Origin of the sequence: Mycobacterium bulgaricum (genome assembly GCF_041287165.2) — a bacterium.
Lineage (GTDB): Bacteria > Actinomycetota > Actinomycetes > Mycobacteriales > Mycobacteriaceae > Mycobacterium > Mycobacterium bulgaricum.
On record NZ_JBGGKV020000001.1, the window covers coordinates 113,033 to 170,703 of the forward strand.

Annotated in this window: 53 protein-coding genes (2 of these 53 running past the window's edge); 30 read left to right on the top strand and 23 right to left on the bottom strand. The window is 66.7% G+C overall.

Translation table 11 applies throughout. The annotated features are described in order from the left end of the window. Positions 1-878, bottom strand: the 5' end (the start) of a protein-coding gene (locus tag ACAG24_RS00575) for a PhoX family protein (RefSeq protein ID WP_370470758.1). It extends 1,198 nt beyond the left edge of the window; only the first 878 of its 2,076 coding nucleotides appear in the window; the start codon lies at positions 876-878; its stop codon lies beyond the left edge, outside the window. 323 nt (positions 879-1,201) lie between these two features. Between ACAG24_RS00575 and ACAG24_RS00580 the strand changes: the two genes are divergently transcribed. Together ACAG24_RS00580 and ACAG24_RS00585 are read left to right on the top strand one after the other, a co-directional pair. Beyond that, positions 1,202-4,255 carry an Ig-like domain-containing protein gene (locus tag ACAG24_RS00580; protein WP_370470759.1) on the top strand — a complete coding sequence of 1,018 codons (3,054 nt, stop codon included), beginning with the start codon at positions 1,202-1,204 and terminating at the stop codon, positions 4,253-4,255. 210 nt (positions 4,256-4,465) lie between these two features. Continuing rightward, positions 4,466-7,363 (top strand): Ig-like domain-containing protein, encoded by a 2,898-nt coding sequence (locus tag ACAG24_RS00585; RefSeq protein WP_374150752.1) that lies wholly within the window; start codon positions 4,466-4,468, stop codon positions 7,361-7,363. On the opposite strand, the gene ACAG24_RS00590 is transcribed toward ACAG24_RS00585, so the two are convergent. After that, a complete protein-coding gene (locus tag ACAG24_RS00590) occupies positions 7,360-8,256 on the bottom strand; it encodes an Rv0045c family esterase (protein ID WP_370470761.1) in 897 nt (298 codons plus the stop codon). The genes ACAG24_RS00585 and ACAG24_RS00590 overlap by 4 nt on opposite strands. A gap of 67 nt (positions 8,257-8,323) precedes the next feature. On the opposite strand from ACAG24_RS00590, the gene ACAG24_RS00595 reads away from it, so the two are divergent. Then, positions 8,324-9,514 (top strand): enhanced intracellular survival protein Eis, encoded by a 1,191-nt coding sequence (locus tag ACAG24_RS00595; protein ID WP_370470762.1) that lies wholly within the window; start codon positions 8,324-8,326, stop codon positions 9,512-9,514. A gap of 35 nt (positions 9,515-9,549) precedes the next feature. Here the strand turns inward: ACAG24_RS00595 and ACAG24_RS00600 are convergent, their stop codons facing one another. The 3 genes from ACAG24_RS00600 to ACAG24_RS00610 all read right to left on the bottom strand — a co-directional run bounded on the left by ACAG24_RS00600 (position 9,550) and on the right by ACAG24_RS00610 (position 12,241). Continuing rightward, a complete protein-coding gene (locus tag ACAG24_RS00600; RefSeq protein WP_370470763.1) occupies positions 9,550-10,638 on the bottom strand; it encodes an inositol-3-phosphate synthase in 1,089 nt (362 codons plus the stop codon). Positions 10,639-10,701: 63 nt separating this feature from the next. Next, positions 10,702-11,247 (bottom strand): PadR family transcriptional regulator, encoded by a 546-nt coding sequence (locus ACAG24_RS00605; RefSeq protein WP_370470764.1) that lies wholly within the window; start codon positions 11,245-11,247, stop codon positions 10,702-10,704. Between the two features lie 118 nt (positions 11,248-11,365). After that, positions 11,366-12,241, bottom strand: coding sequence for a DUF1707 SHOCT-like domain-containing protein (locus tag ACAG24_RS00610; protein ID WP_370470765.1), 876 nt, complete (start codon positions 12,239-12,241; stop codon positions 11,366-11,368). A 133-nt stretch (positions 12,242-12,374) separates the two neighbouring features. Between ACAG24_RS00610 and ACAG24_RS00615 the strand changes: the two genes are divergently transcribed. Genes ACAG24_RS00615 through ACAG24_RS00625 form a run of 3 tightly spaced genes read left to right on the top strand, consistent with a single transcriptional unit; the run spans position 12,375 to position 16,973 of the window. Continuing rightward, the gene (locus tag ACAG24_RS00615) at positions 12,375-12,809 is read left to right on the top strand and encodes a DUF5318 domain-containing protein (protein ID WP_083142634.1); all 435 of its coding nucleotides are present in this window, start codon (positions 12,375-12,377) and stop codon (positions 12,807-12,809) included. After that, the gene (locus tag ACAG24_RS00620) at positions 12,802-15,351 is read left to right on the top strand and encodes a transglycosylase domain-containing protein (protein WP_370470766.1); all 2,550 of its coding nucleotides are present in this window, start codon (positions 12,802-12,804) and stop codon (positions 15,349-15,351) included. The genes ACAG24_RS00615 and ACAG24_RS00620 overlap by 8 nt, the downstream gene beginning before the upstream one ends. After that, positions 15,348-16,973, top strand: coding sequence for a glycosyltransferase family 87 protein (locus ACAG24_RS00625; protein ID WP_370470767.1), 1,626 nt, complete (start codon positions 15,348-15,350; stop codon positions 16,971-16,973). The genes ACAG24_RS00620 and ACAG24_RS00625 overlap by 4 nt, the downstream gene beginning before the upstream one ends. Here the strand turns inward: ACAG24_RS00625 and ACAG24_RS00630 are convergent. Continuing rightward, positions 16,948-17,493, bottom strand: coding sequence for a hypothetical protein (locus ACAG24_RS00630; RefSeq protein ID WP_370470768.1), 546 nt, complete (start codon positions 17,491-17,493; stop codon positions 16,948-16,950). The genes ACAG24_RS00625 and ACAG24_RS00630 overlap by 26 nt on opposite strands. A gap of 176 nt (positions 17,494-17,669) precedes the next feature. On the opposite strand from ACAG24_RS00630, the gene rpsF reads away from it, so the two are divergent. From rpsF to ACAG24_RS00660, 6 genes are all read left to right on the top strand, one after another. Continuing rightward, positions 17,670-17,960, top strand: coding sequence for a 30S ribosomal protein S6 (gene rpsF / locus ACAG24_RS00635; protein WP_370470769.1), 291 nt, complete (start codon positions 17,670-17,672; stop codon positions 17,958-17,960). A 114-nt stretch (positions 17,961-18,074) separates the two neighbouring features. Continuing rightward, the gene (locus tag ACAG24_RS00640; protein ID WP_370470770.1) at positions 18,075-18,587 is read left to right on the top strand and encodes a single-stranded DNA-binding protein; all 513 of its coding nucleotides are present in this window, start codon (positions 18,075-18,077) and stop codon (positions 18,585-18,587) included. A 37-nt stretch (positions 18,588-18,624) separates the two neighbouring features. After that, positions 18,625-18,882, top strand: coding sequence for a 30S ribosomal protein S18 (gene rpsR, locus ACAG24_RS00645; RefSeq protein WP_370470771.1), 258 nt, complete (start codon positions 18,625-18,627; stop codon positions 18,880-18,882). A gap of 11 nt (positions 18,883-18,893) precedes the next feature. Beyond that, positions 18,894-19,343 (top strand): 50S ribosomal protein L9, encoded by a 450-nt coding sequence (gene rplI, locus ACAG24_RS00650; protein WP_370470772.1) that lies wholly within the window; start codon positions 18,894-18,896, stop codon positions 19,341-19,343. A gap of 494 nt (positions 19,344-19,837) precedes the next feature. Next, positions 19,838-21,226: a replicative DNA helicase gene (dnaB, locus tag ACAG24_RS00655; protein ID WP_370470773.1), complete on the top strand. Its 1,389-nt coding sequence runs from the start codon at positions 19,838-19,840 to the stop codon at positions 21,224-21,226. 97 nt (positions 21,227-21,323) lie between these two features. Next, complete coding sequence (locus ACAG24_RS00660; protein WP_370470774.1) at positions 21,324-21,764, top strand: pyridoxamine 5'-phosphate oxidase family protein; 441 nt, start codon at positions 21,324-21,326, stop codon at positions 21,762-21,764. 18 nt (positions 21,765-21,782) lie between these two features. Here ACAG24_RS00660 and ACAG24_RS00665 read toward each other — a convergent pair whose 3' ends face one another. Continuing rightward, positions 21,783-22,559: an isocitrate lyase/PEP mutase family protein gene (locus tag ACAG24_RS00665; protein ID WP_370471740.1), complete on the bottom strand. Its 777-nt coding sequence runs from the start codon at positions 22,557-22,559 to the stop codon at positions 21,783-21,785. Positions 22,560-22,877: 318 nt separating this feature from the next. Between ACAG24_RS00665 and ACAG24_RS00670 the strand changes: the two genes are divergently transcribed. The 3 genes from ACAG24_RS00670 to ACAG24_RS00680 all read left to right on the top strand — a co-directional run bounded on the left by ACAG24_RS00670 (position 22,878) and on the right by ACAG24_RS00680 (position 24,940). Then, complete coding sequence (locus ACAG24_RS00670; RefSeq protein ID WP_370470775.1) at positions 22,878-23,234, top strand: cutinase family protein; 357 nt, start codon at positions 22,878-22,880, stop codon at positions 23,232-23,234. A gap of 10 nt (positions 23,235-23,244) precedes the next feature. Further along, positions 23,245-23,754 (top strand): cupin domain-containing protein, encoded by a 510-nt coding sequence (locus ACAG24_RS00675; RefSeq protein WP_370470776.1) that lies wholly within the window; start codon positions 23,245-23,247, stop codon positions 23,752-23,754. Between the two features lie 94 nt (positions 23,755-23,848). Beyond that, positions 23,849-24,940, top strand: coding sequence for a sensor domain-containing diguanylate cyclase (locus tag ACAG24_RS00680; protein WP_370470777.1), 1,092 nt, complete (start codon positions 23,849-23,851; stop codon positions 24,938-24,940). 29 nt (positions 24,941-24,969) lie between these two features. Here the strand turns inward: ACAG24_RS00680 and ACAG24_RS00685 are convergent, their stop codons facing one another. Further along, positions 24,970-25,230: a DUF4873 domain-containing protein gene (locus ACAG24_RS00685; protein WP_370471741.1), complete on the bottom strand. Its 261-nt coding sequence runs from the start codon at positions 25,228-25,230 to the stop codon at positions 24,970-24,972. 2 nt (positions 25,231-25,232) lie between these two features. Then, complete coding sequence (locus ACAG24_RS00690; RefSeq protein WP_370470778.1) at positions 25,233-26,144, bottom strand: AurF N-oxygenase family protein; 912 nt, start codon at positions 26,142-26,144, stop codon at positions 25,233-25,235. 115 nt (positions 26,145-26,259) lie between these two features. Here ACAG24_RS00690 and ACAG24_RS00695 point away from each other — a divergent pair, with 115 nt between their 5' ends. Genes ACAG24_RS00695 through ACAG24_RS00705 form a run of 3 tightly spaced genes read left to right on the top strand, consistent with a single transcriptional unit; the run spans position 26,260 to position 28,377 of the window. Further along, on the top strand, positions 26,260-27,435 hold the full coding sequence (locus ACAG24_RS00695; protein ID WP_370470779.1) for a PucR family transcriptional regulator: 1,176 nt from the start codon (positions 26,260-26,262) through the stop codon (positions 27,433-27,435). A gap of 51 nt (positions 27,436-27,486) precedes the next feature. After that, entirely contained in the window at positions 27,487-27,924 is a 438-nt protein-coding gene (locus tag ACAG24_RS00700; RefSeq protein ID WP_370470780.1) for a MarR family winged helix-turn-helix transcriptional regulator, read from the top strand. Positions 27,925-27,957: 33 nt separating this feature from the next. Continuing rightward, entirely contained in the window at positions 27,958-28,377 is a 420-nt protein-coding gene (locus tag ACAG24_RS00705; RefSeq protein WP_370470781.1) for a DoxX family protein, read from the top strand. Positions 28,378-28,387: 10 nt separating this feature from the next. Here the strand turns inward: ACAG24_RS00705 and ACAG24_RS00710 are convergent, their stop codons facing one another. The 5 genes from ACAG24_RS00710 to ACAG24_RS00730 all read right to left on the bottom strand — a co-directional run bounded on the left by ACAG24_RS00710 (position 28,388) and on the right by ACAG24_RS00730 (position 34,196). After that, a complete protein-coding gene (locus tag ACAG24_RS00710) occupies positions 28,388-29,965 on the bottom strand; it encodes a phospholipase D-like domain-containing protein (protein WP_370470782.1) in 1,578 nt (525 codons plus the stop codon). Between the two features lie 84 nt (positions 29,966-30,049). Next, positions 30,050-30,622 carry a CIA30 family protein gene (locus ACAG24_RS00715; RefSeq protein WP_370470783.1) on the bottom strand — a complete coding sequence of 191 codons (573 nt, stop codon included), beginning with the start codon at positions 30,620-30,622 and terminating at the stop codon, positions 30,050-30,052. 50 nt (positions 30,623-30,672) lie between these two features. Next, on the bottom strand, positions 30,673-31,143 hold the full coding sequence (locus tag ACAG24_RS00720; RefSeq protein WP_370470784.1) for a DUF4174 domain-containing protein: 471 nt from the start codon (positions 31,141-31,143) through the stop codon (positions 30,673-30,675). Positions 31,144-32,134: 991 nt separating this feature from the next. Next, on the bottom strand, positions 32,135-33,223 hold the full coding sequence (locus ACAG24_RS00725; RefSeq protein ID WP_370470785.1) for a methyltransferase: 1,089 nt from the start codon (positions 33,221-33,223) through the stop codon (positions 32,135-32,137). 28 nt (positions 33,224-33,251) lie between these two features. Next, positions 33,252-34,196, bottom strand: a complete 945-nt coding sequence (locus ACAG24_RS00730) for an AraC family transcriptional regulator (RefSeq protein ID WP_370470786.1) — start codon at positions 34,194-34,196, stop codon at positions 33,252-33,254. 82 nt (positions 34,197-34,278) lie between these two features. On the opposite strand from ACAG24_RS00730, the gene ACAG24_RS00735 reads away from it, so the two are divergent. Beyond that, entirely contained in the window at positions 34,279-35,115 is an 837-nt protein-coding gene (locus ACAG24_RS00735; RefSeq protein ID WP_370470787.1) for an NAD(P)H-binding protein, read from the top strand. 194 nt (positions 35,116-35,309) lie between these two features. On the opposite strand, the gene ACAG24_RS00740 is transcribed toward ACAG24_RS00735, so the two are convergent. Beyond that, positions 35,310-36,212 (bottom strand): serine hydrolase, encoded by a 903-nt coding sequence (locus ACAG24_RS00740; protein WP_370470788.1) that lies wholly within the window; start codon positions 36,210-36,212, stop codon positions 35,310-35,312. A 206-nt stretch (positions 36,213-36,418) separates the two neighbouring features. Between ACAG24_RS00740 and ACAG24_RS00745 the strand changes: the two genes are divergently transcribed. Next, a complete protein-coding gene (locus tag ACAG24_RS00745; protein WP_370471742.1) occupies positions 36,419-37,486 on the top strand; it encodes a coiled-coil domain-containing protein in 1,068 nt (355 codons plus the stop codon). Here the strand turns inward: ACAG24_RS00745 and ACAG24_RS00750 are convergent. The 4 genes from ACAG24_RS00750 to ACAG24_RS00765 all read right to left on the bottom strand — a co-directional run bounded on the left by ACAG24_RS00750 (position 37,483) and on the right by ACAG24_RS00765 (position 40,997). After that, the gene (locus tag ACAG24_RS00750; protein WP_370470789.1) at positions 37,483-38,151 is read right to left on the bottom strand and encodes an NADPH-dependent F420 reductase; all 669 of its coding nucleotides are present in this window, start codon (positions 38,149-38,151) and stop codon (positions 37,483-37,485) included. The genes ACAG24_RS00745 and ACAG24_RS00750 overlap by 4 nt on opposite strands. Before the next feature lie 46 nt (positions 38,152-38,197). After that, a complete protein-coding gene (locus ACAG24_RS00755; RefSeq protein ID WP_370470790.1) occupies positions 38,198-38,965 on the bottom strand; it encodes a DUF1906 domain-containing protein in 768 nt (255 codons plus the stop codon). Between the two features lie 65 nt (positions 38,966-39,030). Further along, entirely contained in the window at positions 39,031-40,473 is a 1,443-nt protein-coding gene (locus tag ACAG24_RS00760) for a GntP family permease (protein ID WP_370470791.1), read from the bottom strand. 23 nt (positions 40,474-40,496) lie between these two features. After that, complete coding sequence (locus tag ACAG24_RS00765) at positions 40,497-40,997, bottom strand: gluconokinase (protein ID WP_370470792.1); 501 nt, start codon at positions 40,995-40,997, stop codon at positions 40,497-40,499. Positions 40,998-41,125: 128 nt separating this feature from the next. Between ACAG24_RS00765 and ACAG24_RS00770 the strand changes: the two genes are divergently transcribed. Then, positions 41,126-41,836 carry a FadR/GntR family transcriptional regulator gene (locus ACAG24_RS00770; RefSeq protein ID WP_370470793.1) on the top strand — a complete coding sequence of 237 codons (711 nt, stop codon included), beginning with the start codon at positions 41,126-41,128 and terminating at the stop codon, positions 41,834-41,836. A gap of 15 nt (positions 41,837-41,851) precedes the next feature. After that, positions 41,852-44,356 (top strand): excinuclease ABC subunit UvrA, encoded by a 2,505-nt coding sequence (locus ACAG24_RS00775; protein WP_370470794.1) that lies wholly within the window; start codon positions 41,852-41,854, stop codon positions 44,354-44,356. Here ACAG24_RS00775 and ACAG24_RS00780 read toward each other — a convergent pair. Next, positions 44,353-45,738: a serine hydrolase domain-containing protein gene (locus ACAG24_RS00780; RefSeq protein WP_370470795.1), complete on the bottom strand. Its 1,386-nt coding sequence runs from the start codon at positions 45,736-45,738 to the stop codon at positions 44,353-44,355. The two genes, ACAG24_RS00775 and ACAG24_RS00780, sit on opposite strands and share 4 nt — an antisense overlap. 47 nt (positions 45,739-45,785) lie before the next feature. On the opposite strand from ACAG24_RS00780, the gene ACAG24_RS00785 reads away from it, so the two are divergent. After that, complete coding sequence (locus ACAG24_RS00785; protein WP_370470796.1) at positions 45,786-46,007, top strand: hypothetical protein; 222 nt, start codon at positions 45,786-45,788, stop codon at positions 46,005-46,007. Between the two features lie 10 nt (positions 46,008-46,017). Here ACAG24_RS00785 and ACAG24_RS00790 read toward each other — a convergent pair whose 3' ends face one another. Both ACAG24_RS00790 and ACAG24_RS00795 read right to left on the bottom strand, forming a co-directional pair. Then, complete coding sequence (locus ACAG24_RS00790) at positions 46,018-48,162, bottom strand: DNA gyrase subunit A (protein ID WP_370470797.1); 2,145 nt, start codon at positions 48,160-48,162, stop codon at positions 46,018-46,020. 9 nt (positions 48,163-48,171) lie between these two features. Next, positions 48,172-50,205, bottom strand: coding sequence for a toprim domain-containing protein (locus ACAG24_RS00795; RefSeq protein WP_370470798.1), 2,034 nt, complete (start codon positions 50,203-50,205; stop codon positions 48,172-48,174). 164 nt (positions 50,206-50,369) lie between these two features. On the opposite strand from ACAG24_RS00795, the gene ACAG24_RS00800 reads away from it, so the two are divergent. The 7 genes from ACAG24_RS00800 to ACAG24_RS00830 all read left to right on the top strand — a co-directional run bounded on the left by ACAG24_RS00800 (position 50,370) and on the right by ACAG24_RS00830 (position 57,469). Next, positions 50,370-50,981, top strand: a complete 612-nt coding sequence (locus ACAG24_RS00800) for a hypothetical protein (RefSeq protein ID WP_370470799.1) — start codon at positions 50,370-50,372, stop codon at positions 50,979-50,981. A gap of 95 nt (positions 50,982-51,076) precedes the next feature. Continuing rightward, positions 51,077-51,313: a hypothetical protein gene (locus tag ACAG24_RS00805; protein ID WP_370470800.1), complete on the top strand. Its 237-nt coding sequence runs from the start codon at positions 51,077-51,079 to the stop codon at positions 51,311-51,313. A 178-nt stretch (positions 51,314-51,491) separates the two neighbouring features. Next, positions 51,492-52,130 (top strand): carboxymuconolactone decarboxylase family protein, encoded by a 639-nt coding sequence (locus tag ACAG24_RS00810; protein ID WP_370470801.1) that lies wholly within the window; start codon positions 51,492-51,494, stop codon positions 52,128-52,130. Between the two features lies 1 nt (position 52,131). After that, positions 52,132-52,605, top strand: a complete 474-nt coding sequence (locus tag ACAG24_RS00815) for a (2Fe-2S)-binding protein (protein WP_370470802.1) — start codon at positions 52,132-52,134, stop codon at positions 52,603-52,605. After that, positions 52,602-54,713, top strand: a complete 2,112-nt coding sequence (locus tag ACAG24_RS00820; protein WP_370470803.1) for a xanthine dehydrogenase family protein molybdopterin-binding subunit — start codon at positions 52,602-52,604, stop codon at positions 54,711-54,713. Before ACAG24_RS00815 ends, ACAG24_RS00820 begins: the two co-directional genes overlap by 4 nt. 43 nt (positions 54,714-54,756) lie before the next feature. Continuing rightward, a complete protein-coding gene (locus ACAG24_RS00825; protein ID WP_374150753.1) occupies positions 54,757-56,289 on the top strand; it encodes a phytoene desaturase family protein in 1,533 nt (510 codons plus the stop codon). Positions 56,290-56,365: 76 nt separating this feature from the next. After that, a complete protein-coding gene (locus ACAG24_RS00830; RefSeq protein WP_370470805.1) occupies positions 56,366-57,469 on the top strand; it encodes a LacI family DNA-binding transcriptional regulator in 1,104 nt (367 codons plus the stop codon). A gap of 51 nt (positions 57,470-57,520) precedes the next feature. Here ACAG24_RS00830 and ACAG24_RS00835 read toward each other — a convergent pair whose 3' ends face one another. Continuing rightward, positions 57,521-57,671: the end of a glycosyltransferase 87 family protein gene (locus tag ACAG24_RS00835; RefSeq protein ID WP_370470806.1), read on the bottom strand. It continues 1,028 nt past the right edge of the window; only the last 151 of its 1,179 coding nucleotides appear in the window; its start codon lies off the right edge, out of view — the gene reads right to left on this strand; it ends in the stop codon at positions 57,521-57,523.

A 57,671-nucleotide genomic window follows, 5' to 3' on the forward strand; every position in this document is an offset into this window, starting at 1 on the left:
TCGGGGGCTCCGAAGTAGCTGTGGAAGTTCTCTTCGCCGGAAAGGACTGTGCCCCATGGCGTTACACCGCCCGCGCAGTTGGCGATGGTGCCGAGAACGGTGCGCCCCGCGGGGTCGGCGGCTGTCTGGACGAAATCGGTGCCCGCGGCCGGGCCGGTCAACGTGAACGGGGTGTCGCCGGTGATGCGGCGGTTGTACCGGCCCATCACCGGGCGCAGGCCGCCCTCGGGTGTGCGCTCCACCTCGACGACACCCATGCCCATCGCGGCGATCTCGACGTCGAACTGGTCGCGGGTGGGGGCGTCGGCGTTGTATCCGGGGAACATGAATTGCGGTGTGGCGTACTCGAAGTTGGTCACCAACAGGAAGCGACCGTCCTGCCCTTCGATGGGGAGAAGCCCGGCGAAGTCGTTGTTGAAGCCGAACTGGCCGCGCTGTGCGGCGCCGGTCTGTTTGGTGACGTCGAACGCGGGTGCGTCGGGCAGGACGGGGTCACCCCAGCTGATCACGACGCCCTGCTGGTAGCCGTCGGCCACGACGACGGCGTCGTCACTGTTGGGCGCGACGGACGCGAAGTTCATGCCCGCGGGCGGCTCGGCGGCTGCGGGCGACGAAGATGCGGTGGTCGGCGCGGGCTGGGAGTTGTTCGAGCATGCGGCCAGCGCGGAGCCGGCGCCGACGGCCAGAACCGCGACTCCACCGGCCTGCAGGATGGAGCGCCGCGACACGGTTTTGGCGATGTCGCCGAAATACTCGTTGTCGCTCTTGTTGGGGGCCGCCTTGGAGCAGGCGTTGCCGCACTTGTGAACGCAGGTGACGTGCTGTCGCTTGGACTTGCCGTCGTGGCTGACAAGAAGATTGAGCGGCACAAGCGCCATGGCAATGGGTTCCTTCCGGCATGAACTCGGCCGTGGGCTGGACGGCCGGGACTCGCGGAAAGTTACGGTAGCCCGGCTAGCAGCAGGCAAGCAGCGGGTTAACAGAAGTCGACGCAGCACCGGCAGACCGGACGCGGCGGACGAATCCGCGTCGTTGCGCGTGACGAAAACTGAAGCGTTCGACGATTTGCTGTGGAATTTGGAACCGACCGTATAACCTGCCCCCACATTCATTTTTCGAGGGGGTCAATATGGCACGGTCCGGCGCGAATCAGCACCGCCACAAGCGCAATCAAGATCAACGGCGGGCGTCGGACTTTCCGGTGAGGCAATGGTTGAAGGTTGGCGCCGCCTCGGCAGGTATGGGTGCGGCATTGCTGGGGTTCTCGCTGATGGGGCCGACGACCGGTACCGCAGCAGCAGACACGGGCAGCGAGTCCTCGAACTCGTCGCCGTCGAACGCGTCGTCGGACTCTGATACGTCGTCTGGCTCCGGAGCCGCGAATGACAGCAGCGACAGCAGCGACAGCGACGACAGCGACAGCGACGACAGCGACAGCGACAGCGACGACCTGGAGATCGCACAGGCCGATGACGATGGCGATGACGGGAAACGCTCGACGACCAAGACCGGCCATACGAGGCAGGTCTCGCTAGACACCGACGACGAAGTCGACAACGAAGCCGATGCAGAGCCGAAGAAGCCTCTGGTGCAGGCCCCGGAGGCCCCGGCAGGCGCGACTGCGGACGAGGCCGAGCCGGTGCCACCTGCGGACGTCAAGCGCCCGCCGGCGCCCGCCCCGTCGTCGCTTCTCCCCCCCAAGACATGGAATGACATCGCGACCGACATCGTCGAGCGCTGGAGTGAGGGCACCATCGCCTGGATCAAGACGTTGCCGGCCTCCGACGACGCGAAAGCCAACCTCGAGGCGACGATGTGGTCGATCCGGCGGACATTCTTCAATCTGGCGCCGACGATCGATCCCGTCCAGATCGATGGTCTCGTCGACGGCGACATCTCGGGCAAGCTCAACGGCGACGACGCCGAGGGCGATCAGCTCATCTACCGCCTCGTGAACAGGCCGAAGTTCGGCACCGTTGTCTTCGACGACGAAGGCGGCTACACCTACACCCCCGGTGCGGGTTTCGCAGGCGTCGACTCTTTCAGCGTCATGGCAATCGACGCGGGGCTGCATCTCAACCTGCTCAATCCGTTCCGCCGGATCGGCACGACCGCCGAAAACTTGATCAACCAGGACGCGATCAAGTTCGTTTTCAACTACGACGGCGACGAATGGACCCAGGAGCGTCGGGACAAGCTCGAAGAAGTCGCCGCGAGCCTGGTGCAGTACTTCCGGGTGAAGAAGGCCGTCACCCTGACGTTCGACGTGGACGAGGATGACACGCCGGGCAATCTGGCCTCCGCGGACAGCGAGCTGATCTCTACTGCGGCCGGATACTGGCGCACCGTCGTGCAGCACAAGATGCAGACCGGCGAGGACGCCAACGGCGCCAAGGCCGATGGCGAGATCTCGTGGGGCTGGAACGGCACCGACTGGGCGCTCGGTGACGACGTTCCCGCCGACCAGTACGACTTCACGTCGGTGGCCATCCACGAGTTGATGCACGCGTTCGGCTTCGGGTCGACGTTGAAAGCGGCCGGGAGTAATCAGCAGCTGAACCGGTCGGAGTACGACCGCTTCATCGTCACCGTCGACGGCGCGAAGGTCCTGAACAACATGGTCTGGTCGACGGCCAACGACCCGAAGATCACTGGTGGGGACGGCGGCCTGTATTTCGGAGGCGCCAATGCCATCGAGGCGTACGGCGGGAACCTGGTCCCGATCTACGTCCCGAAAACATGGAGCACGAGTTCGATCCATCATCTCGACGACGTGACGTTCACCGGTGACGACGAGATGATCATGAACGCCGGGACCGGCGCGGGGCCTGCGCCACGGGAGTTCAGCAAGGTGGAGCTGGGGATCCTGGAAGACCTCGGGTACTACGTGGTCAACCCGCAGGACGATGAGGACGGCGAAGGCGACGACAACACCGAAGGGGCCGACGGGGACGTAGAGGAGGAAGCGACACCGCCACGCCCGCCGGTGCTCGCGCCCGCATCGCTGGCACCTCGCCTGACATGGAATGAGCGCGTCGCCCAGATCATCGACCGGCTCAGTGACAGGAATCAGGCGTGGATCGACTCACTGGATGTCAGCGAGGAGCGCAAGGCTGAGCTGGAGGAGTCGTTCGCGGCGTTCCGGAGCACGTTCCTCAACCAGGCCCCGACGGTCGATCCGGTGCAGGTGACCGGTTTGACCACCGACGAGGTGATCACCGGGCGTATCGGCGCCGAGGACGCCGACGGAGACGAGATCCGCTACCGGCTGGTCAGCGGGCCACGCGAGGGAACCGTGGTCATCAACGATGACGGCACGTGGACCTACACTCCCGCAGCAGGATTCGACGGGGTTGACTCCTTCCGAGTGCTGGCCATCGACGCCGGCCTGCATGTCAACCTTCTGAACCCGTTCCGGGGGATCGGCACCCGTGCGTTCAACCTGATCAATCACAACGCGATCGCTTTCGAATTCACCTTCACCGGTGAGGGCTGGACGCCGGAACGGCAGGCCAAGCTTCACGAGGTCGCCTCGTCATTGGGCGAGTACTTCCGCGTCGAGCGGCCGGTGACGCTGACCTTCGACGTCGATCTGGAGGACGACAAGGAACTGCTCGCCTCGGCGGGTAGCCCGAGCATCTCGAAGCTGCCGGGGTTCTGGCGAACCGTGGTGCAGAACAAGCTGCAGACCGGTCGTGATGCCAACGGCGACAAGGCCGATGGCACCATCTCGTGGAACTTCAAGGACAACAAATGGGCTCTCGACGAGGATGTCGCCGACGACGAGTACGACTTCGCGGCCACAGCCATCCACGAGCTGATGCACGCTTTCGGATTCCTGTCGTCCCTGTCGGGGCCCGACGGGGACAGTGTCGGCGCCAACCGCCGCCAGTACGACCGCAACATCGTCAACGTCCGGGGGACGAACCCGTTCTTCCTCGCGGAGTGGGCGACCTTGAACGATCCGAAGCTGGTCGGACAGGATGGGTCGCTCTACTTCGGTGGGCGCAACGCGGTAGAGGCCTATGGCGGATATCTCGTTCCGCTGTACACCCCAGAGAAGTGGTCGAATTCGAGTTCGGTGTCTCACCTCGACGACTACACCTTCGCCGGCGACGACCACAAGATCATGAATTCCTCGGAGAACATGGGCGCCGGCGTCAAGGTCTTCAGTGAGCTGGAGCTCGCGATCCTGCGGGATCTGGGCTACAACGTCGTGATGCCCGAGACGCCGCCGTATTCGACTGAGCGCTAGCGACATTCGGGGCTCTGCTGCGATTCGGCGTTGATTTGCCAGCGAACCTCTGGCAGATGCTGTATATAGTTGCTCAGACAACTAACACGGGGGTAAATTATGGCTGCGCATCGCCACAACGCACTGTCGGCGCATCGTTCTGGGCGACATCGCAGATCGGATGATTTTCCGGTTCGCCGCTGGTTGCAGCTCGGCGTCGCATCCGCGGGTATGGGCGCGGCATTGCTGGGGTTCACCCTCGTGGGCCCGGGCCCAGGCACAGCGAGCGCTGACACCGGCGCCGAGTCGTCGGCATCGTCGGATTCCTCCCATGCCACCAAGTCGGACAGGGCGGGGCGGTCGGCATCGAGCTCGGATGATTCCGGCGATGCGGGAACAGCGGGGAACGACGCCGAATCCGACACAGACGACGGTGACGAGTCGGAGGCTGACAACGCCGAAGATGCGGACGACGATGCCGACGACGACGCCGCCGCCGATCTCGACGACGCGCAGGAAGCCGACGAGGACACCGAAGACACCGAGGACACCGGGGCCGAGACCCCGGCAATGGACGAACCGGACATCGAGGCCTCGGTCGACGAGGTGGACCTCGTCGGCGCCCCGGTGGAAACTGAAACCACCTCTACGGCAACGACTTCAGACGCCGGCCCCGAAGCGGACGACGAGACCGCACCTGCCCCGTGGAGCGACGTCGTCGCCCAGTTCCTCGACGACTGGACGACGCGTCACATCGCCTGGATCGACACATTGCAGGTGTCGGACCAGCGCAAGCTGCGGATGGAGGAGTCGTTCTACGCCATGCGGCGGGCGTTCTTCAACCAGGCGCCGACTGTTGATCCGGTGCAGATCACCGGCGTGATCGACGGACCGATCACCGGTGCGGTCTACGCGGACGACGCCGACGACGATCGCATCGTCTACCGGATCGTCGAGGGTCCCAAGGCCGGTGCCCTGCGGTTCCACGCCGACGGCACCTACACCTACACACCGGGTGACGACTTCACCGGAGTGGACACCTTCACCGTCGTCGCCATCGACGCGGGTCTCCATGTCAACCTGTTGAACCTGTTCCGTCCCTTGGGAACTCGGGCCACGTCGCTGATCAACCAGGGTGCCGTCAAATTCGAGTTCAACTTCACCAACGATCCGGACAGGCAGCAATGGACCCCTGCCCGCATCGCCGCCCTCCAGCAGGCTGCCGACCAACTGATCTGGTATGTGCGTGTCCCGAAGGCCGTGGTGCTGACCTACGACGTCGTGGTCTACAACGATCCGACGTCGCTGACATTGGCCAGCGCCAGCGGCGAGCTGATGGCCGAGGTGGCGGGTTTTGTCCGTACTCGACCGCAGCACGAGATCATCACCGGCGAGGACACCAACGGAGCCACGGCCGACGGCAACATCACCGTGAACTTCGGCAAGAACTGGTCGTTGGGTCCGGTGATCGGTCCGAAAGAGTCGGACTTCGTCGGCGTGATGATGCATGAGCTGCTGCACTCGTGGGGCTGGGGCAATTTGGGCGCCGCCGGCCTGAGGCGGGCGATCTACTCGTCGTTCATCGTGACGAGGAACCGCGAACACGCTTTCAACGACGACACGACGTGGAATCCGGCGTACAACCCGAATGCGATCGGTCAGAACGGCGGGCTCTATTTCGGTGGTGCCAACGCGGTCGAAGAATACGGCGGTCTGGTTCCGGTCTACACGCCGGCGACGTTCGCGGGAGGCAGCTCCATTCATCATCTCGACGACTTCACGTTCGTCGGTGACGACTATCAGTTGATGAATGCCATTCGACCGGACGGGCTCAAATGGCAGACGTTGAGCGACCTCGAGATCGCGATCCTGAAAGACCTCGGCTACAACGCCGTCGCCCTGCCGAATCCGCCTCAAGATGAGGAAGATTCGGTGGATCCTGTCGATGTCTGGACTGAAGACACGATCAAGCGCATCGACGAACTGAACGTCTCCGCGCAGACCAAACTCTCGCTGGAGCAGTCGTTCTTCGCGATGCGCCGCGCGTTGTTCAACCGGGCACCCACGCTGAACCCGGTTCAGATCACCGGCGTGGTCGACGGTCCCATCACGGGCAACATCAACGGGGACGACGTCGACGAGGACGACATCTCCTACCGGATCGTCGAGGGCCCGAAGACGGGCTCGCTGCGGCTGCACGCCGACGGCACCTACACGTTCACCCCGAACGAGAACTTCAACGGCGTCGACACCTTCACAGTCAGGGCGATCGACGAGGGCCTGCACATCAACCTGGTAAACCTGTTCCGTCCCATGGGTACTGACGGCTCCCAGCTGATCAACCAGGGCGCCATCAAGTTCACGTTCGACTTCAAGGACGACCCCGACGGCGTGATCTGGCGGCAGGAGCGTCTGGATGCCGTCAAGCGGGCCACGGACGAACTCATCTGGTACTTCCGAGTGAACAAGCCCGTGCTGCTCAGCTATGACGTCTTCGCCGACGACAACCCGAACAGCCCGACGCTGATGTCAGCACGGGGAGAGTTGATCACCGCACAGCCCGGCTTCGTCCGCAGCTTCATCCAGCACGAGATCATCACCGGGGAGGATCTGAACGGCAGCGGGGCCGACGGTCGTATCACTGTGAACTTCGGGCACAACTGGGCGCTGACGGACATCGTCGGCAGCGACGAGGTCGACTTTGTCGGCACGATGATGCACGAGGTGCTGCACTCGTTCGGGTGGGGCGCGATCACCGATGCGAACAGCACAAGGATGTTGTACGCCTCGATGATCACGACCAAAGACGGGCAGAAGGTCTACAACAGCGACACGACCTTCAATTCCGCATACGACGACCATCTCGTCGGGCAGTACGGGGGCCTGTACTTCAGCGGAGCCAATGCTGTCAAAGAGTACGGCGGGTTGGTTCCGGTGTTCACGCCCGAAAAGTTCGCCGGTGGCAGCACCGTGCACCACCTCGACGACGCGACCTTCACCGGTGACGACATGAAGATGATGAACGCCGAGGTCCCCGACGGTGTGAAGATCTGGACGTTGAGCGACCTCGAGCTCGCGATCCTGAAGGACCTTGGCTACACCGTCGTTCCGCTGCCGGACACCGACTAGCCTTCGAGAACATCTCGTAGCAGGGCGACCAGCTGCTTCGGCTGGTCGCTCTGCACCGAGTGGCCCGAGTTCTCCACGATGTGCACCTTCTGGAAACCCGGTGCGGTGCGGGCGAATTCGGCGGCGTCGTCGTCGTTGACGAAAAATGAGTTCGCGCCGCGGATCAGTGTCGTCGGGGTGGTGAGCTTCGGCACGTCATCCCACAGGCCCTCGAAACCCTCGCCTTTGCGGATGCTGTCGTAACGCCATGTCCAGGTACCGTCGTCGAGTCGCTTGGCGTTGTGGAAAACCCCGCGCCGCAACGATTCCCGGTCGCGGTGGGGTGCGGCAGCGACCGTCACCTCGAGCATCGCGTTGAACGTGGGGAACGTACGCTCACCCTGCACGAGGGCGACCGTGCCCTTCTGGGCGTCGGTCATCTCGGTGTGACGCTCGGGCGCGGACGGCGTCACGTCGACCATGACGAGCTTGGGCACGAGGTCGGGCGCGGTCACCGCCAGCCGCAATGCCGTCAGACCTCCCAGCGACATCCCGACCACGAGTTCGGCGTTCGGGGCAAGCTCCCGGACAACCGGTTCCACCGCCTCGGCGTTGAACTTCGGCCCGTAGTCACCGTCCTCGCGCCACCCCGAGCGGCCGTGTCCGGGCAGATCCAAAGCCAGCGCCGGAACCCCGAGTCCAATGATCACCGTGTCCCACGTGTGGGCATTCTGGCCGCCCCCGTGCAGGAACACCACACGCGGCGTGTCGTCGCCGAACTTCAGCCCGCTGATCGGGCCGGCGTCGACACGGGTCACCGGGGGCAGTGGTCCGGCCACGCCCGCCTGGCGGGCGTTCTCCTGAAGGAAGATGAACTCGGACAGGCTGGCCAGCTCGTCATCGGCGTCGTCCATGGTCTGACAGTACGCACTCCCGATATTGAGGTGCGCTCTCAGGTGTCGGTGTGCCACCGTCGGAGCTGTGGCAGACGAGCTGACGTTTCGAAGTGCCGAGGATTCCGATTGGCTCGCGATGGGTCTCGTGGCCGCCACCGGTTTCGGCGTAGAGCGGCCCGACGAGACCAACGCCGTCTGGCGGTCGATGACGCCGGCGGACGGCGCCGTCGTCGCGTGCGACGGGGACGATGTCGTCGGAGTGGCGGTGTTCTACGACCTCACCCTCACGGTGCCGGGCGGCGCCGTGCTGCCGATGGCGGGGGTGTCCTGGGTGGCGGTCGCTCCCACGCACCGCCGGCGCGGCGCGTTGAGTGGGATGTTCGCCGAATTACACAGGCGAATGGCGGCGTATCCCGTCGCGGGATTGGAAGCGAGCGAGGCCGCGATCTACGGCAGGTTCGGTTACGGCCCCGCGACGGTGTGGGAGAGCCTCGAACTCGATCGCGCGCAGGCCCGGTTCCATCCCGAGGTGCCGGATCCGGGGGGTGTCCGTGTCGTGCGGCCCACCGACCACCGTGCGCAGCTTGAGGACATCTACGAGCGGTGGCGATTGCAGACTCCCGGCGGGCTGCGTACACCGACCCGCCTATGGGACGAGATCCTCGCCGACCGGGAATCGTCGCGGCAGGGCGGCACGCCGTTCTACTGCCTGCTGCACCCCGACGGGTTCGCCATGTACCGCGTGCGCGGCGACGACGAGCACAAGGACGTCAGCATCACCAAGTTCGCAGCGGTCACCCCGCTCGCCGAGATCGCGCTGTGGCGGGTACTGGCCGGACTGGATCTCAAGAAGACGGTCAGCATCGACACCCATCCGCGGAACCTGTTGCAGTACCTGCTGACCGATCCCCGCTTGGTGCGCACCGTCAACGTCGGAGACGGGTTGTGGCTGCGGATGCTCGACATCCCCGCCGTGCTGCAGGCCCGCACCTACGCGTCGGATCTCGCTGTGGTCCTGGATATTTCAGATCCGGTGCTCGACGGCGGCGGCCGATTCGCGCTCGACATCCGCGAGGGTCGAGCCCGTTGCGCGCCGACCGAGAAGCCCGCCGACGTGCAGGCGAGCCTTTCCGTGCTCGGCAGTCTCTATCTCGGCGCGCACCGGGCGTCGTCGTTCGCCGCGGCCCACCGGCTCACGGGTGATCCGTCGGCGATCCGGGCGTTGGATGACGCGTTCGCGTCGGATGTCCCCGCCGAACTCGGCTTCCCCTTCTGACAGTAGAACGGCGACACACGGTGTCAGCCTGGGTCTCAGCCCTCGATGAACTCCTCCAGCTGCACGCGGGCGAGGTCGTCGGCCAGCTGCTTGGGCGGGCTCTTCATCAGGTAGGCCGAGGCAGCCTCGATCGGGCCACCGATACCGCGGTCCTTGGCGATCTTGGCGGCACGGACCGCGTCGATGATGACGCCGGCCGAGTTGGGGGAGTCCCACACCTCGAGCTTGTACTCCAGGTTCAGGGGCACGTCGCCGAACGCGCGACCCTCGAGCCGGACGTAGGCCCACTTGCGGTCGTCGAGCCACGCGACGTGGTCCGACGGGCCGATGTGGACGTTCTTGTCTTCGACCTTGCCGGCCAGCGAGCCGGAGAGGTTGGAGGTGACGGCCTGGGTCTTGGACACCTTCTTGGACTCGAGGCGGGTGCGCTCGAGCATGTTGAGGAAGTCCATGTTGCCGCCGACGTTGAGCTGGTAGGTGCGGTCCAGCGTGACGCCACGGTCTTCGAACAGCTTGGCCATCACGCGGTGGGTGATGGTGGCGCCGATCTGGCTCTTGATGTCGTCGCCGACGATCGGAACACCGGCGTCCTCGAACTTCTTGGCCCACACGGGATCCGAGGCGATGAAGACGGGAAGTGCGTTGACGAACGCGACACCGGCGTCGATGGCGCACTGGGCGTAGAACTTGTCGGCCTCTTCGGATCCGACCGGCAGGTAGGACACGAGCACGTCGACCTGGGCGTCCTTGAGGACCTTCACCACGTCGACGGCCTCGGCGTCGGAGATCTCGATGGTGTCGGCGTAGTACTTGCCGATGCCGTCGAGGGTCGGGCCGCGCTGCACGACGACGTCGGTCGGCGGCACGTCGGCGATCTTGATGGTGTTGTTCTCGGAGGCGAAGATCGCCTCCGACAGGTCGAAGCCGACCTTCTTGGCGTCCACGTCGAACGCGGCGACGAACTTGACGTCGCGAACGTGGTACGCGCCGAGTTTGACGTGCATCAGGCCGGGAACGCTGGCGTTCTCGTCGGCGTCCTTGTAGTACTGAACACCCTGCACGAGCGAGGACGCGCAGTTGCCCACGCCGACGATCGCGACCCGGACGTCATTGCTTGCGGTCATGACGGCTTCTCCTTGTCCTAACTTCACTGCTTGATTTCGGTGTTACGGCTGCTCGCCGGATGTTCACGGTTGTTCGGCGCGCCCCTGCGCCGACTTCTCCGCCGCGATCAACTCGTTGAGCCAGGTCACTTCGCGCTCACTGGATTCGAGTCCCAGCTGGTGAAGCTGCCGGGTGTACCGATCGAATGAGCTGCTGGCCCGCGCCACTGCTTCACGCAGGCCTTCGCGACGTTCCTCGACCTGGCGGCGACGGCCCTCCAGGATCCGCATCCTGGCCTCGGCCGGGGTGCGGTTGAAAAATGCGAGATGAACTCCGAAGCCGTCGTCGGAGTAGTTCTGTGGGCCGGTGTCGGCCACGAGTTCGGTGAAGCGCTGCTTGCCCGACTCGGTCAGCTGGTAGACCCGTCGCGCCCGTCGCACCTTGACCACGCCCTCGGGAGCGGAGTCCTCGACGATCAGCCCATCGGTCTGCATCCGGCGCAGAGCCGGGTACAGCGAGCCGTAGGAGAACGCGCGGAAGGCGCCCAGAAGACCGGTCAGCCGCTTGCGCAGCTCGTAGCCGTGCATCGGCGACTCCTGGAGCAGGCCCAGAATGGCGAGCTCGAGCATCTGGGAACCTCCTCTAGGGATATATGCGTCGCTACGACGGTCCAACACGTCGGGCAATAGTATCGCGCCGATATATTGAGTGCCACAAGTGGGCCGCGGAGTGGGACAAAACGCCAGCTCAGGGGTTGGCGGGCCAGATGGCCTTGGTGTCGCCGTTGGGGTAGAGCTCGATACGTCCGCCGCCGAAGTCGCTGCTCACGACGATCTCGACGTTGACCGCATCGGGTGTCGCGGGATCCTCGGCGGCTTCGATCCGCAGCCAGACATCGGTGACGTCCGCACGGGCGACGCCGACGGTGTCGGGCGCACCGCGCACGATCGCGAGCGTCTTCTCGTAGTCGAACTTCGACAGGTCGACCAGCTTGGCGTCGGCGCTGACGGTCGAGGGCGAGCTGCTGGGGTCACCCCAGCCGCCGCGGTACTGATAGTCGAGGCTGCGGCGGTTGTCCTGCGGGTCGGGCCGATCGAGGTAGGCGATGTCGCTGTGAATGTCGAGTTCGTAGCCCATCGTGCTGCCGAACTTCTGCCGCATCTGCTCGAACAGGCCCTTGAATCCCCCCAGCGACTGCAGCTGGCGCGGTGGGGTCAGCACCTGGGCGGGAATGCCGTCGTCCTTGGCGCCGGGGTCGGACTCGAAGCTCAGCGGCGACGAGGTGTTGCCGTAGAGCCCCCACCCGATCGCCACCCCGAGCACGATCAGCACGCCGGCCATCGCGGCCTTGACTCCCCAGCCCGGACGCATCGTCGGACGCCTGACCGCCTTCTTGAGCAGCGGCGTCTGCGAGATCGTCTTGTTGGTCTGCAGATCCGACACCAGATCCTGCAGCTGACCCAGCGTCGAGGCGGTGGTCGCGGATTTCACCCGTTCGCCGTGCTCGGCCATCGACAGCTGGCCGTCGGCCAGGGCCGTGTCGAGGATTTGGCACGTCTCGTTGCGATCGCTGTCTTTTGCCCGCGTCCACGAGGTGCGACGCCCTGAGCTGCCCGAAGCCACGAGCAGATCGTAAGAGCTGGCTCACCTTCCGCGCAGGCCAGACTCGATTGCGACCGGTTTCCCACCGTGTCGATGCGATCTCGGGACGTACGTCGAGCCTCGGTGCCTGACCCGCCGACGTACTCTGGTCCTCGTGCGATTGCAGCGACAGGTGGTGGATTACGCCCTGCGGCGGCGCTCCCTGCTGGCCGAGGTGTACTCGGGGCGCACCGGCGTCTCGGAGGTCTGCGATGCGAATCCGTACCTGCTTCGAGCAGCCAAGTTCCACGGCAAGCCCAGTTCGGTGATGTGCCCGATATGCCGCAAGGAGCAGTTGACATTGGTGTCGTGGGTGTTCGGCGACCATCTCGGCGCGGTGTCCGGATCCGCCCGCACCGCAGAGGAGTTGGTCCTGCTGGCCACCAAATACGACGAGTTCTCGGTACACGTGGTGGAGGTATGTCGCACCTGCAGCTGGAATCACTTGGTCAAGTCCTATGTGCTCGGAGCGGTTCCACCCCCGAAGGGGTCACGGGGGCCGCGCCGCACCCAGACCGCGCGCGGTGCAGCGCGCACGGCCAGTGAATAGCGAAGGGCGCCACGACCGGTCAGCCAGAGATGCCCGCGACGGGCAGCGGGCGGCCGACAGCGTGGGCGCGAGAAGACCCGTGAACCGGCCGGCCCGCCCGGATGCCCAGCACCGTCCCCCTGCCTTGCCGCCGGACGACCGGCGCACCGCGATCCTGCCGCCCGTGCGTGACGGCGCACCGCCTCCGACCGGGGACCCGATCGACGCGGTGAAACGGGCGCTCGAGCGTCCGCGCGAGACGCGCCCAGGGTCCGGCCCGCCGAGAAAGCCGCCACTGCCGCCGGGTGGTCGCCCGCCGGGCGGCGGAGGCCCGTACGACGGGGGTCCGACGGGTCCGCAGAAGCGCACCCTGCGCGAGCAGATCAACTGGAAGTGGGTGCGCCGCGGGTCGCTCATCGCTGCGGTCGCGCTGATCGTGCTGCCGCTGCTGACCTTCGGGATGGCGTACATGATCGTCGACGTTCCCAAGCCGGGGGACATCCGCACCGCGCAGGTGTCGACGATTCTTGCCAGCGACGGCAGTGAGATCGCCAAGATCGTGCCGCCGGAAGGAAACCGGGTCGATGTCAAGATCGACCAGATCCCGGTGCCGCTGCGCAACGCGGTGATGGCTGCCGAGGACCGCGACTTCTACTCCAATCCCGGATTCTCGTTCACCGGGTTCCTGCGCGCGTTCAAGAACAATGTGTTCGGTGGCGACCTCCAGGGCGGGTCGACGATCACGCAGCAGTATGTGAAGAACGCGCTGGTCGGTGACGCCCGATCCGGTGTCGGCGGCGTGATCCGCAAGGCCAAGGAGCTGGTCATCTCCACCAAGATGTCCAGCGAATGGTCCAAGGACACGGTCCTTGAGTCGTACCTGAACATCATCTATTTCGGTCGCGGCTCCTACGGCGTTGCCGCGGCCGCGCAGTCCTATTTCGGCAAGCCCGTCGAGCAGCTCAACGTCGCCGAGGGCGCGCTGCTCGCGGCGCTGATCCAGCGTCCCTCGGTGCTCGACCCGGCCGTCGACCCGGAGGCGTCGGCGATCCGGTGGAACTGGGTTCTCGACGGCATGGTCGAGATCGGCGCGCTGTCGCCGGAGGAGCGGGCAGCGCAGGTGTTCCCGGCGACGATCCCGCCGGATCAGGCGAACAACCAGAACCAGACGACAGGTCCCAACGGCCTGATCGAACGCCAGGTCGTCGACGAACTGCTGTCGATTTTCGACATCAACGAGCAGGCGTTGAACACCGAAGGCCTGCAGATCACGACGACCATCGACCCGAAGGCACAGGCCGCCGCGGTGGACTCGGTCAACGAGTACATGGAGGGGCAGGACCCGGACATGCGCACCGCGGTCGTGTCGATCGATCCGAAGACCGGCGGTGTCAAGGCCTACTACGGCGGCTCGGATGCGAACGGGTTCGACTTCGCGCAGGCCGGGTTGCCCACGGGATCGTCGTTCAAGGTGTTCGCGTTGGTCGCCGCCCTGCAGCAGGGAATGGGCCTGGGCTACCAGGTCGACAGCTCGCCCCTCGACGTCAACGGCATCAAGATCACCAACGTCGAAGGCGGCGGGTGCGGCACGTGCAACATCGCCGAGGCGTTGAAGCGGTCGCTGAACACCAGCTACTACCGCTTGATGCTGCAGCTGAACAACGGTCCTCAGGACGTCGCGGACGCGGCCCATCAGGCCGGCGTCGCCGAGAGCTTCCCCGGTGTGGAACACACGCTGTCCGAGGACGGTCAGGGCGGCCCGCCCAACAACGGCATCGTGCTGGGGCAGTACCAGTCGCGCGTGATCGACATGGCGTCGGCGTACGCCACCATCGCGGCGTCGGGGACCTATCACAAGCCGCACTTCGTGCAGAAGGTCGTCAACGCCGAAGGGCAGGTGCTCTTCGACGCCAGCCAGGAGGACAACAGCGGCGAGCAGCGCATCGACAAGGCGGTGGCTGAGAACGTCATCGCCGCGATGCAGCCCATCGCCGGCTACTCCGGCAGGGGCCTTGCGGGCGGTCGTCCGTCTGCTGCCAAGACCGGTACCAACCAGCTCGGTGACACCGGCGAGAACCGCGACGCCTGGATGGTCGGCTTCACGCCGTCGCTGTCCACCGCCGTCTGGGTGGGCACCACGGACGGCACCAAGCCGCTGATCAACGAGTCGGGCGGCTCGGTGTACGGATCGGGTCTGCCGGGCCAGATCTGGAAGTCCACGATGGACGAGGCCCTCGACGGCACCGACAACGAGACGTTCCCGAAGCCCGAGGAGATCGGCGGATACGCCGGCGTGCCGCAGGCACCGCCTCCGCCTCCGCCGCCGTCGTCGACCGCACCGCCGACACCGTCGGAATCGGTGATCCAACCGACGCTGGAGATCGCGCCGGGCATCACGATCCCGTGGGGCCCGCCGACCACCGTTCCCGTCGGACCTCCGCCGGCGCCGGGAGCTTCGCCGGTGCCGGGAGCCCCGCCGGGACAGCAGACGGTTCCGCCGCCCGGAGCGCCCGTCGGCGCCCCAGGCGCGCCGGTGCCGCCCGGTCTGCCGCCGCCTCCGTGACGGCAGCCGACGTCGACGACGAGGCTGCGCGTACCTCACCCGCACCTCTGGCGGGCAACGTGCGCAGCTTCGACGACCGTGATCTGCCCAGTCGCACAGACACTCTCGGTGCGGCGTTCGCGGACACGATCGGCGGGCCGGTCGGCAGGCACGCACTGATCGGACGAACCCGGTTCCTGACGCCGCTGCGCGTCATGATGATCATCGCGCTGATATTTCTCGCGCTCGGGTACTCGACCAAGGCCGCTTGCCTACAGAGCACCGGGTCGGGCACCGCTGACCAGCGCGTCGCGAACTGGGAGAACCAGCGCGCGTACTACGAGCTCTGCTACTCGGACACCGTCCCGCTGTATACGGCGGAACTGCTGAACCTCGGCAAGTTCCCGTACAAGTCCAGCTGGGTGGAGACCGACGCCCAGGGCGAGCCCCATGTCCAGTACGACGGCACACCCGCGGTGCGCTACATGGAGTATCCGGTGTTGACCGGGATGTACCAGTACCTGTCGATGTCGCTGGCCAAGACGTACACGGCGGTGACAAAACTGGCGTCGGTGCCGATCGTCGCCGAGGTCGTGATGTTCTTCAACATCGCCGCGTTCGGGCTCGCGCTGGCGTGGCTGACCACGCTGTGGGCGACGGCGATGCTGGCCGGGCCGCGACGGATCTGGGACGCCGCGATGCTGGCCGCCTCACCGATCGTCGTCTTCCAGATCTTCACCAACTTCGATGCTCTGGCAACGGCTTTCGCGGCATGCGCGCTGCTCGCATGGGCGCGGCGAAGACCGATGCTCGCCGGCGTTCTGATCGGGCTCGGTGTCGCAGCCAAGCTGTATCCGCTGCTGCTGCTCGTGCCGTTGACGCTGTTGGCGTTGCGCACCGGACGGACGCGCGAGATCGCCAAGACGGCGATCACGGCGGGGGTGGCGTGGCTGGTGGTGAACCTGCCGATCATGGTGTTGTTCCCCCGGGGCTGGTCGGAGTTCTTCCGGCTCAACACGCGCCGCGGCGACGACATGGACTCGATCTACAACGTCGTCAAGACGTTCACGGGCTGGCGAGGGTTCGACCCGGACCTGGGCTTCTGGGAGCCGCCGGTGGTGCTGAACACGATCACCGCGGCGCTGTTCGCGGCCTGCTGCATCGCGATCGGCTACATCGCGTTGACGGCGCCGCGGCGGCCCCGCGTCGCGCAGATCGCGTTCCTGGTGGTCGCGGCGTTCCTGCTGACCAACAAGGTGTGGAGCCCGCAGTTCTCGCTGTGGCTGGTTCCGCTGGCCGTGCTCGCGCTGCCGCACCGGCGGATCCTGCTGGCGTGGATGACCGTCGACATGCTGGTCTGGGTGCCTCGGATGCTGTACCTGTTCGGCGAACAGAACATGGGCCTCCCGCAACAGTGGTTCACTGCGACGGTGCTGCTGCGCGATATCGCAGTGATCACGTTGTGCGCGTTGGTGATACGCCAGATCTACCGCCCCGAGCTGGATCTGGTCCGAGGTGGGGGAGTAGACGATCCCGCGGGAGGGGTGTTCGACGGGGCGCCGGACAATCCGCCGCGGTGGCTGCCCGACTGGCTGCGGCCGAGGCCCCGGTCGCTGACTAGTCCGGCGCCCGCCGGGCTCTGAGCCAGGCGGTGGTCGAGGGCAGAAGAACCGACACCAGCGTCGCGATGGGAAAGATGAGGCCCAGCAGCGCGAACCAGCTGCTGCCCACAGCGCCGTACGGGGTGGTTGCCGCAGTGACGTAACCGAGGCTGAGCAGGCTTGCCCCGATCGTGATCGCGCACCCGCCGACCACCAGCTTGCGCCCGGAGAGCTTTCGCCGGGCCAACATCACCGTCCCGGCCGTCAGCACCATCCCGGCGACCACGTTGAGCAGGACACCGAGGACGAGCACGGGGAGCAGGCCGCCGGCGATCCCGACCGACGTCCGAACACGCGAGCCCTCGCGCCACGCGTCGACCCCGGCCAGGTCGAGGATCCCGAACACACCGCCGCTCAGGCATGCCAGCGCGCCGAGCCCGGCCAGCACGGCGGCGACGATGGCGGTGACGCTGCTCGGGGCAGGGCGCGGCGCCGGTTGCCGGAAGGCATAGGGAGCGAAGCCGGGCCGATGACTCGGCGGCTGGCCGGGCGGAGAGGTCACTGATCCCCTTGTGAGGTGCGGATGCTCCAGCGTAACCGCGCTGGGCGCCGGTGACGGATGCGGATTTCGCAGATCAGGGCCCGTCCCTGTAACCTTGCCGGGTTGCCGACGCAGGCGACCCTCCTGCCACGGATAGCCCGTGGCCGCACCAGACCAGAGGAGGTGATGGGTTCCTTATGCGTCCATACGAAATCATGGTCATTCTCGACCCCACGCTCGACGAGCGCACCGTTGCTCCGTCGTTGGAGACGTTCCTGAACGTCATCCGCAAGGACGGGGGCAGTGTCGACAAGGTCGACATCTGGGGCCGCCGGCGCCTCGCCTACGAGATCGCCAAGCATGCCGAGGGCATCTACGCCATTCTCGATGTGAAGGCCGAGCCCGCGACGGTGTCCGAGCTCGACCGCCAGCTCAACCTGAACGAGTCCGTGCTGCGGACCAAGGTGATGCGGACCGAAAAGCACTAACTCTGTTGACGGGCTGTGCACGTCGGGGCAGTTCCGTAGGCTCGCCTGCGACTGTCCACGCGTACGCCGTCGAGAGCGCTTGCGCGAAGCCTAACGAGCACACAGGAGGACCTTGTGGCTGGTGACACCATCATCACGGTGATCGGAAACCTGACCGCCGACCCCGAACTGCGGTTCACGCCGTCGGGCGCTGCCGTCGCGAACTTCACGGTCGCGTCGACGCCTCGCATGTTCGACCGTCAGACCAACGAGTGGAAGGACGGCGAAGCGCTGTTCCTCCGCTGCAACATCTGGCGGGAAGCGGCCGAGAACGTCGCCGAGAGCCTGGTTCGTGGGTCACGTGTGATCGTCAGCGGCCGGCTCAAGCAGCGTTCCTTCGAAACCCGCGAGGGTGAGAAGCGCACGGTGATGGAGCTCGAGGTCGACGAGATCGGTCCCTCGCTGCGCTACGCGACGGCGAAGGTCAACAAGGCCAGCCGCAGCGGCGGCGGTGGCGGCGGATTCGGTTCGGGCTCGGGGGGCGGCAACTCGCGCCCCGCGGCCAGCAGTGCACCGCAGGAAGATCCGTGGGGCAGCGCGCCCGCGTCGGGTTCCTTCGGCGGCGCCGACGACGAACCGCCCTTCTGACATACCAACATTCAGTGATTTCCAGAAAGAGATAGACATGGCCAAGTCCTCGACCAAGAGGCGCCCGGCTCCCGAGAAGCCGGTCAAGACTCGCAAGTGCGTGTTCTGCTCGAAGAAGGGGCAGAACATCGATTACAAGGACACCCAGCTGCTGCGCACCTACATCAGCGAGCGGGGCAAGATCCGCGCCCGCCGGGTGACCGGCAACTGCGTCCAGCATCAGCGCGACATCGCGATCGCGGTCAAGAACGCCCGCGAGGTTGCCCTGCTGCCGTTCAGCTCGTCGACGCGATAGGGACGCAGACAATGAAACTGATTCTTACCGCAGAGGTCGACCACCTCGGTTCGGCCGGTGACACCGTCGAGGTCAAGGACGGCTACGGCCGTAACTTCCTGCTGCCCCGTGGGCTCGCGATCGTCGCCACCCGTGGCGCCGAGCGTCAGGCGGAGGACATCCGTCGTGCGCAGGAGCAGAAGGGCGTCAAGAGCCTCGAGCACGCCAACGAGCTCAAGACCGCCCTCGAAGGCCTCGAGTCGGTGGAGCTTTCCGTCAAGGCCGAGTCCGGAAGGCTGTTCGGCTCGGTCACGGCGGCTGACGTCGTCGGCGCCATCAAGAAGGCCGGCGGACCGAACCTCGACAAGCGCACGGTGAGCCTGCCCAAGGCGCACATCAAGACCACCGGCACTCACTCGGTCACGGTGCGGCTGCACCCCGATGTGAATGCCACGGTGTCGCTGAGCGTCGTCGAAGGCTAGTCGCGCGCACCTCAGCACCGGCTTCACGCGGCCGGGTGGAGACCTACGGGTCGACACCCGGCCGTTGTCGTATTCAGCGGCGAACAATTGACCGCAAAGCAATCCCAGCGAACCTAACCTGCTGTTAACCTGCACGGCCCTACCGCGAAACACAACACGCCCGACACCGAAACCGGACACGACACGCCGGGCAATTTCCCATCCACAGCCTATGCACCGACCTATCGTGCGTTGAGCAGGCCAAACAGGGTTGACGCGGACGCTTATCAACAGGTTCTCCCCAGGCCCTCAACATCGTCCACCTGAGCTATCCACATGTCATCCACAGAGTCATCAACAAGGGGAGGTTGCGCCTCCGCCAGCAACCTCTAACGTTGGCCGTCGCGGGGTTGGTTGCGCTTCCCGGCGGGGGGCTTGTCGGAGGCTGTTATTAGCATCGCGGCGGTAGGCTTCGAACGTTTGTTCACATGCGATCGAGGAGGGTGAGGCGCCGCGTGGCTGTCGTCGATGATCGTGGCCGGTCCGGAGATCCCACACAGATGGAGCCGCCCCCGAGCGAGGATTTCGGCCGCCAGCCCCCGCAGGACGCCGCTGCCGAACAGGCCGTGCTGGGCGGAATGCTGCTGAGCAAGGATGCCGTCGCCGACGTCCTGGAGAAGCTCCGCCCCGGTGACTTCTACAAGCCCGCCAACCAACTCGTCTACGACGCGATCCTCGATCTGTATGGACGGGGAGAGCCGGCCGACGCCGTGACCGTCGCTGCGGAACTCGACCGCCGCGGGCTGCTGCGCCGGGTCGGCGGGGCGCCCTATCTGCACACCCTGATCTCGACGGTGCCGACGGCGGCCAACGCGGGCTACTACGCCGAGATCGTCGCGGAGAAGTCTCTGCTGCGCCGCCTCGTGGAGGCGGGCACGCGCGTCGTGCAGTACGGCTACGCCGGTGCCGACGGTGCCGACGTCAACGAGATCGTGGACCGGGCACAGGCGGAGATCTACGACGTCACCGAGCGCAAAGCCTCTGAGGATTACGTGGTGCTGGAGGAGATCCTCCAGCCGACGATGGACGAGATCGATTCGATCGCTTCGCAGGGCGGCATCTCCAAAGGCGTGCCAACGGGATTCACCGATCTCGACGAGCTGACCAATGGCCTACACCCGGGTCAGATGATCGTTGTGGCGGCGCGTCCCGGTATGGGGAAATCGACCCTAGGTTTGGATTTCATGCGGTCGTGCTCGATCAAACAGCAGCTGCCGAGCATCGTGTTCTCGCTGGAGATGAGCAAGACCGAGATCGTGATGCGCCTGCTGTCGGCAGAGGCGAAGATCAAACTCGCCGACATGCGTTCCGGTCGGATGAGTGACGACGACTGGACGAAGCTAGCGCGCCGGATGAGTGAGATCAGCGAAGCGCCGCTGTACATCGACGACTCACCGAACCTGACGATGATGGAAATCCGCGCCAAGGCACGGCGTTTGAAGCAGAAGGCCGATCTGCGCCTCGTGGTGATCGACTACCTGCAGCTGATGACCTCGGGTAAGAAGGTCGAGTCGCGCCAGCAGGAAGTGTCCGAGTTCTCAAGGCAGATCAAGCTTTTGGCCAAGGAGCTCGAGGTACCCGTGGTGGCGATGAGCCAGCTGAACCGTGGCCCCGAGCAGAGAACCGACAAGAAGCCGATGCTGTCGGACCTACGCGAATCGGGATCGATCGAGCAGGATGCGGATTTGGTGATCCTGCTTCACCGGCCGGACGCATTCGAATCCGACGACCCCCGCGGTGGCGAGGCGGACCTGATCGTGGCGAAGCACCGCGCCGGTCCGACCCGGACGGTCACCGTTGCCCACCAGCTGCATCTGTCGCGCTTCTCGAACATGGCGCGCTAACGGCATTCGCTGTCCGGGTAGGCAAGCCCGGCGGTGTGTTCTGAAGGTGTCTGAGGTGGTTCGGAAGTCGGGTGGGCGGTGCACGTAACCTCGTCGTATGCCGCGCAAACTCACCGACGACGAGATCACAGCGTTTCTCGACAGCCGTCCGGGGTGGGCGATTCTGACCACCATCGACAAAGACGGCTTCCCACACACGGTGCCGCTGGGATACTTCCGGCTCGGCGGTGATGTCGTCATGGGCGTGCGCGATGGCACGCAGAAAGTGGTCAACGTAGAACGCAATCCGAACGTGAGCATCATGGTCGAAGACGGCTCAACCATGGCGGACATCCGCGGAGTGATGCTCCAGGGACACGCGCGCATTGTTCGCGAAGCCGGCGAAACGTTGGAACTAGCACGGCACGGTGGCCGCATGCGCGGCGTGCCAGAGTCCGAGCTGCCTGTCGAGCCGAGACCGGGCGCCACCTACATCTACGTGACCCCCGTGCGGACCCGGTCGTGGGATTACGGCGACTCGACATCGGATGGCCACTAGCCGCAGATCCCTCTCCGGTCAGGATGCCGGCGGTCGATCCGAACCCCAGTGCTTCAGGATGTCCTGCATCCTGGCAGTCAGAGCAGTTTGCAGGAACGGACCGAAACTGATCCGCGCTATCCCCAGCGCCGCCAGCACACTCAGATCGTGCTCGTCCGGTCGCACAACGGCATTGACCGGCAAGGGCAGCTCGGCGGCCAGACGCCGGTGGGTGTCCTCATCATGAAGCCCGATGGGGTAGAGGCAGTCGGCCCCGGCGTCGGCAGCATCACGCAACCGGGCGATCGCACGTTCAATTCTGTCGGACTCGTCGCCGAGTTGATGCAGAATCACGTCGGTCCGGGCGTTGAGCACCATGTGCACGCCGGCCCTGTCTGAGGCGGTGCGCAGTGCGGCCACCAATTCGGCCTGCTCAGCGGACGTGCGGAGTCGTCCGGCCTCGCTGTGCACCGTGTCCTCCACATTGAGTCCCACCGCCCCCGCTTCCAGTAGGCGGCCGACCACACGGTCGGCACTCACGCCGTAGCACGACTCGACATCGACCGACACCGGAACATCGACCGCGGCAGTGATCTGCGCGACGCGACCGAGCACATCCTCGAACTGCATCCCCTCGTGGTCGGTCTTACCCATCGAATGCGCAAGGGGTTTGCTTCCCACAGACAGCGCCGCGAAACCGGCGTCGGCAGCCACCTGCGCTGACCACACGTCCCAGACGGTGGGCATCACGACCGGGTCGCCCGGCCGGTGCAAATCCAACAGTGAAGTGGCGCGGCCGGCGAGATCGCCGCTCAGCGATGGGTTCATCGTCCTCTCTTTCCTGAAACATCTAAATGCACTGGCCCCGAAGAGCAGTCCGATGACCTCCGTCGATCATAAGAGCGCCGCCGCGACCGCACGTGGTGACCAACAGCTGCCGACGTCGCAGCCCAGCCCGTATGGCCGGCGGCAGACTACGGGTTTTCCGTGGTCCCTGGATGGCGCCGTGAACGCCATCATCGAGACGTCCCCGAATTGAGGTGACGCCGGTGCGGTGAGCGCAGCGGGCGCGGGCCGTCCGCATGCAGCCCGCTTCCGAGCTGGTCGAGGACAAGACGAATCCAGGAGAACCCAGTGCGCGCAACCCCACTGATGCGGCACCCGGCATCGCTCGACTTCGCGCGGGCCGTCGACGGAATCATGGACTCCAGCAACAGAATCCGACGTGTGGTGGTGTCATGCCCGGACACGCAGGTCATTCTGGGCGGTTACTCCCAAGGCGCAGCGGTCAACGCCTATGTGACCTTGGACAGGATTCCCGACGGGCTGGCTCTTGCGCCCGCCGCCGCCTTTGCAGGCAAGACGCTCGATCTGTGTGCGCCCCGCGACCGGGTGTGTGAGGCCGGCGGCCTCGACCGGGCGGCGCACAGTCTGTACGCGGTCAACGGTATGGCGGATCAGGCGGCGACCGAGATGCACGACAAGTACTGAGGGAGAGAGCATGTTACTGTGGAACCCGGACACCATCATGGATGTCCCGCCATACCCGCCGGCCCGGTTCGATGGCGAGCCGGAAACCAGCGCGATCGTGCGACGCGGTGATGCGCCCGAGGATTACGCCGTAGGAACGTCGAAGTTCCACTATTTGGTGGATCAAAGGATGTCGGCGGGGGACTACGGTCTGTACCGCGTCGAACTGGGGCCGCGCGCTGCCGGCGCCGCCGCGCACTATCACAAAGCCATCTCTGAGGTGTTCTATGTCCTGTCGGGCGGAATGCGCTTGTATGACGTCGACGGATGGGTCGATGCGAAACAGGGTGACCTCCTGTACGTCCCGCCCGGGGGCATCCACGGCTTCCGCAACGACACCGACGCCCCTGCTGAGTTCCTGATTCTGTTCACCCCCGGCGCACCGCGGGAAGCCTATTTCGAGGGCCTCAAGCATCTTGCGGAGTTGACCGACGAGCAGCGCATCGAATGGAACGAACGCCACGACAGTTTTTTCCTCTGAGCTGTACCGGGCCGGCAGGACAAGCGTCGAATGCGCCAGGCTGCGCCGCGGGCCGCGCTAAAATTCAGCTTTGCTGGCGTGGAGGGGGGCGCACATGTCCGACAACGGATTTCCGGTACCCGCGAACGAAGACAAGCGCCTACAAGTTCTCGCCGACTACAACATCATGGACTCGCTGCCGGAGCAGGCATACGACGACTTCGCGAAACTTGCGTCGGCGATCTGCGGGACGCCGATCGCGCTCATCACGTTGCTCGACGACCACCGTCAGTGGTTCAAGGCGAATGTGGGCCTGGGTGTCAGCGAAACACCCCGGTCACAGGCATTCTGCGCGCACGCGATCATGGATCCCGGCGAGGTGATGACGGTGGAGGACGCCACCGCGGACCAACGCTTTGCCGCGAACCCCCTGGTGACCGGCGATCCCGGGATCCGTTTCTATGCGGGCGCACCGCTGGTGGCACCGACGGGTGAGGCGCTGGGCACGATCTGCGTGATCGACCGGGAGCCTCGCCATTTGAGCGACACCCAACGCGAGGCGCTGGAAATCCTCTCCCGCGAGATCATCGTGCAACTGGAGCTTCGTCGCAGTATCGCGACCCTCGAGCAGGCCGTTCTGGACCAGGAGAGGTACGTCGAGCTCCTGCAGGAGTACCAGCGTGATATCGAGAAGGTGAGGGTGCACCTGGAGTCCCAGTCGGTCACCGATGTGCTCACCGGCCTGAAGAATCGGCGTTCCTTCGACCTCACGGTCGAAGAAGAGTTCATGCGTGCGCAATCACGACGGACGACGTTGTCGTTGCTCATGATCGACGTCGACCGCTTCAAATCCTTCAACGATGACTTCGGTCATCCTGCCGGCGACGAAGTGCTCCGCTCGGTAGCGCACCTGCTGCAGTCCGAACTGCGAGCGTCGGACTCCCTGTTCCGATATGGCGGCGAAGAATTCGCGGTTGTCCTGCCCGAGACCACCTGCAAAGGCGCGTTCGTGCTTGCGGAGAGGTTTCGGCGTGCCGTGCAGAGGGCGCCATGGCCGAAACGCGCGATCACGATCAGCATCGGTGTGGCCGCCACCGGCGCGGAGTCTGCCTCGCCGCGGGACCTACTCCAGTCCGCAGACCAAGCGCTGTACAGCGCGAAGCAGACCGGTCGCAACCGGGTGACGATGACCCCCAGCGGGGCGTGAGCCCGCACCACACCGCGCTCGGGTTCCTCTCACAAAGGGAACGGCGGTCGCCCGGTGCCGCTGATCATCAGGTGACCATCGACGGTGCGTTCGATCAGGCGGCCCAAAGCGTCGTGGTCGTCCACGCACAACCGCACGGGCGCACCCGCGGGCTTCACATGATCCGGCGCGTCGAAGACGGTGCCCTGCCAATGGTATTGGCCGTCAAAAGGATTGAGCGTCCCCTTGAGGTTGACCCGTACCGCGTGCCGGGCGTCGCCGACGACCAGACTGGCAGATCCGGTGTACATGCTCACAGGAAGTGGTTCCGCTTCCACATCCGCCGCGCCAGCGGCCCCATCAGCCCGACCTCGTCCAGAAACTGCGCCAGCGAGGCGAATCCGAGCTTCTGCATGTCATGAAAGTGCTTGTTGGCCAGCGCTTGCCGCCGGGCCTCAGCAGCGTCGAGGCCGACCCGCTGGTAGAGACCCCGCCGGGTGAAGTTCTTCAGATACAACGACGCGCCGAGCCCGTGCAGGTTGGCCAGGATCCATCGGGTCCGTGCCGGCAGCTCCGCGACGTCACGACGGATCCCGTCCCGCGCGAATTGGATGTGCCGCGCCTCCTCGGTCACATGGATTCGCATCAACCTCTGGACGAGCGGCTGCACCTCCTGCCCGTCGTCGAGGATGCGGCGCTGTAGAGCGTCGAAGATCTCCTCACCGACCAGGGCTGCGACCCACAGCATCGGCCCGCGGAAGATGAACGGCATCGCGTTGACCGAGCGCGCGTTGCGCCCCGTCGGCCAGAACGGCTCGACACCGATGCGCCGAATCGCCTTGCCGAACATCAACATATGACGCGCCTCGTCACCCAGTTCCGTCAGCTCGTAGAAGGCGCTGTCGGTCGTCGGCGAGGAGCGGATCATGCCCCGCAGCAGCGACTGGTTGAGCATGTTCTCGAACCAGATGCCCATCGACAGGTAGTTGGCCAGCTCGTGGCGGGACAGGTCGATGCGCTGCTGGGGGCTCATCTGTTCCCACAGCGAGGTCCCGTACAGCGACGACATCTGTGGCGGCAGGAAGTACCTGTCCTCGGCGAGCGGGGCGTCCCAGTCGATATCGACGACCGGTTCGTAGGATTTCTTGGCAGAGCCTTTGAGCAGTCGCAGCGCGATGTCTTCTCGATCGCGGCCGCTCGTCATGGGCGCAGACGTGGTGGGCATCCCGCCATTGTTCGTGACCGCTGGGGGCAAATTCTCACCCCGAAGGGCTAAAAATTCCGCTGGTGATTGCCCTTTTCGGTCAGTCTGCTCCCGGCGGACACCTACCATCGCCGGTATGGCCGAGATCGTCGAACTGCCCGCAGAGACGCTCGAGGGGATGCGTGCCGGCCTTCCGGCTCTGATCGACCGGATGGTGCAGGCTGTCATCGCCGAGGTGCCCTCGCTGGCCCAGGCCGCCCAGGAATCGTGGCGGCCCGTCATCGATGCTTCCGCCGACCAGCTGTTGAGTTCGCTCATCGACGGGCTCCGCCCGTCCACCGACCTGCACGCGTCGGTGCCGATGCAGGAGGTGCTCGACACTGCCTACCGGTTCGGCCGCCGCGAAGCCCGCATCGGTAGACCCCCCGAGGTGCAACTGGCCGCCTATCGGGTCGGCGCCCGCGAACTGTGGCGCGACTGGAGTGCCCTTGCCGCATCCGGTGGGGTGGACCGCGACCAGATCAGCGCCTTCGCCGAAATGTTCTTCGCCTACCTCGATTTGATCTCAGCGGCCGGGGTCGCAGGCCACGCCGACGAGCAGTCGCGGTCCGGTCTCGACCGAGAACGGCAACGCGAGCGGTTGGTGCGAATGCTGTTGAGCGACGCCTCCTCCGAGGAACTCGAGCTGGCCGCCGAGTACGCATCGTGGGCCGGGCCGCGCACCGTCACCGCGGTCGCCATGCCGAGCGGACGCCGGCATGGCGCCGCGGCGATCGCGAACGACCCCCGCACATTGCACGTCCCCCACGACGCGATCGACTCGCACATCGGCGTGCGGGTCGTCCTGGTCTGTGACGTCGGCGGGTCGGCACGGCCGTCGTTTCTGGCCTCGGTCGACGGCACCGGGGCCGTTGTCGGGCCTGCCCGCGACTGGAAAGACGCCCGGAGCTCGATTCGGCGGGTGATGCGGGCGGTTCCGCTGCAGCCACCGGATGCCGCCCGTGTGCTCGACACCGACGAAATCCTGCCGGAACTACTCGTCGGCGCCGATACCGATGCACTCGCCGATCTGCGTGCGCGTGCCCTTGCGCCGCTGGCGGATATCCCCGTCGCATCGCGCGACCGGCTCATCGAGACGCTGCGGTCGTGGCTGCTGCACCACGGCCGCCGTGACGATGTGGCCGCCGATCTGTTCGTGTCCCCGTCGACGATCCGGTACCGGTTGCGCCAACTGCGCGAGGCCTACGGGGACCGGCTGCGTGATCCACGGGTCATCGCCGAGTTGACGATCGCGTTGGCGGTCGACGCATGACCGGGTAAGTCAGTTGTGCGCAATTAAACTGCGTGCGATATGGTTGCGGACGTGGCCGGCCCCCGTCTCGACGAGCAACTGTGCTTCGCGCTCTATTCGGCATCGCGCGCCGTCACCGCCGCCTATCGGCCGCTGCTCGACGAATTGGGCCTGACCTACCCGCAATACCTTGTGCTCGTGGTGCTTTGGGAGGACGAACCCTGCACGGTCGGCCACCTCGGGGACCGACTGCATCTGGACTCCGGCACGTTGTCACCGCTGCTCAAACGTCTCGAATCGGCCGGCCTCGTCCGTCGGCAACGAAGCGCGACCGACGAACGGCGGGTCGACATCACCCTCACCCCCAAGGGGCGGGCGCTCGAAGAACGAGCGGCGTGCATTCCCGATCGTCTGTTGGGCCCGAACGACTCAGCAGCCGACGAGCTCGCGGCGTTGCGCCAGGCCCTCCAGATGATCACCGCGGAGTTGCACGCCCGCACTGCGCTCTAGCCCCACCACCTCACCGCGACGAAAGGCTGACCCATGTCCGAACTACCACCGCCGCCACCGACCACCCGCGCCCGCACCGTCGCCCGATTGGTTCTGGCGGGCGCCATGATCTTCGCCGGATTCAGCCACTTGTTCTGGGCGCGTGAGGAATTCCAGGCTCAGGTACCTCAGTGGGTGCCGATGGATGCCGACGGTGTCGTCATGGCCTCCGGTGGTGTCGAGATCACTCTCGGCGTCGGACTCGCCGTGCTGAACCGGGATCGCGTACTCGTGGGCAGACTTCTCGCCGCGTTCTTCATCCTGATCTTCCCGGGCAACATCGCGCAGTACCTCAATCACGCCGACGGCTTCGGACTGGACAGCGACACCAAGCGGTTCGTGAGGCTCCTGTTCCAGCCCGTGCTGATCGCATGGGCGCTGTGGGCGACCGGAATTCCGCGCTCACAGCGTTGAGTCGTGTCACTCACGCGTCCGGGTTGTCACGCAGGGATTCTGCGACGCTCTTGAGCGCCGCGGTGGCGTCCGACAGGGACCGCACGGTCGAAACCGCTTGCGGCGCAAGCCGGGTCAGCGGCCACAGCATGGCTCCGGTGACCAGCGTCAACACGCCTCTCGCCACCGACTCCGGCACACTCGGCGGGTCCATCAGATCGTTCTCGGCGAAGGGCCCGGCGTCGGCCGATGTCTGCGTCGGGGTGAACTTGCGCAACGACCGGCCGATGCCTCTCAGGGAGTCCACGGCCGCGAGAAGCGAACCGTGGCCGGCACTCTCCTCCCGGAACTCGTCGACAGAGACGCCGAGATGCTCTGCCAGCAGATCATCTCTCGCGAGAGCGATTTCGCCGGCGATCTGCTCTTGATCCGCCGTGTCGGGCACCGCCTCCAGCGCGATGTCGCATTCGCTGTCGAAGCCCAGCGACCGGTTGTTCAGATTCGACGAGCCGATCCGCAGCAGCCGGTCGTCGATCACCATCACCTTGGAGTGAACGTAGACCGGAACACCACCGCGGGCCACGGGCCAGTACACACCCAGGCGTCCGTGCGTGTCCGCATCCCACAGCAGCTGAAGGAGGCGTTGCCTGGCGCTGTCCATCGACTGCTGTTCCAGCCTGCTCTCCGAACTCCGCGGCAGCACGATGATGACCTCGGGCCCATCCGGTTCACGCAGCCGTTCGGCGAGCGCCAGGGCCAAGGTGCGCGCCGCCAGATACTGGTTCTCCAGATAAATCACCTTCTCCGCAGCGGCCACCGCGGCCATGTTGAGTGCCTCGACCTCACGGACCTCCTCGCGCTGCGGCAGCGCGGGCAACGTCCTGGCTATGCCGATCTCGACGTCGCGCAACGGATTTGAGACACCGCGCGGCCAGATCGTGCGTCGCATCGTGATCGGCTCGAGTTGTTCGCCGGTGGCGGCGTGCCAGCGGTAGCGGGCTTGTTCGGCGAGCGCCCGCGCCGCCTCACCGTCACATACTGTCGCCACTTCGTGTCGCGGTCCGTAGGGTTGACCCGCTCCTTTCCTGCGTGAGTCCTTGCCGAGATGTTCCCGGGTATCCCAGCGCCCTAGCGTGAGGTCGATGCCGCCGCAGAACGCCACTGCGTCGTCGACCACCACGATCTTCTGATGGTGGACCGCGCCCGGTGGATGGGCGCCGTCGACCGCGAAGTGCATGCGGGGGTTTGTGATGACGTTGAGCAGGCCGACCGGTGCGACACCGAACCAGAACCCGTCAAACGCCGCCAGCAGCCGCAGATTCGACTTGAGCAGATACACCCGGAGATCGGGCCGGCGCCACACCAGCCAGTGCAGGAAGGGTCCGAGGTGGTTGGGCCCGGGCAGTGTGGCGCCGTCGGCTTCGAATGCCGTTCGGTAATCGAAATCCCATCCGATCAGCATGATCCGATGCTTGGCGCGCAGCATCGCAGACTTCACATCGGCGAGGTAGTCGGCGCCGTCGACGATGCGGCTGAAGCGATCCGCACGCGCAGTTCGCCAGCAGGTGTCGCCGGGCCGCAGAAGTCTCTCGCCTGAGGTGGTGCGCATGGTGTGTCCTCACACTTTCGATACATCTCTGAGTTCAGTCGCGCCGCGGCGCCGCAACCGAACGTCGTCCCACCGTGTTGTGCCTCACAGCGCGTCGATCGCGCTGATCGTCAGTGCGAAAGGTCCCTGCTGCTTGTCGAGAATGTAGACCGCCACCTGATTGATGCGTGACGGATCGAGGTGCGCGGGCGCGTCGGGTGCAGGTCTGAGGCGCATGCCCACCGGTTCGAACCCCGCGACAGGTAGCTCGTAAATGCGCTGCACCGCAGGCTCGGTGCTGAATCGCTGGACGTAGGACCAGGGTTGGCCGACGCTGCCGACCTTCAATAGGTATGTCTTGCCGTCGCCGACGGCGTGTACGCGAAACGATGTGGCCCCCGCCGCCCGTTGCCCGATGTCGGGGTCCTGGGGACTGCGGGCCGATGCGAAGCCGCCGTTGTTCGCCAGCGACACGTCGCCGGAGAACACGAGGCCACCGTCGCCGAAGGCGACTCTCGACGTCGACGCGCCACCCATGACGGGGTCGTTGACCGTGGTCCAGCCGGCGACCGCGCCGGCGTCCGTGAGGTCGACGAGAACGGCACCGCCGGGGGACGATCCGGACGTTCCGCAGGACGCACTCAGAAGCGCCGCGCAAACGATCGCGAAACCAGCCATGCGACAACGGAACCCGGGGGCGAGGTGTCGAGCGTCATCCGTGTGCGACATCAGCACCGACCCGGATCGGCGCCCATCTCGCGGCTGCGCATCGGCATCCCGTCGATCAATGCATAGATGGCGCGAAGGTCCGGTATCTCACCGACGCGCCGCTTCTCGCCGCCGTCCTTTCCGATCAACAGCACGGTGAACGCGCTTTCCTCGATCGCGAACTGATCCCGCAGCCGCTGCGACTGAGCAGCGTCGATCACCTGGCCGTCGAGCGTGCTGACGCCGTCAGACACCACCTGAGCGAGCACCATCTCGCGGGTCTCGAAGTCACAGCGGGTCGCCTCGATGCGGCTCACCGTCTCGGTCAGCCTCGGGTCGCGTTCCGTAGGGGCGAAAATGAGCAGCGGACGACGTTCCCAGCGGTAGTCGCCGAGCTCGGCCGCCCACGCCGCACCTGACCCGAAGCAAGCACCCGCCACCAAGACGGCAAGCACCACCGCCAACTCCCGGACACCGCGACTCGCCTTCATAGCGTCTCCATCCTCACCAAGGCGTACTCGATTGTCGACGACGGTCCTGTAAAAAACCACCGCCGGACGTGGCGAATGTGAGCCTGTGACGTCAAGATCGGACCACAGTTCCGAGCCATCCCGCTGGTGGAGGAGGTACCGATGGTGGCGAGCAGCGAAGACCATCGAGGCCGGCCATGGTCACGATCGACGAGTTCTCGCGCGTAATCTCCGCGATCTACGCGGCGCCGCGCGTTCGGTGATGGCGATTACCGTGCCCGAGGAGATAAGCACGCTCTACCGCAGAATTGGTCGCACTGACCAAACATTCGAGTTCTCCACGGACTTCATGCGCCCCTTCGACATGTGCGACGGTCTGTTCCTGCGGTTGGCCGTCGGCGCGACACCCACGTGCTTTCTGGCCGTGGCCCCGACGCGGAGCCGCCCCTTCGAGACGGCCGGCCGTTCCGCATCTTCAGCAGGCGTTGCGCACACAACAGCAGTTCGTCGAACTGTCCTGTAGCGCTGAGGGTGTCACTGCGGTCATCGACACCATCCGTCACGGTATCGTGCTTGTCGACGCGAATCACACTGTCGTGCAGATCAACTCGGCCGCCGAGCGGATCCTAACCGCCGATGACGGGCTGTACCTGCGTTCCGGGCGTATCCAGACGTCCCGCGGATCCATGAGCGACCCTCTGCGGATCAGCATCGGTCGCGCGTGTAACGCGCAGGCGAGCGGCGTCTGTGAGGCGACTCGCTCATGTGCACCCGCCCCTCGGGTAAGCGTCCCTACATCATTTATGTGCTGCCGCTGACCGATATCGGACGACATGGCCTTGTCGCTCGCCACCGTCAAGCCTGGCATGCAGCACATCTTCGACAAGACCGATACGCACCGACTAGCCGAGCTCGTTCGCCTGCTGCTGGCCATCACACCGTAGATGCAGTGATTAATTCGGGCCGGGATACAACGCAACCGACGATCACGCAACGCAGAATCCGGGGTGCGTCAGGGCTTCTCGAACTCGATGAGGTCGTGCGGCACGACCGAGAAGGTGCGACCGGTGGGTCGCAACCCCGCGGCGGTCGACAAGTCGCAGAGTTCGGCTTCGGAGCGTAGCCGCCCGCCGTCGCGCTGGGTCATCGTGTGCAGATCGAGCAACGGGGAGAACGGGTTCGGGCGATGGCGGGGCTGCAGGTATTCGACGATCACCAGCTTGCTCTTCCGTGGCATACCCGACGCGACCGCCGAGAGGATCTTCGCGCAGCGCTCGTCGTCCCAGTCGTGCAGCACGTCCTTGAGCACGTAGACGTCGGCGGTGGCGTCGATGGCGCGGAAGATGTCTCCCTCTACGCAGTCGATACGATCGGCGATATCGCGTTCGGCCAGAAAGCGTTCCGCCTCCCGGATCATCCCTGCGCTGTCCACGAGGATTCCGCGCGGCTTCGCACGCGACTCGGTCACGATGACCGACAACAGGGTGCCGATGCCGCCGGCCACGTCGCACACGACGCCGTTGTCCGGCCATGGATAAACCCGGGCGAGGCTGTGGGCGATGATCCCGGTGGCCTGTCGCATCGTGGCGGCGAAGATCTGCTCCTCGTCCGGATGCGTGGCATACCATTCCCACACCGACATGCCGTGCACGATCTCGAACGCGCTCCGGCCGCTGCGCACGCTCTGCGCCAGACCGCCCCACGCGTCCATGGTCGATCGCATTCCCTTGTAGCGCATCCACGCTCGCAGCGACGCGGGATGGTCGCCACGCAGGACCGCCCCCATGGGCGTCAGTGTGGCCGCGCCCGTCCGCCGATCGAGGCGGCACAGGCCGCAGGCTGCCGCGCCACGGAGCAGGCGATGGGTGCTCTCCTCGTCCGAGCCGACGCGGGCGGAGATCTGTGCAGCGGTCAACGGTCCATCGGCCAGCGCGTCGGCGATCCCGAGTTCGGCGACGGCTGCGGCGATCTGAACGACCGCCACGCCCTCCCCGACATCGAGCATCGCGAATTGCGGCGGCACCATCTTGTCCGCCAACCGCTTGATCGCGCGTCGCACAGCGAGCGTGGCCAGGACGACGGGAAGGGGCGTCGACGACATCCGTGCAGGGTACTCGCGCTCCAGGTACTCAGCGGGTAGGAATCGGGTCCCGCGTGCTGCGCCGAAAATCGCGCGGGTTCATGCCGCGCACCCGCTTGAACGCCGCGCTGAATGCGAAGGGGTCCGCATAGCCGACCGAACGACCCACCTCCGCGATCGAGGATCCTGGCTCCTCGACCAGCCGGTCCACCGCCATGGCCATTCGCCACTGAGTCAGATAGGTCAGTGGGGCCTCTCCCACAAGATCGGCGAAGCGTTTCGCCAGCGTCGAGCGTGAGACCCCCGTGCGGTCGGCGAGTGACGCGACCGTCCACGGCGCCGCGGGATCGCTGTGCAGCAGGCGTAAGGCATCGCCGACCACCGGATCACGCTGAGCTGCCCACCAGGCCGGCGGTTCACCGCCGGGCCGGTCGAACCACTCGCGAATGGTGCACACCAGCATCCAGTCCAACAGCCGGTCCAGGACCACCTGCTGTCCGGGCACGTCGAGGGCGACCTCCGCTGCGAGGTGGTCGAGGACGGCGTCACCTGTCCCGCCGGCTTCGACCCGCAGCACCACGGGCAGCGCCTCCAACAGCCGGCGGCTGATCTCACCGCGCACGGGATAGGCGCCCACGATGAGCGTCGTCGCACCGTCGCCTGCCCCGGTGTCATGCCACCCGAGGCGGTGCCGCGTGCCGCCCTGTTCCGGCGTGGCGCAGAACTCGCCGCAGTCGACCGGCTCGGCACGTGTCCCGATCTCGTCGACGAAGGTGAAGGTGCCCGGCCCGCGCACCACCACGGTCTCGTAGGACTTCAGCTGCTGCGGTTCGCCGTGCTCGGGAACGATCCACCCGCCGCCGCCGAGCACGGCGCACAGGGTGAGCGGTGCGCCGTCGACGAAGTGCAGCGCCCACGGCGGGGTCAACAGAGTGCTGCCGAACAGCGAGCCGTGCGCCCGCACACCACGGAACAGGTCACCGAAAGCATCCACACCGCCCAGGCTAGACGATCACACAGGTAATTTGGCCTCTGAACTATGTACGAGTCCGACAAACTGGCGTTGACTCGAACCCATGACTACTTCGACCACCCTTGTCCTCGGCGCCAGCGGCAAAACCGGACGACGGGTCGCTGCCCGGCTCCGCCTGAAAGGTGTGCCTGTCCGTGCCGCGTCTCGGCGCAGTGCCACTCCGTTCGATTGGGCTGACCCGTCTGGCTGGGACGCGGTGCTCGACGGCGTCGAAACGGCGTACGTGGTGCCGCCCTCGGTGCTCGGGCCCGTCCACGACTTCACGGCGCGGGCCGCTGCGGCAGGGGTGCGGCACCTGGTCCTGCTGTCGGGGCGCGGCGCCGACACCTGGGGTGATTCCCCGTTCGGTCGCGACATGCGCGATGCCGAGGACGCCGTGCGCAGTTCCGGCCTGCCGTGGACAATCCTGCGCCCCAACAACTTTGCACAGAATTTCGACGAGGAGCTCTGGCACGGTCCGCTGCTCACCGGTGAGCTCGCGTTGCCCGCGGGGGATGTCCCCGAACCGTTCATCGATCTGGAGGATGTCGCCGACGTCGCGGCATGCGTGCTCATCGATCCCGATCGGCACGTCGGACGCGTCTACGAGCTGAGTGGTCCCCGATCGATCACCTTCGATGAGGCCGTCGAGCTCATCTCCCGCGCCACCGGGCAGCCGACGATCTACCGGCGCATCGCCCCCGACGAGTACGTCGACGCGCTGGCCGCCGACGGTGTCGATCGGGGGTCCGCCGAGCACGTGGCCGAGATGTTCGTCCTGATGGAGAGCGGCGTGATCGCCTCGACGACGCGGGACGTCGAACAAGTCCTCGGGCGGCCGGCGCGCACGTTCGAGGACTATGTCCTGCGGGTGGCGGTCACCGGGGTATGGGCGCGATGAGCGCCGTCCCCGACCGACTTGTCGGAGGGCACGGCTAGCGTCGTCAGGTCAGGACCCCCGATGAGCCTTGGGAGCGGGGATGCTTTTTCTCAACATCCGCATCGGGGGCCCTGCCTGGAAGCAGCAGCCTGCCCACAACTCGTGTGGGCAACGCGGCTGACCCCCGAGCCCTCTGTTCCCACTTTGACGGATACCTAGACCTTGCCGCCCGGGAAAATCGTCTTCACGGCCTGGGTGATGTTGTCGCGCGCCGCGGCTTCTGACGTGGGGTCCAACGAGCCGATCGCCATCACGTAACGCCTGTCGGTGCCGATCACACCGGTCGAGACGTGCAGCTGGTTGCCGCCGTTCCAGCAGCAGAACCAGCCCTGTTTCACGGCAACCGGCTCGGCGTACAGACCATCCGGGATGCCGAAACGTTGCGGGTATCCGTCGAGTCCCGTCGGCGTGGATCGAGCCAGGTTGCCGAGGATGATGTCGGCCTGCTCCGGCGGCAGCCCACCGCTTCCGTTGAGCAGCATGTCGTAGTAACGCACGAGATCGCTTGCGGTGCTGGTGGTCACGTCCCAATGCCCGTTCCACGGTGCCGTCGTGCCGCCCAATCCGTACCGTGCCTTCACGCGCGCGATGATGGCGTCGCCGCCACTGCGGTCCCAGAACGTCTGCGCCGCGCTGTCGTCGGACGAGCGCAGCATCCGGTCGAGCGCCGCACGGTCGTCGGCCGACAGTGTGGTCTTGCCCTCCGCCTCCTGCAGCAGCAGGTCATCGGCGATGAACAGCTTCACCACGGACGCGATCGGGAAGGACGAGTTCGCGCCGCTGGAGGCGATCTGGCCGGTGGTGCGGTCCAGCACCGCGGTGTCGATCTCGGCTCCGGACGCGGCGGCGTCGGCGGAGGCCTGTTTGACGCGGGCATCGAGGCCGGGCAGCGGCGCCGTCGGTTGTGCCGGAGGAGCCTGCGGCGCGATGACCGGCGCCTGCGGGATGTCCGCGGCCGGAGGAGTGCCATAGACCCGCGCCTCGCAGCCGTTGGCGAGAAGCGCCACCGAGACGAGCGCCATCGCCGTCATGGTGCGTTTGAGCAGCTGCCAAGGCATGGGTTCCTCCAAAACGACGGTGAAGCAGGCGATCGACCTGCGCCTACCGGTTACCCAGCCTAAGCATCGTCAACCGAGGTGGCATGCCGTCGCCTGCCGCTCACCCTCGGACGAGTAGACATCCTCGGCCGCAGTTCGTAGCCTTTCCGAGACATCGACGGCCGGGCCGACAGCGGTCCTCAATCCGAAGGATCGTGACAATCCGCGTGACCGGGATGCGCCACACTTTTCGGCGATCGATGTGCGGCCTGGCGGCCGCCGGCCTCGTGCTCGCGCTGCCTACCGGCGGCGTCAATGCAGATCCCGCTGCCGACGCGCTGGCCAAACTCAACGAGTTGTCCCAACAGGCCGTGCAGAGTCGCGAAGCCGTGACCGCAGCCCAGCGGGAGGCCGACACCAAGCTTGTCGAACAGACCGCGGCCGTCGACCGGCACCGCGCCGACCTGGCCGCCCTGGACCGCGCCAACTCCGAGTTGGAGCCCTACCAGGCGGCCGTGAACCGCATCGCCGCGATGGACTACATGAGCGGACGCGACGGTGAGTTCGCGGGGCTGCTGACCGCCGCGTCCCCGCAGCAGCTCATCGATCGGCTGTCGATGCAGCGCACCGTCGGCGTCCGGATCTCAGACCAGATGAGGGCCTATCACTCGGCCAGAGAGCGCGCGGCCGCCGCTGCCCGGACGTCCGAGAAGTCTGCCGCCGATGCCGGCGCCGCGGTCGAGTCGGCCGAAGCGGTCCGTGCCGAACTGCAGGCCAAACTCAGCGAGCTGCTGCGTCAGATCGCCGCCGCGGAGGCGCAGTACGCGGCACTGACCCCGCAGCAGCGGGCGATTGTCGACAGCGCGCCCCTGCCCGCCGCTCTTCCTGCGATTCCGCCCGGCGACGTCGCACCGCCGCCGGCCGCCCTTCCGGAGATCCCGGAGGCGTTGCCCGTCGGCGTCGCCTATGAGGCCGGGCTGCAACCCAATGCGGTTCTGGCAGCCCGCGCCGTCAGCCACCAATTCCCTCAGGTCTCCGACATCGACGGTGTGCGGCCCGATTCCAAGCCGTGGCATCCCAGCGGACTGGCGATCGACATCATGATCCCGAACCCGGACAGCCCCGCGGGCATCGCGCTCGGAGACCAGATACTGGCGTTCGCGATGAGCAACGCGGGCCGGTTCGGGCTCCAGGACGTGATCTGGCGCGGCACCTATTACACGCCCGCCGGCCCCCAGTCTTCAGGCTACGGCCACTACGACCACGTGCACATCACGGTGACCCCGCGCCGCTAGGCGGTGCGCGCGCTCCACTCCGCGGTGCGCTCGGGTGTCGCCTCCGCGAGTGCCCGACGCGTCCGCTCGGCGTCGAAGTCCTTGCCGTACACCGGAGTTCCGGGTTGTTGTCGCCAGGACTCCGAGATCGGGCCCGCGTCGACGGGGTCGAATCCGAGTGCGTCGACGATGTCGTGCACCAGATCGCGGCCCGCGCCGTCCTCGCCCGCGACGGGAAGCGCGATCCGGTCCGGTGTCCCGCTGGGCTTTCCACGTTCGAGCAGGTGCTTCCAGGAGATGCCGTTGAAGACCTTGTAAACAGGCGCGCCGATCTGCTCGGCCACCCAGGCGCTCTCGACCTGGCCGTCCTCGATGCCGGCGATCTCGCCGTCTCGCTGCTGCGGGTAATAGTTGTTGGTCTCGATCACGGGCGCGCCCGGCTTGCGCGCGTCGACGATCCCGTCGGCGAGGCCGGGCACGTTCTTCTGCGGGATGCTCACGATGACGAGGTCGGCGTCGGCGGCGGCATCCTTGGCCCATACCGCCGTCGCACCGGTCTCGCGCGCGAGGTCTGCCAGGGTTTCCGGGGCCCGCGAGTTCGCCACGCGCACCTCATGTCCGAGGTCGCGGAGCCGACGGGTCAACGTGCCGCCGATGTGTCCCGCGCCGATGATGCCGATCTTCATACGTCGGCTCAACGGCGACGGTCAGGCCGGTATTCCTGATCCGTGGTCAGGGGTGGAGGTTCCATTGGCCGCAATCCTGGGCCAGCACGTCGTTGACATCGACCCGGATGCCGCCGACCACCGGGCCGGGATTCGACGCGGTGTCGATGATCCGCTGATAGAGCACAGCGCCGGGATAGATCTGGCCGTTGGACCAGGACCGGGTCTGCCAGGCCCAGACTCGCCCGGGGGTCGCCGACCTGCCGATGACGCCGTCGGTCGCGGCCCAGGTGCACGGGCGGATGCCGGCGTAGATTCCGGTGCGCTGCACTCCGATGACCGAGTTGATGCCGCGAAACCACGGCAGCGCCAGCCTGATCCACGTGTCCCGGTCGATGTCGTCGTCGACGCTGAAGAAGATCGGCGCACTCTGGCCCCCGCCTGCCGCACTGTGCAACGCCCACCCGGTGCGGGCATCCGCGACGCCCCCGGCGAATCCGCGGGTGAAGTCCGACGGCGCCGTTCCGCCCGGCTTCCCGTACTGGTAATTGCTGACGATCACCAGACCCGCGGCGGTCAGCTGCTTCGCGTAGGGCAAGGTGATCGGCTTGGCGCCGAAGTTCGAGCCGGGCCGCGACGTCGAGACGTAATTGATCACTCCGGCATGGCCGGCCGCGCGGATGTCCTGCGCCGGGATCTGGCGCATCGCAAAGTCGATCAGCGTGGGAGCGGCGGCCGACGCCGCGGGCGGGCGGACCGCCGATGCCGCACCGAATCCGGCCAAAGCCGTTGCGGCGGCGGCGTAGCGCAGCGCGTCACGCCGGGAGATCGACACGCGGCGATGTTAACAACGTGATTGTTGTGACTCGGGAAACCGCCCCCGGCGACACGCCGGTGGCCTCAGCCGACGGCCCACAGCCCCAGGCTGAGCGCAAAGGCGCTCAGGCCCAGCGTGGTCTCCATCACCGTCCATGTCTTCAACGTCGTCTTCACATCCATCCCGAAGAACCGGCTGACCAACCAGAAGCCGGAATCGTTGACGTGGGACAGCACGGTCGCGCCCGCCGCAATGGCGACCACCAGCGCGGTGAGCTGGACGTTGCTGAGATCGGCGGCGGCTACGGAGGCACTGAGGAGGCCGGCGGTCGTCGTCAACGCGACGGTGGCCGAACCCTGCGCGACGCGCAGCAGCGTCGAGATGAGGAACGCCTGAAGGATCAGCGAGAAGCCGAGGTTCGACAGCGAGCCGCTGAGGGCATCGCCGATACCGCTGGTCCGCAGCACCCCGCCGAACATGCCGCCCGCGCCGGTGATGAGGATGATCGCGCAGATCGGGCCGAGGGCGCTGTCGAGGATGTCGCTGACATCAGCCATCGAGCGGCCCCGCAGGCCGAGCACCAGCGTCGCCACGATCACGGTGATCAGCAATGCAATCGACGTGGTACCGATCAGTTTGAGGAACTCAGCCCACGTCGCTCCCTCTTCGATGACGCCGGCTGTCATGAGGGTGTCGACGACGGTGTTGCACGAGATCAGCACGAACGGAAGCAGCAGCACGCCGAGGACGGTCAGGAAGGAGGGCGCGGTCCGGGTGCCCGCCCTGCCCGCCGTACCGGCCGCGTCGGCATCGACGCCGTCGGCGTCGGCGCTGGTGATGTCGCGTCCGCCGTTGATCTCGCCGAACAGCGAGGTGGGGATGTCGACGTGCACGCGCCGACCGAGGGCCTGCGAGACGAGGAATGCGCCGACGTACCAGGACACGATGGCAACCGGGACACCGATGAGCAGCGTCAAACCGATGTTGGCGCCGAGCAATTCGGACGCCGCCACCGGGCCCGGGTGCGGCGGAACCAGCGCGTGCATGGCGGCGAACGCACCCGCGGCGGGGAACGCATACAAGATCACCGAGCCGCCGAAGCGCCGCGCGACCGTGATGATGATGGGCAGGAAGACGACGAGCCCGGCGTCGAAGAAGATCGGGAAGCCGAACAGCAGGGCGGCGACGCCCAGCGCCAACGGGGCTCGCTTCTCCCCGAATCGGCCGATCAGCGTATCGGCGAGAACCTGTGCGCCGCCGGTGATCTCGAGCAGTCTGCCGATCATCACCCCGAATCCGACGAGCAGGGCCACCGAACCGAGCGTGTTGGAGAAGCCGGTCGTCAGCGCGCTCGGGACGTCGGCGACGGGGATCCCCGCGGCCAGCGCCGTCAATGCGCTGACCAGCACCAGCGCCACGAACGCGTGCAGTTTGACCTTGATGATCAGGAACAGCAGCAGTGCAACGGCACCGGCGGCGATCAAGAGCAGAGTCGTGGTCCCGTATGCCGGGTCAATGGCTTCCATGTAAATCCCTTTCGACCGTGATGTCAGCGCGTCGGATCGTTCGTGGTGGCGATATAGCTGTCGATGACGGAATCGATGCTCTGGTCGACGTCGATGGCGACACCGCGCTCATCGGGCTCCAGAGGTTGCAGCGTCTCGAACTGGGAGGCCAGCAGGGCAGCGGGCATGAAGTGTCCCGGCCTGCTCGCCTGTCGCCGGCCGATCGTCTCGGGAGAGCCCACCAGATGCAGGAATTCGATCTCGGCGCAGTGCTGCCGCAACTGGTCGCGGTAGACGCGCTTGAGAGCCGAACAGCTCATCACGCCGCCGTCGGGGTGCTGCGCCAGCCACTCACCGATCGCCTCGAGCCACGGGTACCGGTCCGTGTCGTCGAGGGGATGGCCGGCGGTCATCTTGGCGATGTTCGCCGGGGGATGAAAGTCGTCGGCGTCGGCGAACGGGACTCGCAGTCGCTGAGCGAGTGCGGCACCGACGGTCGACTTCCCCGAACCCGAGACCCCCATGACAACGATTGGTGACGGCATGACCTCTTACCCGTTCGATGTGCCTGACATCACACAGCATGGCTCAATCATCATACGATTGCAAGGGGTGTCTTTGAGAAAGTCGCGTTATAGCTTCCGCGCATACGACAATCTGGCATCATTCAGCAATGCATCGGTCCTACGGCGGCGCCCGTCACGGCAGTCTGCTGACCGCTCTGGGGACCGCCATCGTGTCCGGCCAATACCCGCCCGGCCGGGTTATCACTCTCGACGGGGTGAACGCCGAGCACCGCGTGTCGCGCAGCGTCGCGCGCGAGGCCATCCGGGTGCTCGAGTCGATGGGAATGGTCGAATCCCGGCGCCGGGTCGGGATCACCGTGCAGCCGGCCGAGAAGTGGAACGTCTTCGATCCGATGCTGATCCGGTGGCGACTGGATGTCGGGGACCGTGCCGCACTGTTGACCTCGCTGTCGGAGCTGCGCCTCGGCTTCGAGCCTGCGGCGGCAGCTTTGGCCGCGCAGCGGGCGACCCCGCATCAGTGCCGGATCATGGCCTCCGCCGTGTCCGACATGGTGGTGCACGGCCGGTCCGGGGACCTCGACTCATACCTGTTGGCGGACAAGCTTTTCCATCAAACACTGCTGGAGGCCAGCGGGAACGAGATGTTCCGGGCGCTGACCGGGGTGGTCGACGAGGTGCTCACCGGACGCACCCAGCACGGGATGATGCCGGCCAAGCCCGAGATCGCCGCGATCGCCCTTCATGACGAGGTCGCGCGCGCCATCAGGATGGGCGAGGCGAAGGAAGCCGAGCAGGCGATGCGCGCCATCATCGACGAGGCCGCCTCGGCGGTGGCCGACGAAATGCAGGCGCCCTGACCCGCGGCCACCACAATGGGTGAGGTGGACCCCGACATCCGCGTCTACTCGTCCCGTGTGCACAACCTGAAATCCGTCGACCTTGCCGCCCCGCGCGACTCGTTCGTGGCGTTCACCGGGGTGTCCGGGTCCGGAAAGTCGTCGCTGGCGTTCGGCACCATCTATGCCGAGGCCCAGCGCCGCTACTTCGAATCGGTCGCGCCCTACGCTCGTCGATTGCTGCTGCCCCAGGACGCTCCGAAAGTCGATGACATCACCGGCCTGCCGCCTGCGGTCGCGCTGCAACAGCGGCGCGGCACCGCGACGTCGCGGTCGACGGTCGGCACCGTCACCACGCTGTCGAACCTGCTGCGCATGCTGTTCTCCCGCGCCGGGACCTATCCGCCCGGAGCCACCGAGCGGCTCGACTCCGATGCGTTCTCGCCGAACACGACGATCGGGGCGTGTCCGGAATGCCACGGCCTGGGGCGCATCCACGAGGTGACCGAGCAGACGCTGGTGCCGGATCCGTCGCTGACGATCCGCGAGGGCGCGGTGGCGGCCTGGCCCGGGGCCTGGCAGGGGCAGAACCTGCGCGACATCCTCATCACACTCGGCTACGACATCGACAAGCCATGGCGCACCTTGACCAAGCGGCAACGGGATTGGATCCTGTTCACCGACGACCAGCCCACCGTGGAGGTCAACCCGAGCCGGCATCCGGTCACCGCGGACTACTACTACAACGGCACCTTTTCCAGCGCCGAGCGCCACGTCCGCCACACGCTGGCCAACTCGCAGAGCGCGGCGATGCGCCGCCGCGTCCTGCAGTTCGTGCACAGCACCGACTGCCCGGTGTGCAGCGGCTCCGGGCTGCGACCCGAGGCGCTCGCGGTCACCTTCGCCGGCCGCACCATCGCCGAGATGGTGGCCCTGCCGCTGACCGTGCTCGCCGAGGTGCTGTCGGCGACGGCCGCCAGGACGGAGTTCGCCGCGGCCTATGAGTCCACCGAATCAGGTGAATTCACCGAAGTGGCAACCATGATCGCCGCCGATCTGGTGGCCCGCATCGGCGTGCTCGTCGATCTGGGACTGGGATACCTGAGCCTGCAGCGCCGCACGCCGACGGTCTCGCCAGGTGAACTGCAGCGCCTGCGGCTGGCCACCCAGCTGCGAGCCGGGCTCTTCGGCGTTCTCTACGTGCTCGACGAGCCGTCGGCAGGCCTTCATCCCGCCGACGCCGAACCGCTCCTGGACGTGCTCGACCGCCTTCGGCGCGCCGGGAACTCGCTGTTCGTCGTCGAACACGACATGGACGTGGTGCGTCGCGCGGACTGGGTCGTCGACGTCGGTCCCGGCGCCGGCGAGCTCGGCGGTGATGTGCTCTACAGCGGGCCGGTGGCGGGCCTTGCGGGCATCGAGCCCTCCGTCACCCGGCGGTACCTGTTCGCCGACGGAGCACCACCGCGGCGCACGACGCGTGCACCGACCGGCGTCATGCGATTGCGCGGCATCACTTTTCACAACCTCCGGAATGTCGACGTCGACATCCCGCTGGGTGCCTTCGTCGCCGTCACCGGCGTGTCGGGGTCGGGCAAGTCCACGCTGGTCTGCAAGGTTCTGGGCGACGTGCTGGCCAGGCAGCTGGGCAACTCCGCGGAGCCCGCCGACGACGCCGCCGACGCCGATGCCGAACTCCTCGACATCGACGTCGATTCCAGTGTCGGGGTGACCGTCGACGGCGCCGAGACAATCGACCGTCTCGTCACGGTGGATCAACGGCCTATCGGGCGCACCCCACGGTCCAATCTCGCTACCTACACAGGGCTTTTTGATGCCGTCCGCAAGGCGTTCGCAGGCACTGCCGAGGCGCGTCGGCGGGGCTGGAGCGCGGGCCGGTTCTCCTTCAACGTCGCCGAGGGCCGCTGCGCCACCTGTCAGGGCGAGGGCTTCGTTTCGGTGGAACTGTTGTTCCTCCCGGGCACGTATGCCACCTGCCCGACCTGTGGCGGGGCGCGCTACTCCGAGGAGACGCTCGAGGTCACCTACCGTGATCGCACGATCGCCGACGTGCTGGCCCAGACCGTCGACGACGCCGCCGAGTTCCTGAACGACCTGCCGGGAGCCGCACGTAGTTTGGCGACGCTGCGCGAAGTCGGGCTCGGTTACCTGCGGTTGGGACAACCGGCGACCGAACTGTCCGGCGGCGAGGCGCAACGCATCAAACTGGCCACCGAGTTGCAGCGGGCCAAACGCGGCCACACGCTGTATGTCCTCGACGAGCCCACCACCGGACTGCACCCGGCCGATGTCGAACTGCTGGAACGCCAGCTGCATCGGCTTGTCGACGCCGGTAATACCGTCCTGGTCGCCGAACACGACATGTCGGTGGTGGCCAACGCGGATCACGTCATCGACCTCGGACCCGGTGGCGGGGACGACGGAGGTGCCGTCGTGGTCGCAGGCCCGCCTGCGGTGGTCGCCGCCGACACGGTGAGCCGGACCGCACCGTATCTTGCCGCCCGGTTGGGCATGACCTAGTTGCCGTAAAGATGAAGGGCGCGTGCGGTTTCGGTGGCCACGCGGCCGCTCAGGGTGGTGATCGGTGGCCCGCCCCGCTGATGGATCACATTCGCCAGGATCGCCACGTAGGTGTTCGATCCCGGGTCCATCCACAGCGTGACGCCGGTGAACCCCGTGTGGCCGAAGCTCCCGACCGGGAACACGGCGCCGCGCGGTCCTGAGTGCGGGGTGTCGATGTCCCAGCCGAACCCCCGCAGATTCTGCCCGGGCACGGGCGAGCCGGGCTGCTGCGGCGTCGTCATCAGTTGCGCGCTCGCGGGCGTCAGCGAAAAGGTGCTGGGGCGGTTGGCAACCCGATCGAGGAGCGCCTGTGCGAAGCGGCCCAGATCGTGCACGGTCGTGAACACTCCGGCGCTGCCGGCCACTCCGCCCATCCGGCGCGCCGTCGGGTCGTGCACGGTGCCGCGCAGCAGACGCCCGTAGTCGGGGTTCAGGCCCGGGGTGTCCTCGTCGCGGGCCGTGGGTGCGATGCGTGCGAGCAGGTCGGTGCTCCACGTCCCCGGTGGGCAATGGCTCTCTGTCGATCCGTCACAGGCTTTGGCGGCGGGCAGATAGCGGGTGTCCGACATGCCCAGTGGGCCGAAGACGTTGTCGTGGACGTAGACGTCCTCGGGCTCGCCGGTGAGCTTCTCCAGCAGCGCGCCGAGGATGATGAAGTTGATGTCGGAATAGTGAAAGCGTTCTCCGGGATCGAACACCACCCATGCGGCGAGCGCGCGGCGAATGCCGTCTGCCTTGTCGGGCCTTACCAATCCCCAGGGGCCGTCCAGACTCAGATCTCCGGCGATGCCCGAGGTGTGGGTGAGCAGCATCCGTAGGGTCACCTGAGCCCGGCGCGGATCGCCGGCAGGGTTGAAGCCGGGCAGGTATGTCTGCACCGGCTCGTCGATCTGCACCAGGCCCCGTTCGTGGAGCTGCATGACCGCGGTCGCGGTCGCGAGGCTCTTCGTCAAGGAGGCCACGTCGAAGAGGGTGTCCTCGGTCATCGGCTCGGCCGCGGCGGGCGCACCGTCGAGTCCCGGCTCCCCGGCGAGCTTGCGCACGCCGAACGCCTGCCGGAAGACGACGTTGCCTCCGTGTCCGACCTGGACGACGGCCCCCGGCAATCGGTGCGCAGCGACGGCCTCCTCGATGAGCCGCGAGACGGGGGAGAAGTCACCGATCGGGGTGACCTCGGCGACGGTGGGTGTCGGCGACGCGGTCGTCGCAGCGGTGGTGGTCGGTGTGCCGGTGGCGCGTGGCGCGGGCGCAGGCGCGGACTGCCCGCAGCCGGAGAGGAGAACGCACATGACGATCCCGCCGGCATGGAGCCGGCGAAGACGCGAGCGTGCGGTCGTCACGGCTCGAACGTAGTCCTTCCGCCGGTCAGCTTCGCTACCGTGGATTGATGAGGAAGATCGGATCCGCAGGTGCCGTCGTGGCGGCGTTGTCCGTCGTGGCCATCGGTGTCGCCGGGCCGGCTCACGCTGACGACGACGGCTGGGGCTTCGGCGGGCCGCAGGTCAACTACGGCTATCAGTTCTACTACCCCCGCAACGACAACCCGTGGCTCAACCAGATGTTCCCCTCGGCGAAGGTGCCGAAGGTCGATACGTCCGTGCGCAACTGACCGCCAGGGGCTATCCCGCCGGTGTCACATCCGACCCCGACCCCTTGGTGGACGCCTTCGCGCGCTTCTCGGCGCGCACGGCCCGCGTGCCGCGCACGAACCCCGTCGCCGAGATCGACGCCGACACCAGAGCGTTCTCGCCGTTGACGAACGGGTGGAAGCCGACGCCGGCACCGCCGCGACCCTTCACCGGGATGTCCGCGACTTCGGTGACCTTCCAGCCCTTTTCGGAGATCGACAGGATGGCTTCGCCGTTCCCACCCGAGATCGGCAGCGCCGCGATGACCGCGTCTTCCGGGTCCCCGGCCGTCAACTTCACGCCCGCCACACCATTGCCCGCGGCACCCTGTGGGTTCACGGCGGCGGGGTCGATCCGCAGGATCTTGCCGCGCCGCGTCACCAGCGCCAGGTGGTGGCCGTCGGCCAGCACACCGGAGCGCAGGAGGCCGGTGATGTCGGGTGCGACCGGGATGTCGCGGATCTTGAACGGCAGCCCACCGCCGGTGGTGAACTTGATGCGTCCGTCGGTCCAGACCGCCCAGCCCAGACCCGAGGTGAGCAGGTCACCGTGACTGTCGGAGAACACCCCACGGTCGTCGAGGCGCCATGCGGCATTGACCTTCCGCTCGCGCGGCCCGTCGTCGTCGGCGCCGGCGGTGACGGGCGTGGCGTCGACGTCCAGGACGGTGCGCCGGTCGAATTCGGGCCCCTTGAACAGTTTCGCTGTCTCCACCAGCTCCTGGTCGATGACCTTGCGGCGGGCGTCAGGGTTGGACACCAGCTCGGTCAGCTCGGCGAATTCGGCGTCGAGCTTGTCCGCCTCGGCCTGTAGCTCGATCACGTCGAGCTTGGTCAGACGCCGCAGTTGCAGCGCCAGAACATAATTGGCCTGCTCTTCGTCGATCGAGAACCGCTCCTGCAGCCCGCGGCGGGCGTCGTCGACCGTGTCGGAACCGCGGATCACCGCTACCGCGGCGTCGATGTCCAGATGGATCTTCATCAGGCCGGCGACCAGATGGCGGCGTGCGGTGACCTTGTCCAGCCGATATTCGCTGCGCCGCAACACCACTGAATCACGCAGATGCAGGAACGCGGAGATCAACTCCCGCACCGACCACCAGCGGGGTACCCGGTCTTCGTCGAGGGCGACGAGGCTCGCGGCGAACGTCGACTCCAGCGGTGTCAGAGCCAGCAGTTGATCGCGGATCTGTTCGGCGCTGTGCCCGCGTTTGGCGGTGACGACGATCCGCAGCCCGTTGCGGCGGTCGGTCAGGTCGGACATGTCGGCGACACCCGACATCTCACCGGACTCGACGAGCGCGCGGATCCTGTCCTGCACCGTGTTGCTCGCGACCCCGGGCGGCAACTCCGTGATGACACAGTTCTTGCCGTCGACGGACACCGTGCCGCGCACGGTGAATGCGCCCCGGCCGGTCGTGATGTACTCGCGCAGCCCGGCGGTACCCACCACGGTGGCCCCGCATCCCCAGTCCGGACCGGGGATCAGTTTGACCAGCCTGTCGTCGGTCATGTTGGGGGTCTTCAGCAGAGCCCGGCACGCCGCCATGACCTCGCGCGGATTGTGCGCCGGAACCTTGGTGGCCCAGCCCTCGGCGATACCCACGGCACCGTTGCAGAGCAGCACCGGCCACTGCGCGGGCAGCATAGTCGGTTCGGTCCACTCGCCGTCGAACGTCTGCACCATCGGTACGGCGTGGTCGTTCAGTTCGGCGGTCAGCGCCGCTCCTTGTGCCGACAGCCGCATCTCGGTGTAGCGGTCCGCCGCCGGGATGTCACCCTGGATCCGCGGGAACGCACCCTGCCCGTCGATGACCTTCACGCGCTGGAACTCCGCGGCCATCAGCGCCGCGGCCCCGTACATCGACGCGCCGCCATGGGGGTGCAGGTTGCCGGTGACGGCCGAGCAGATCTTCGACGACTTCTGCGGCTTGTTTCCGGGTTGCAGCCCCGATTCGTGCATCTGGTACAGCAGGCGCCGCTGACCGGGCTTGAGCCCGTCGAATGCCGACGGGATGGCACGATCGCTGACGCTGTAGAGCGCGAACGTCAGCTGGTAGTGGTTCCAGTAGTCGTCGGCGCTCTGGTCGAGAACCAGATCGGGGTTCTGCTCAGGAAGTTCAAGAGTGGCGGTCACGAAATATCCCTAGGTGAGGTCCAGCGCGGAAGTGTCGACGCGGGAGGCGATTTCGGCCATCCACGTGCGCCGGCCCTCCGGGGGCCCGCCGAACAGCGTGTGGTGCAGCTTCTTCTCGTCGTCATCGGGATGGACCCGAATCACGGTGCGGCGCTGCGGGTCCAGCACGGTATTCCAGAAATCGTCGGCGTCCATCTCGCCGAGACCCTTGTTGCGCTGCACCTCGACCTTGCGTTTCGACCTAGACTTCAACTCGGCCACGGCGGTGTCGCGTTCGGATTCGTCCTGGCAGTAGATCCGCTCCGCGCCGTCCTTGACGACGAACAGCGGCGGCAGCGTCACGTAGACCATCCCCGCTTCCACCAGGGGTCGGTAGAAGTCCAGGAACATCGAGATCAGGCTCGAGTTGATGTTGCCGCCGTCGGGGTCGGCATCGGAGGCGAACAGGATGCGGTCGTACCGACACAGTTCGGGATCGCAGTTGTCCCGTACCCCGCAGCCCAGGATGCGCTCGATCGAGTCGAACTCGTCCTTGACCCGGGCCTTGCTCACCGTGAACCCGTACACGTTGGGCGGCTTGCCTTTCAGCGGGAACGCTGCTTGGAACGTCGCGTCGCGGGCCGCCTTGATGGTGCCCAGGGCCGAATCGCCCTCACACAGGAAGAGTTCGGCGCCCGAACCGCGGCCGGTTTCTCTGCTGGGCAACAGCTTCGGTGGCAGTGAGAGGTTGGTGCCGAGGCCTTTGGCTCTCGAGGCCGCGCGGGAACGGGCCTTGGCGCCCTCGGCGCTGCGCCGGGCGCGCGCCGATTCCAGGGCGAGTTTGGTCCACAGCGACACCGCCTCGGCGTTGGCCGGGTTCGCCGCCCAGATGGTGACGCTGCGCGCCACGTCCGGGGCCATCGCCACGTTGAGTGACCGCGACGAGACCGCGGTCTTGGCCTGCGAATCCCAGGACACGTCGGGGGCGCGGGTGTCGACGGCGAGCGCGGTGACAGCGGCGAAGTCTTGCGGCTCGGGGCCGTCCTCGCCTTTGGCCAGGCCCAGGTCGCGAATGCGGGAGGCGCGATCGGCCAGGGCCTCGGAGAACCCCTTGACGGCCGCCGTCAGGTGCGATCCGCCGCCCGGGGTGCGGACAGTGTTGCAGAACGCGGCCACGGTGGCAGGCTCGGCCGGGCCTGCCGTCAGCGACCAGCGGAACGGTGTGGGACCACGGCCGGTGGTGTACTCGCCGCGGCCCTCGACCACAGCCCGCACGCTGGGCGCGGGCGTGTCGCCCGCGGCGCACATCAGATCCAGCAGGGTTTCGGTGCCCCACGGGCCGTCGAACGGCTCGAGCAGTTCGGGCCGGATCTCGTCGCCGGGCCAACCCTCGTCGACGATCAGGAGGTGAACTCCCGGCGACATCCGCGCGGCGGCGTGCGCGCGCAGCAGGACCTCGCCGATGTCCACGGTCGAGTCGGGCACCACGACCGGGTCGAAGAGGATTCGTACGGTCGTGCCGTGCGCGTCCGGTTTGCGGTTGCCTGCGCCCCGCAGCTTCTGCGAGTCGTTGCGGGTGAACGGGGCATCCGGATCGAATTCCTTGCCTTCGAACGCACCCGGGTAGCCGCCGCCGAAGCTCTGCAGGTAGGTCTTTCCGGCCCGACGGACCGTCACGTCGGTCCGCGCCGAGATGAAAACTGCTGCCGCAGCGCCGATTCCGTTCAATCCGGCGCCGGTGCCTGCCGCATCGGAGTGTGCGGAGAACTTGCCGCCGGCCCGGGCGGTGCCCAGCGTCTTGACGATGCCGTTCTTGCCCGTGACGGAATCGGAGTCGACGGGCAGGCCGCGGCCGTCGTCGGCGACGCTGACAGATCCGTCGGTGTGCAGCGTGATCGTGACACGTGACCCGCCGTGGCTGGGGTCGGCGACCTCCTCGATCGCATTGTCGACGATCTCGCGCAGCGCAGTGTTGAGGACGTCGAGACCCAGGTTGACCGCCGGCCGCAGGCGTGTGTGCTGGACATCGTCGAGCTCGGTGATGTCGGCGGCGGTGTAACTCACTGCTTGTCCTTTTCGTCGACGCAGGGAAGGGGGCGGGGAAATCGTAGTCGCTGCGGCCGACACCATCGGGGAGGCGAACTTGGGATCGGTAGCACGTCTGCGGCCTCAGTCTTTCGATCGGGTCCCCGGCAGCAAGACCGGGGCTGGAAACGAAAGAGGAACTGATGAACATCACCCGCTTCGGCATCGCCGTCACCGGTGCGGTCCTGACCGCTTCCACGCTGGTCGGCTGCTCGCAGCTCGCCGATCTCCGGGCCGAGGCTTCACATCTCGCCGAGCAGGTCGTGACGACGGGCACACAGAACATCGTCAGCTCGGTCTCAGGTGACCTGTTCACCGCCGAAGGTATCGACAACGCCTACGCGGAGATCTCGGAGAAGGCAGGCGGCGCCCCCATGCGGGTCGTCGAGGTGACCATCGTGCCCGGGGTGCTGACGCTGCAGGCCATCGATCCCGCCGCGCCGACCGAGCTCAACCAGTGGAGCTACACCGCGGGCGCGGTCGGCCCCTCCCGCCCCGTCGACTACGACGACGACACCGAGGCCCTGCGGCAGAACCTGTTCTCGGTCGACGAGGTCCCCGCCACCGCTGTCGCCTCGGCGATCGACCGGGCCGTCGCGCAGAGCGGAATCCCCGGCGGGGAGGTCAGCAGCCTGATCATCAAGCGGAACCTCCCCTTCGACGAGAACGTGATGATGTTCCTCAACATCGAAGGCGAGCGCAGCAGCAAGCAGGTACGCGCCGACGTGACCGGACAGATCGTCGAGGTCATCTGAGCTCACGGAATCAAATGGCCGCACCGCGGGTTCTACTGCATGTCGCCGGGTGACTGCCCTCCGACGGAGACGCAAGAGGGAAAGAGGCGAGATCGATGAAGAAGATCGGACTCATCGGCATTGCGGCAAGCGCGCTTTCGGCAGCGGTCATCGGCTTCGCCGGTCCCGCGCAGGCCCAGCCCGGATGGACCTTCGGCGGTAACGGGAACGGCAACGGCAGCGGCTTCGGGTGGCCCCAGTACGGCCCCGGGGACGACAGCAACAATCCGTGGCTGAACCAGCTCTACCCCCGGGTGAAGGTTCCGAAGGTGGATACCTCGGTCCGCAACTGACCGTTCTCGTACACGCAACTCACTGCCGCAGCCGGGCAGCCGACCACGACGTCGGTTCCCCGGCTGCGGCTTTTTCGTACCCGGGCATCCGGCGCTGACGCCCGACCCTTGACCGGGTGAACCGGGCGCGCACATACTGAGGCAGCAATCGATTGCATACCTCGCAAGGGAGAGCGTCATGAGCCATTCCCCGCACATCAGCTACGTACCGTTCGAGCAGATGGACGAGCGTATGAAGCACGAGATGGAGCGTTGCGCCGAGCACGGGACACCCCGGCCGGAAAGTTCCGCCGTGCGCGCGCATTCGCCTGCGGCCTTCTGGGCGTTCGCGGACAGCTGGAAGGCCCAGTTCCACAACGGCGTCGTCGACCACGCGATCAAAGACCTCTGCCGCGTCTACATCTCCCGCACGGTCAAGTGCGAGTTCTGTGGAAATCAGCGTTCGGAGAAGGCCACCACGGCGGGCCTGCAGGAGCAGCAGTACGACCAGCTGCTGAACTTCGAGACCTCGGACCTCTACGACGCCCGCCAGAAGGCGGCCTTGGCCTACGCCGAGTCGATCGCGTGGGGGAATCAGGACCTCGACGGGCTGTGGGAACGCCTCCACGGCCACTTCTCCGAAGAGGAGCTCGTCGAGCTCGGATGCTTCATCTCGCTGACGTTCGGCCAGCAGAGCTGGATCCGGTTACTCGGCATCGACCACCACCAGTACATGGCAGGCACTTCCGCATCGATGGCGCCGGGCTTCACCACGGCCGACGAACTCGCGGCGAGCAAGGCCGGCCCCGACTACTGGGCAGCGCAGAGCCACGCCTGAGATGACGACGTTCCGGCTGAACGTCAACGGTCGCGACTACGACGTCGACGTTCCCACCGGCACGTCCCTGCTCGAGGTGCTGCGCAACGACATCGGCGACAAGTCACCGAAATTCGGCTGCGGGCTCGGTCAGTGCGGTGCGTGCTTCGTGCTGATCGACGGGCACCCCACGCCGGCGTGCGACACCCCCGTCGAGTACGTCCACGGTGAGGTCCGGACGCCGGCGGGGCTGGGACGCCCCGACGCCCCCACAGCGGTCCAGTCGGCCTTCCTGGAACTGCAGGCCGGTCAGTGCGGGTACTGCATCGCAGGCATGATCGTCAGCGCCACCGCGCTGCTACGCGAGAACCCCCGGCCGACCCGGGCCGAGGTGTCGGCGGCCCTGGACCGCAACCTGTGCCGCTGCGGAACACACGCCCGATTCGTCGACGCGGTGCTCGCCGCCGCGGGTACGGCGCCGGAGGCCGGGGGATGACGGCAGAGCTGCCCCCCTCGCTCGTCGCCAATCCGTGGATCTCCACGTGGCTCACCGTCACCGACGACGGCACCGTCGTGCTGCGCGCCGGGAAGGTCGAGATCGGCCAGGGGATCCTGACGGCGCTGACCCAGATCGCAGCGCATGAGCTCGACGTCGCTCCCGAGACGGTCAGGGCGGACGCGACGAATACCGCGGAGTCACCGGATGAGGGGCTCACCGCGGGCAGTCTGTCGATCGCGTTCTCGGGGGCCGCGGTCCGGCGGGTGTGCGCGGAGGCCCGCGAGTTGTACCGGCGTGCCGCCGCGCAGAAGGCGGGACTCGATATCGACGACGTCCGTTTGGCATCAGGGGTTTTCGTGACCCCCGACGGTTCCCGGATCGGTTCCTACGCCGACCTGGCCGGCGATGTCGACCTCCATGTTCAGGTCGGCGATCCCTCGCTGGAGGTCGAGCTGGCCGCCCCAACGTCGAAAGACCTCGCCCGTGTCGACCTGCCCGACAAGGTGTTCGGACGCGCGCGATTCATCCACGATCTCGAGTTCCCGGGCATGGTGCACGCCCGTGTGGTCCACCCACCGCGCATCGGAGCCCATCTCCGCCGCGCGGCGCTCGACGACGTCTCCGCGATGCCCGGCGTGGAGACCGTCATCTGCGACGGCGACTTCGTGGCGGTGGTCGCGCGGCGAGAAGGGCAGGCCACGAGCGCCGCCGCGACGCTGGCCACCACCGCGACATGGTCGGCCGGAATCGAGCTGCCCGACGTGGACGATCTGCCGCGATGGTTACGGACGGCGAAAGCCCATACCCACCGGATCCGCAGCGACGGCGCCCTCCCGGACGGGGGATCCGTCGTCGTGGAGGGCACCTTCGTCCGGCCTTTTCTTGCGCACGCGTCGATCGGCCCGAGTTGTGCCATTGCCGTCTTCGAGGGCGGTCGGCTGCACGTGTGGAGCCACAGCCAGGGCGTGTTCTCGTTGGGACGCGCCATCGCGGCCGCCCTCGATCTCGCCGTCGACGAGGTCGTGGTCCAGCACGTCGAGGGCCCGGGTAGCTACGGCCACAACGCCGCAGACGATGTCGCGATGGACGCCGCGCTGCTGGCGACGATGCTTCCGGGAACGCCTGTGCGGGTGCAGTGGAGCCGGGCCGACGAATTCGCTTGGGAGCCATTCGGTCCCGCCATGGTCGCCGACGTGAGGGCGAGCGTCGACGACGGCGGGACGATCACCGACTGGTCCTACGAGCTGTGGACGAACGGCCACACCGGACGCCCGGGGTACGCCCCCGCCAACACCCTGCTGGCCGAGGCCCGCCGCGCGGGAGCCGACATGCTTCCCCCTGCGGTTGATCCGCCTGCCGCACGCGGGCACGGATCAGCGCGCAACGCCGAACCGTACTACGACATCGCCCGCCTCGACGTGACCGTGCACAGGCTGCTGACCATGCCGGTCCGGACGTCGTCGCTGCGCTCACTGGGCAGCCATCTCAATACGTTCGCCACCGAATCCGTCATCGACGAGTTGGCCCTCGCCGCCGGGCGCGATCCGCTGGAGCTAAGGCTCGCGAACCTCTCCGACCCGCGCGCCCGCGAAGTGCTCACCACGGTCGCCGACATCGCAGGCTGGCCCGGCGCGGTTCCGGACGGGCATGGTCGCGGAATCGCGTTCTGCCGCTACAAGAATCGAGGCTCCTACTGCGCGGTCGTGGCCGACGTCGCGGCGACCGACCAGCTGTACGTCTCACGGCTGACCATCGTGGCCGACGTCGGACGGGTGGTGAACGCCGACGGGGTACGCAACCAGCTCGAGGGCGGCGCCATCCAGGCGGCGAGCTGGTCGCTGCTCGAACAGGTTCGCTTCGACCGGCATTCGGTCACCAGCACCGACTGGGAGTCCTACCCGATTCTGCGGTTCAGCCAAGTTCCGGCCGTGGACGTTCACGTGCTGGATCGCCGTGACGAACCCCCACTCGGCGCAGGGGAGGCGACACAGGGTCCGGTCACGGCGGCGATCGGCAACGCGCTGGCCGCAGCGCTGGGCGTGCGGGTCTACACCCTGCCCTTCACGCCCGAGAACATCGTTGCGGCGATCGACGCTCTCGCCTGAGCCGTGCGCAAAAAGGCAGTCCCGAGGGAGGGCGAAAGTGGTTGTGCCGAAATCGGATAGCAGCGATGTCATCGTCGTGGGCGGTGGTCACAACCCATTGGTGTGTGCGGCGTACCTCGCCGAGGCGGGGCTGTCGGTCACCGTCCTCGAAGGGCGCGCGGTGCTCGGCGGCAACACCGTGACCGAAGAACTCACTCTCCCCGGTTGGCAACACGACTCGTGCTCGACGGCGCACGTGGTGCTGCAGTCCAATCCACTGATCCGCGACGACGAACTGGGGCTGGTGTCCCGCTACGGACTGCAGTACATCGTCACCGATCCCGCAGTGGTGTTCCCGCTTGCCGGCGGCGACCTCCTGAAGGTCCACCCGGATCTCGACAAGACGGCTGCCGAATTCGCCCGCTTCTCCCAGGCCGACGCGGATGCGCTCATCACGATGATCGACCAATGGAACTCCGGCCAGAGGACGGCGCACGCACACCTGTCGGCGGGACTGCCGCTACCGGATACGCCGTGGTCGCACAGCTACGAGGAGCTGCGCAGGCGCAGCGCGTGGGACGTGATCGATTCGACTTTCAGCCACCCGGTTCCACGGCAGGTGATGGCGTGGATGGCTTTTGCCACCATCCAGCCGCCGGAGCGTCCCGGTACCGGTGCGCTGCCCGCTGCGATCATGGCCGGGCGCCTGGCCTACGGATGGACCACCCCTGTCGGCGGCTCGGGAGTACTGCCGAATGCGCTGTCTGCCCATATCACCGATCACGGCGGCACGGTCCACACGTCGGCGTGGGTGCGCTCCTACACCGTCGAGGAGGGACGTTGCGTCGGAGTGCGCACCGCCGACGGACGCGAGTTCCGCGCCACCCGCGCCGTCGTCGCGGGGAGCCACCTGCGCGAACTCGGTGGCATGCTGGAGACGCCGTCTCGTGTCGCCCATGAGGCCGCACGCTGTTGGCGACCCGGAATCCCGTTGTTCGCAGTGCATTTCGCGCTGCGCGCTGATGCCCGCTATCGATCTGCGGCCGGCCCGTTCACGTCGGCGGCCGGAGGCCTCGGCACCCCGCACGGGCTGCTCCGCCAGGTCGCAGGCATTCGGCAAGGGCGGCTGGAGACCGACGACCCATGGCTGCTGATCATGTCCTCGACGGCCGTCGACCCCCGGCGCGCGCCGGGAGGCACGTTCAAGTTCCTCACGGCGGCGCCCATGCTGCGCGACGGCAGGCCTTGGTCGGAGTCCGACGCCAGCGCCTACGCGCACGTGTTGCTGAACCTCGCACGCCGACACATCGACGGAATCGACGACGCTGACATCCTCGCCATTCGGCCGGAGTCCCCCACCTCACTGGCCGCGCACAACCTCTCGAATGTCGGCGGGTCCTGTCATGGCGGCGAGTTCGCGCTCGACGACGGCACTTTCATCCCGGGCTGGACGGATTACCGCACCGATGTTCCCGGCCTCTATCTCACCGGGTCGACCTCCCACCCCGGAGGTTCGGTCTCCGGGCGGCCGGGGCGCAACACCGCACGCACGGTCCTCGCGGACCTCGGCGTGCCCACGACGATGTCCAGCCCCTAGGCACGGACGTGGCCCCCCGCATCCACCAGCACGTTCCTGCAGCTCGGCACCGCTTCGGCCTCCGTGTCCTACGCGGATGACGGTTTTATTGCACGTAATCTTCGAGGACTTCATCATGGGACGACGGCTGCAGGCGATTGCAGCGGAGGGGGTAAAAGTGCAGAGGGCGACGCTTCGTGAGGTTGCAGTGATGGCGGGTGTCCATCCGGCGACCGCGTCGCGCGCCCTCAACGAGCAGACCGTGAGCCTGGTCAACGCGGAGACAGCCGCCAGGATCAAGAAGATCGCGGCCGAGATGGGCTACTCACCCAATCCGATTGCGCGCAGTCTCAAAACATCTCGTTCGGCGACCATCGGACTGGTGATCCCGGACCTGACCAATCCGCTCTTCCCGCCGATCGTGCGCGGGGTGGAGGATGTGCTGCGCTCGGTCGGCTACAGCGCCTGGATCGTCAACACCGACAACCGGCCCGACGTGGAGAAGGCCGCGGTCGATTCGTTCCGGCAGCGCAACGTCGAGGGATTCGTGTTCGCCACCGCCCATCTCAAGCACCCGCTGCTCGACGAGCTCGCGGCGGCATCCACACCGATGGTGCTCGTCAACCGCCGCAGTGCATCGGCCGACATTCCGTCGGTCACCTCGGACGACGCAGCCGGGGTGGCGATGGCGATGCAGCACCTCGTCGAGCTGGGTCACACCAAGATCGTGCATCTCGCCGGTCCTCAGGATCTGTCGACCGGCGTGAACCGGCGCCGCGCATTCATGTCCAACCTGGAGGACCTGCACCTGCCGTCCGAAAAGGGTCGCTCGGTCATCTGCGAGGAATGGAGCGAGGAGGCGGGCGCGAAAGCCATGCGGGCGCTCCTGGATTCCGGCCCGGAGTTCACCGCCGTGCTGGCCGGCAACGACCTGCTCGCCCTCGGCGTGTACGACGCGCTGTCCGAGCGGGGCCTTCGCTGCCCACACGACGTGAGCGTCGTCGGGTTCAACGACATGCCGTTCATGGACAAGGTGTCGCCGCCCATGACGAGCGTGCGTATTCCGCAGTACGACATCGGGGCCGAGGCCGCCCGGTTGCTCCTGGAAGTCCTCAACGATCCCGACCGGCATCCGCGATCCCTGCTGCTGCCGCTGACGCTGTCGGTGCGGTCGTCGACCGGCCCCGTACCCGAGAGCTGATCCCCGGGGGCCACCGCACCGCACCGTACCGCGCCGGCGAAGGCCGGACGGTCAACGCCGAGAGCGCACGGCGAGCACCCCGGCGGCGATGAGCAGCGCGGCATACAGGCACAGGTACATGTTGACCTGGACGTCCTCCAGCGGATGGTCGTTCGGGAACAGGTAGAAGCCGACCCGCGGGTCCTTCAGGCGGGGATACCAG

Excerpts from the sequence above, each read along its gene's own strand:
- ACAG24_RS00585 (WP_374150752.1), top strand. The coding sequence starts at position 4,466 with ATGGGCGCGGCATTGCTGGGGTTCACCCTCGTGGGCCCGGGCCCAGGC.
- ACAG24_RS00590 (WP_370470761.1), bottom strand. The coding sequence starts at position 8,256 with ATGGACGACGCCGATGACGAGCTGGCCAGCCTGTCCGAGTTCATCTTC.
- ACAG24_RS00600 (WP_370470763.1), bottom strand. The coding sequence starts at position 10,638 with ATGACCGCAAGCAATGACGTCCGGGTCGCGATCGTCGGCGTGGGCAAC.
- ACAG24_RS00605 (WP_370470764.1), bottom strand. The coding sequence starts at position 11,247 with ATGCTCGAGCTCGCCATTCTGGGCCTGCTCCAGGAGTCGCCGATGCAC.
- rpsF (WP_370470769.1), top strand. The coding sequence starts at position 17,670 with ATGCGTCCATACGAAATCATGGTCATTCTCGACCCCACGCTCGACGAG.
- rpsR (WP_370470771.1), top strand. The coding sequence starts at position 18,625 with ATGGCCAAGTCCTCGACCAAGAGGCGCCCGGCTCCCGAGAAGCCGGTC.
- rplI (WP_370470772.1), top strand. The coding sequence starts at position 18,894 with ATGAAACTGATTCTTACCGCAGAGGTCGACCACCTCGGTTCGGCCGGT.
- ACAG24_RS00660 (WP_370470774.1), top strand. The coding sequence starts at position 21,324 with ATGCCGCGCAAACTCACCGACGACGAGATCACAGCGTTTCTCGACAGC.
- ACAG24_RS00675 (WP_370470776.1), top strand. The coding sequence starts at position 23,245 with ATGTTACTGTGGAACCCGGACACCATCATGGATGTCCCGCCATACCCG.
- ACAG24_RS00680 (WP_370470777.1), top strand. The coding sequence starts at position 23,849 with ATGTCCGACAACGGATTTCCGGTACCCGCGAACGAAGACAAGCGCCTA.
- ACAG24_RS00685 (WP_370471741.1), bottom strand. The coding sequence starts at position 25,230 with ATGTACACCGGATCTGCCAGTCTGGTCGTCGGCGACGCCCGGCACGCG.
- ACAG24_RS00690 (WP_370470778.1), bottom strand. The coding sequence starts at position 26,144 with ATGCCCACCACGTCTGCGCCCATGACGAGCGGCCGCGATCGAGAAGAC.
- ACAG24_RS00695 (WP_370470779.1), top strand. The coding sequence starts at position 26,260 with ATGGCCGAGATCGTCGAACTGCCCGCAGAGACGCTCGAGGGGATGCGT.
- ACAG24_RS00705 (WP_370470781.1), top strand. The coding sequence starts at position 27,958 with ATGTCCGAACTACCACCGCCGCCACCGACCACCCGCGCCCGCACCGTC.
- ACAG24_RS00710 (WP_370470782.1), bottom strand. The coding sequence starts at position 29,965 with ATGCGCACCACCTCAGGCGAGAGACTTCTGCGGCCCGGCGACACCTGC.
- ACAG24_RS00715 (WP_370470783.1), bottom strand. The coding sequence starts at position 30,622 with ATGGCTGGTTTCGCGATCGTTTGCGCGGCGCTTCTGAGTGCGTCCTGC.
- ACAG24_RS00720 (WP_370470784.1), bottom strand. The coding sequence starts at position 31,143 with ATGAAGGCGAGTCGCGGTGTCCGGGAGTTGGCGGTGGTGCTTGCCGTC.
- ACAG24_RS00725 (WP_370470785.1), bottom strand. The coding sequence starts at position 33,223 with ATGTCGTCGACGCCCCTTCCCGTCGTCCTGGCCACGCTCGCTGTGCGA.
- ACAG24_RS00735 (WP_370470787.1), top strand. The coding sequence starts at position 34,279 with ATGACTACTTCGACCACCCTTGTCCTCGGCGCCAGCGGCAAAACCGGA.
- ACAG24_RS00740 (WP_370470788.1), bottom strand. The coding sequence starts at position 36,212 with ATGCCTTGGCAGCTGCTCAAACGCACCATGACGGCGATGGCGCTCGTC.
- ACAG24_RS00750 (WP_370470789.1), bottom strand. The coding sequence starts at position 38,151 with ATGAAGATCGGCATCATCGGCGCGGGACACATCGGCGGCACGTTGACC.
- ACAG24_RS00760 (WP_370470791.1), bottom strand. The coding sequence starts at position 40,473 with ATGGAAGCCATTGACCCGGCATACGGGACCACGACTCTGCTCTTGATC.
- ACAG24_RS00765 (WP_370470792.1), bottom strand. The coding sequence starts at position 40,997 with ATGCCGTCACCAATCGTTGTCATGGGGGTCTCGGGTTCGGGGAAGTCG.
- ACAG24_RS00770 (WP_370470793.1), top strand. The coding sequence starts at position 41,126 with ATGCATCGGTCCTACGGCGGCGCCCGTCACGGCAGTCTGCTGACCGCT.
- ACAG24_RS00775 (WP_370470794.1), top strand. The coding sequence starts at position 41,852 with ATGGGTGAGGTGGACCCCGACATCCGCGTCTACTCGTCCCGTGTGCAC.
- ACAG24_RS00785 (WP_370470796.1), top strand. The coding sequence starts at position 45,786 with ATGAGGAAGATCGGATCCGCAGGTGCCGTCGTGGCGGCGTTGTCCGTC.
- ACAG24_RS00800 (WP_370470799.1), top strand. The coding sequence starts at position 50,370 with ATGAACATCACCCGCTTCGGCATCGCCGTCACCGGTGCGGTCCTGACC.
- ACAG24_RS00805 (WP_370470800.1), top strand. The coding sequence starts at position 51,077 with ATGAAGAAGATCGGACTCATCGGCATTGCGGCAAGCGCGCTTTCGGCA.
- ACAG24_RS00810 (WP_370470801.1), top strand. The coding sequence starts at position 51,492 with ATGAGCCATTCCCCGCACATCAGCTACGTACCGTTCGAGCAGATGGAC.
- ACAG24_RS00815 (WP_370470802.1), top strand. The coding sequence starts at position 52,132 with ATGACGACGTTCCGGCTGAACGTCAACGGTCGCGACTACGACGTCGAC.
- ACAG24_RS00820 (WP_370470803.1), top strand. The coding sequence starts at position 52,602 with ATGACGGCAGAGCTGCCCCCCTCGCTCGTCGCCAATCCGTGGATCTCC.
- ACAG24_RS00830 (WP_370470805.1), top strand. The coding sequence starts at position 56,366 with ATGACGGTTTTATTGCACGTAATCTTCGAGGACTTCATCATGGGACGA.